The organism is Neolewinella agarilytica, from assembly GCF_900110645.1.
Classification (GTDB): domain Bacteria; phylum Bacteroidota; class Bacteroidia; order Chitinophagales; family Saprospiraceae; genus Neolewinella; species Neolewinella agarilytica.
In genome coordinates, this window is sequence record NZ_FOFB01000040.1 from 1 (window position 1) to 44,500 (window position 44,500).

At 51.0% G+C, this 44,500-nt stretch carries 29 protein-coding genes, 5 tRNA genes and 1 pseudogene; 12 read left to right on the forward strand and 23 right to left on the reverse strand.

The features are described from left to right. The 5 genes from BM123_RS22685 to sppA form a co-directional block, all read right to left on the reverse strand. Positions 1–10,064 (reverse strand): SdrD B-like domain-containing protein (locus tag BM123_RS22685; protein ID WP_090173259.1); only part of this gene is annotated, 10,064 nt, incomplete at its 3' end. Between the two features lie 484 nt (positions 10,065–10,548). Further along, positions 10,549–12,381, reverse strand: a complete 1,833-nt coding sequence (locus BM123_RS22690; protein WP_090173262.1) for an ABC transporter ATP-binding protein — start codon at positions 12,379–12,381, stop codon at positions 10,549–10,551. Between the two features lie 226 nt (positions 12,382–12,607). Next, complete coding sequence (mscL, locus tag BM123_RS22695; RefSeq protein ID WP_245748661.1) at positions 12,608–13,069, reverse strand: large-conductance mechanosensitive channel protein MscL; 462 nt, start codon at positions 13,067–13,069, stop codon at positions 12,608–12,610. Positions 13,070–13,148: 79 nt separating this feature from the next. Then, positions 13,149–13,580, reverse strand: a complete 432-nt coding sequence (locus tag BM123_RS22700; protein ID WP_090173266.1) for a DUF4293 domain-containing protein — start codon at positions 13,578–13,580, stop codon at positions 13,149–13,151. 231 nt (positions 13,581–13,811) lie between these two features. Beyond that, positions 13,812–15,599, reverse strand: a complete 1,788-nt coding sequence (sppA, locus tag BM123_RS22705) for a signal peptide peptidase SppA (RefSeq protein WP_090173268.1) — start codon at positions 15,597–15,599, stop codon at positions 13,812–13,814. A gap of 189 nt (positions 15,600–15,788) precedes the next feature. Here sppA and BM123_RS22710 point away from each other — a divergent pair, with 189 nt between their 5' ends. Then, positions 15,789–17,021: an S-adenosylmethionine:tRNA ribosyltransferase-isomerase gene (locus BM123_RS22710; protein ID WP_090173271.1), complete on the forward strand. Its 1,233-nt coding sequence runs from the start codon at positions 15,789–15,791 to the stop codon at positions 17,019–17,021. 5 nt (positions 17,022–17,026) lie between these two features. Here the strand turns inward: BM123_RS22710 and BM123_RS22715 are convergent, their stop codons facing one another. The 6 genes from BM123_RS22715 to BM123_RS22740 all read right to left on the reverse strand — a co-directional run bounded on the left by BM123_RS22715 (position 17,027) and on the right by BM123_RS22740 (position 23,504). Next, a complete protein-coding gene (locus BM123_RS22715) occupies positions 17,027–18,844 on the reverse strand; it encodes a sulfatase-like hydrolase/transferase (RefSeq protein WP_090173273.1) in 1,818 nt (605 codons plus the stop codon). 242 nt (positions 18,845–19,086) lie between these two features. Further along, on the reverse strand, positions 19,087–19,458 hold the full coding sequence (locus BM123_RS22720; protein ID WP_090173275.1) for a hypothetical protein: 372 nt from the start codon (positions 19,456–19,458) through the stop codon (positions 19,087–19,089). Further along, positions 19,458–20,849 carry a sodium:proton antiporter NhaD gene (gene nhaD, locus BM123_RS22725; protein WP_090173277.1) on the reverse strand — a complete coding sequence of 464 codons (1,392 nt, stop codon included), beginning with the start codon at positions 20,847–20,849 and terminating at the stop codon, positions 19,458–19,460. The genes BM123_RS22720 and nhaD overlap by 1 nt, the downstream gene beginning before the upstream one ends. A 161-nt stretch (positions 20,850–21,010) precedes the next feature. Next, positions 21,011–22,093, reverse strand: a complete 1,083-nt coding sequence (locus BM123_RS22730; RefSeq protein WP_245748663.1) for a mannose-1-phosphate guanylyltransferase — start codon at positions 22,091–22,093, stop codon at positions 21,011–21,013. Positions 22,094–22,141: 48 nt separating this feature from the next. Continuing rightward, entirely contained in the window at positions 22,142–22,825 is a 684-nt protein-coding gene (gene trmD, locus BM123_RS22735; protein WP_090173281.1) for a tRNA (guanosine(37)-N1)-methyltransferase TrmD, read from the reverse strand. 199 nt (positions 22,826–23,024) lie between these two features. After that, on the reverse strand, positions 23,025–23,504 hold the full coding sequence (locus tag BM123_RS22740; protein ID WP_090173283.1) for a hypothetical protein: 480 nt from the start codon (positions 23,502–23,504) through the stop codon (positions 23,025–23,027). A gap of 164 nt (positions 23,505–23,668) precedes the next feature. Between BM123_RS22740 and BM123_RS22745 the strand changes: the two genes are divergently transcribed. Then, positions 23,669–25,081, forward strand: a complete 1,413-nt coding sequence (locus BM123_RS22745) for an ATP-binding protein (protein ID WP_090173285.1) — start codon at positions 23,669–23,671, stop codon at positions 25,079–25,081. Between the two features lie 110 nt (positions 25,082–25,191). Then, on the forward strand, positions 25,192–26,865 hold the full coding sequence (locus BM123_RS22750; protein WP_090173287.1) for an FAD-dependent oxidoreductase: 1,674 nt from the start codon (positions 25,192–25,194) through the stop codon (positions 26,863–26,865). 50 nt (positions 26,866–26,915) lie between these two features. On the opposite strand, the gene BM123_RS22755 is transcribed toward BM123_RS22750, so the two are convergent. Beyond that, entirely contained in the window at positions 26,916–27,155 is a 240-nt protein-coding gene (locus tag BM123_RS22755; RefSeq protein ID WP_090173289.1) for a hypothetical protein, read from the reverse strand. Positions 27,156–27,235: 80 nt separating this feature from the next. Between BM123_RS22755 and BM123_RS22760 the strand changes: the two genes are divergently transcribed. Continuing rightward, positions 27,236–28,444, forward strand: a complete 1,209-nt coding sequence (locus BM123_RS22760) for a bifunctional alpha/beta hydrolase/OsmC family protein (protein ID WP_090173291.1) — start codon at positions 27,236–27,238, stop codon at positions 28,442–28,444. A gap of 210 nt (positions 28,445–28,654) precedes the next feature. On the opposite strand, the gene porN is transcribed toward BM123_RS22760, so the two are convergent. The 3 genes from porN to BM123_RS22775 form a co-directional block, all read right to left on the reverse strand. After that, positions 28,655–29,554 (reverse strand): type IX secretion system ring subunit PorN/GldN, encoded by a 900-nt coding sequence (gene porN, locus BM123_RS22765; RefSeq protein ID WP_090173293.1) that lies wholly within the window; start codon positions 29,552–29,554, stop codon positions 28,655–28,657. Between the two features lie 182 nt (positions 29,555–29,736). Next, complete coding sequence (gene porM, locus BM123_RS22770; RefSeq protein WP_090173295.1) at positions 29,737–31,383, reverse strand: type IX secretion system motor protein PorM/GldM; 1,647 nt, start codon at positions 31,381–31,383, stop codon at positions 29,737–29,739. Positions 31,384–31,484: 101 nt separating this feature from the next. After that, positions 31,485–32,090 carry a GldL-related protein gene (locus tag BM123_RS22775; RefSeq protein WP_090173298.1) on the reverse strand — a complete coding sequence of 202 codons (606 nt, stop codon included), beginning with the start codon at positions 32,088–32,090 and terminating at the stop codon, positions 31,485–31,487. 590 nt (positions 32,091–32,680) lie between these two features. On the opposite strand from BM123_RS22775, the gene BM123_RS22780 reads away from it, so the two are divergent. Continuing rightward, positions 32,681–32,908 (forward strand): T9SS type A sorting domain-containing protein, encoded by a 228-nt coding sequence (locus tag BM123_RS22780; protein WP_262490485.1) that lies wholly within the window; start codon positions 32,681–32,683, stop codon positions 32,906–32,908. A 91-nt stretch (positions 32,909–32,999) separates the two neighbouring features. Here BM123_RS22780 and BM123_RS22785 read toward each other — a convergent pair whose 3' ends face one another. Continuing rightward, entirely contained in the window at positions 33,000–33,755 is a 756-nt protein-coding gene (locus tag BM123_RS22785; protein WP_090173302.1) for a hypothetical protein, read from the reverse strand. A 641-nt stretch (positions 33,756–34,396) separates the two neighbouring features. Between BM123_RS22785 and BM123_RS22790 the strand changes: the two genes are divergently transcribed. The 6 genes from BM123_RS22790 to BM123_RS22815 all read left to right on the forward strand — a co-directional run bounded on the left by BM123_RS22790 (position 34,397) and on the right by BM123_RS22815 (position 36,785). Then, positions 34,397–34,453 (forward strand) — tRNA-Met (locus BM123_RS22790). A gap of 59 nt (positions 34,454–34,512) precedes the next feature. Next, positions 34,513–34,584, forward strand: a tRNA-Arg gene (locus BM123_RS22795). Positions 34,585–34,697: 113 nt separating this feature from the next. Then, positions 34,698–34,770 (forward strand) — tRNA-Leu (locus BM123_RS22800). Positions 34,771–34,772: 2 nt separating this feature from the next. Continuing rightward, positions 34,773–34,843: transfer RNA gene (locus BM123_RS22805), tRNA-Phe, on the forward strand. Between the two features lie 121 nt (positions 34,844–34,964). Beyond that, positions 34,965–35,039, forward strand: a tRNA-Gln gene (locus tag BM123_RS22810). A gap of 204 nt (positions 35,040–35,243) precedes the next feature. Next, the gene (locus tag BM123_RS22815) at positions 35,244–36,785 is read left to right on the forward strand and encodes a TROVE domain-containing protein (RefSeq protein WP_175489518.1); all 1,542 of its coding nucleotides are present in this window, start codon (positions 35,244–35,246) and stop codon (positions 36,783–36,785) included. Positions 36,786–37,223: 438 nt separating this feature from the next. Here BM123_RS22815 and queA read toward each other — a convergent pair whose 3' ends face one another. Next, positions 37,224–38,288, reverse strand: a complete 1,065-nt coding sequence (gene queA / locus BM123_RS22825; protein WP_090173308.1) for a tRNA preQ1(34) S-adenosylmethionine ribosyltransferase-isomerase QueA — start codon at positions 38,286–38,288, stop codon at positions 37,224–37,226. Between the two features lie 227 nt (positions 38,289–38,515). On the opposite strand from queA, the gene BM123_RS22830 reads away from it, so the two are divergent. Further along, the gene (locus BM123_RS22830) at positions 38,516–39,766 is read left to right on the forward strand and encodes an ABC transporter permease (RefSeq protein WP_090173310.1); all 1,251 of its coding nucleotides are present in this window, start codon (positions 38,516–38,518) and stop codon (positions 39,764–39,766) included. A 168-nt stretch (positions 39,767–39,934) separates the two neighbouring features. On the opposite strand, the gene BM123_RS22835 is transcribed toward BM123_RS22830, so the two are convergent. The 6 genes and pseudogenes from BM123_RS22835 to BM123_RS22860 all read right to left on the reverse strand — a co-directional run. Continuing rightward, a complete protein-coding gene (locus BM123_RS22835) occupies positions 39,935–40,456 on the reverse strand; it encodes a hypothetical protein (protein ID WP_090173311.1) in 522 nt (173 codons plus the stop codon). Positions 40,457–40,691: 235 nt separating this feature from the next. Continuing rightward, on the reverse strand, positions 40,692–41,138 hold the full coding sequence (gene rplI / locus BM123_RS22840) for a 50S ribosomal protein L9 (protein WP_090173313.1): 447 nt from the start codon (positions 41,136–41,138) through the stop codon (positions 40,692–40,694). Between the two features lie 131 nt (positions 41,139–41,269). Next, positions 41,270–41,536, reverse strand: a complete 267-nt coding sequence (gene rpsR, locus BM123_RS22845) for a 30S ribosomal protein S18 (RefSeq protein ID WP_090173315.1) — start codon at positions 41,534–41,536, stop codon at positions 41,270–41,272. Positions 41,537–41,592: 56 nt separating this feature from the next. Then, entirely contained in the window at positions 41,593–42,063 is a 471-nt protein-coding gene (rpsF, locus tag BM123_RS22850; RefSeq protein ID WP_090173318.1) for a 30S ribosomal protein S6, read from the reverse strand. A gap of 556 nt (positions 42,064–42,619) precedes the next feature. Next, a complete protein-coding gene (locus tag BM123_RS22855; protein ID WP_090173320.1) occupies positions 42,620–44,047 on the reverse strand; it encodes an alpha/beta hydrolase family protein in 1,428 nt (475 codons plus the stop codon). 165 nt (positions 44,048–44,212) lie between these two features. After that, positions 44,213–44,416 (reverse strand): annotated as a pseudogene (locus BM123_RS22860) (SdpI family protein); the annotation flags it as partial. Positions 44,417–44,500 lie beyond the last annotated feature (84 nt).

Below are 44,500 nucleotides of genomic sequence, written 5' to 3' on the forward strand. Positions count from 1 at the left end.
AAGCCGTCTTCGCCACCGTTCGTTACGGTAGTCGTAGTAGCTACTACTGCGCCGTCAACCAGCAGGTTAACAGTGACATCGTTGATACCTTCTTCGTCAGCGTCTTGCTGACCGTCAGCATTCTTATCGAGCCATACGTAGTCGCCAAGGCTGGCTTCTTCATAGATACCAGCGTCAATCGTAGGATTGTTCTCGCCAGACTCCAGTACAACTGCGTCAGACTGACCAGTCGTGATGTTGGCATCACTGTCGGTAGCGTCGTCACCTTCGTCCTCTGGGCTGAACTCATTGCCATCAGGGGCAACAAACTCAACAATATATGGTGTACCAGGTGTAAGCTCATCGAACTCGTAGTAGCCAGGCGCTCCTGTGTCAGGATTGTCGACCGTTACCGTAGACTCAAGAACGTTACCGTCTTCGTCGAGCAGGTTAACGGTGACACCGTTGACACCTTCTTCGTCAGCATCCTGCTGACCGTCAGCGTCATTGTCAAGGAAGACAAAGTCACCCAAAGAAGCGGTCTCATAGAAACCAGCGTCAATCGTGGGGTTGTTTTCATTAGAACCAAGGACAACCGTCTGGCTCAGGCCAGTGGTACGGTCAGCGTCGCTGTCCGTAGCGTCGTCACCTTCGTCCTGTGGGCTGGCAAGGAAGCCGTCGGGAGCAACAAACTCAACTACGTACTCAACACCTGGCGTAAGGTCAGTGAACTCGTAGAAGCCGTCTTCGCCACCGTTCGTTACGGTAGTCGTAGTAGCTACTACTGCGCCGTCAACCAGCAGGTTAACGGTCACACCGTTGATACCTTCTTCGTCAGCGTCCTGCTGACCGTCAGCATTCTTATCTAACCATACGTAGTCGCCAAGAGAAGCGGTCTCGTAGATACCGGCGTCAATCGTGGGATTGTTCTCGCCAGACTCCAGTACAATTGTGCCAGATTGGCCAGTCGTGCGGTTAGCATCACTGTCAGTAGTATCGTCTCCGGCGTCAACGGGGCTGAATGTTGTTCCATCAGGAGCGATGAACTCAACAACGTATGGTGTACCAGGCGTGAGCTCATCGAACTCGTAGTAGCCGGGCTCGCCCGTGTCAGGATTGTCGGCCGTTATCGTAGACTCAAGAACGTTACCGTCTTCGTCAAGCAGGTTAACGGTTACACCGTTGATACCTTCTTCGTCAGCATCCTGCTGACCGTCGGCGTCGTCGTCAAGGAAGACAAAGTCTCCCAGAGAAGCCGTATTTACCACACCTGCATCAAGTGTCTTATTAGAATCACCAGGGCCAAGCGTTACTTGCTGTGTCATGCCATTCATGCCAGGGTCAGCATCACTGTCCGTGGCGTCGTTGCCGCTATTAGGGTCAGTGAACGCATCGAAGCCAGAAGAGGCAAGGTCAAACTGTACACTGTAAGTACCAGGGAAGAGGTCCGTAAATTCGTACAGACCGCCATTCATCGTAGTAGTAGTTGCAATAACATTGCCGTCTTCATCTTTCAAATTGACCGTAACACCATCTACGCCTGGCTCGTCAGCGGGGTTACCCTGCTGGCCATCACCATCTTGGTCCACAAATACAAAATCACCAAGTTCAGCACACTCAACAACATTGACCAATACGGTTGTAGTATCAGTACAGGTAGTCATTTCAGCGTCTGCAGAAACAAGGAGTGTATACACTTGAGTAGTCGTTGCTGTTTGTTCGAGGGTTTCTCCCAATCCGATGAAGTTCTCATCTGTGGGCTCACCACGGTACCAGATGTAGTTAAGTGTAGCCGTTGGATCCGTTACGGGGGGCTCACTGGAGGAACCATCCAGTACGAAAGTAGACCCTGCGCAATACAGTTCTTCAGCTACTTCAGCACCAGCTGTTGGGTTTTGATCGACATCAATGTCTACACTAATGTCACTAGAAGCACTACAGAGTCCCGTAGCATCACGAACTGTAAGGCGGAAAACTGTATTGAAAAGTGGCTGAACGTCAATTGTTTCTGAATTATTACTTCCTTTAATGGCAGTAGGGTCTCCAGAAATAACCGTCCATGCGAAACTGTTTCCGATAGAGTTTGTACCATCAAGGACAATCGTACCACCTTGGCAAATTGTCATATCCTCACCGGCATCGGCGGTGATTGGCTCACGAATTTCTATGGAAGTCGGCGTTGTGGATGTACATCCTTCAGCGGTAGTTACCGTGAGAATAACAGAGAAGGTTCCTTGTCCAGAGTAAGATACCTGAACGTTGGCTCCCGTTGCGGTCGCAGGTGTAGCAGGACCATCAAATGCCCACGCATAGGTAGCTCCCTGAGTAAGTGATTCTACCGCGAAAGAAATATCTTCATTAGCACAACCAGCTGCTGGTGCACTAATCGAAGAATTTACAGGTTGATTGACCAAAATAGAGCCTGTTGCTGTTCCGACACAACCATTAGCATCCGTAATAGTAACGGTGTATTCAGTGGTAGTCGTTGGAGAGAACACAGCAGTTGCAGCATTTCCGCCGCCATTACTCCAAGCAAAGGTGAAAGGTGCATCTCCTACAGCAGGAACAACCGTAAGGGAACCTTCTTCGCTGTTACAGATCACATCATCCTCAATGGTTCCCGTAGGTTCGGGCTTTACGGTAATGGTTACAGTGTTGGAGTTGTCCGCATTACAATCCGTGCCGTTACAAGTCAAGCGAGCATTGTACTGGTAAGAGCCAGGAGCAAGATTCGTTGGTACGTTGTAGCTATTACCGGTGGCGACGTTAGTCCAAGGACCAGAAGTACCTTCCCGGAAGCGAATAATCACGTCTGTACATTCCAGGCCTCCCGTTGGAGTGGCCGTAAGCAGAGCAGTTTCACCGATACAAAGTGTGTTATCAGCAATTTCGAGCGTTACTTCAGGATCCTCTACAACATTGATAGTAACAACGTTTGAGTTAAGATCGTCACATCCTTCACCACTACAGATATAGCGAGCCCGAATCTGATATGTACCCGGAACGAGATCTGCAGCAGTAGTGTAACCATCTCCTTGGCTAACGAAAGAGCCAAAAGTACCGGAAGTACCGGCACGGATAAACCAGCGAACGTCTTGGCAATCAAGACCACCACTCACCTCACTGGTGAACGAGATGGTACCGCCTTCACAGACGTTATCTCCGTTGGATGAAATGAAGATTTCAGGGTCATCAACAACGGTTACCGTCACTTGGTCTGTTGAAGAACACTCATTAGCATCAGTTACAGTTACGGTGTAAGTCGTAGTGGTAGATGGGCTTACAACCACCTCTGCACCTGCGCCAGCGCCCTGATTCCATGTATAGGTAACCGTACCATTTCCTCCCGTTGCTACAGCAGAAAGCGTTACTGAACCTCCAATACAGATAGAGGCGTCATCGCTAGCCGTAACGGAAGGTCCGTTTTGATCAACAAGATTTACATTACCTGCGTCGATCGGACAGTCAGCAGCGCCCCAACGAACGAATACGTCGTAAGATCCGGCACTCAGATCAGAAATTGTGTACGAACCAATATTATCACCAGAGCTGAAGGGATAAGTAGCACCTCCGTCAATACTGAAAGCGATACTTGTATAGTCAGGATTGTCAACGAAAGAAATAGTAATTGTACCATTATCTTCTCCACAAGTTGGATTCGTAAAGTCGATTTCCGTTACTTCCGGATCATCTTGAATAGTGATGACCTGTGTATCACTGTCTTCACATCCTTCACGAGTTACCGTAAGTGATGCCGTTGCAGTAGCGTTACCATTTTGGGAAGCAGGAAGTGTGTAGGTCACTATGTGAGGTCCGGCTCCGGTAGCGGTAGCGGGTGATGCATATTGACCGAAGTTCCAAGTGTAAGCAGAACCGCTTACTGTTGCAGCGGCGGTAAAGGTTACGGATTCTTCCGTACAGATAGTAGTAGGCGCAACGGTAATATCAGCAACTGGCTGTGGTCTTACCGTAATCCGGCCTGTAGCAGTTGTTGTACAGCCATTTGCGTCCGTTACGGTAACGGTGTAATCCGTGGTTGCTGTAGGAGAGAATGTAGCTGATGCATTGGTGCCTCCGCCGTTACTCCAAGCAAAAGTGAACGGAGCATCACCTACTGTAGTAGTAGCGGTAAGTGTAGCTGGCTCGCCAACACATATAGCTTGGTTCGATACTGTTGCAGCCGGATCCGGCTTAACGGTAATCGTAACAGTATTAGAGTTGTCAGCATTACAATCCGTACCACTACAAGTCAAGCGAGCGTTGTACTGGTAGGTACCTGCAGCAAGATCCGTTGGTATAGCGTAGGTATTACCGGTGGCGACATTTGTCCATGTACCAGAGGTTCCTTCACGGAAGCGAATGATAACATCATCACAATCAAGACCGCCGGAAGGCGTTGCCGTAAGGGTAGCCGTTTCACCAATACAAAGGGTATTATCGTTGATGGCCAGCGTTACTTCAGGGTCTTCAACAACCGTGATCGTAATAGTATTAGAGTTGTCATTATTACAACCTTCTCCGTCACAGATATAGGTAGCACGGACTTGGTAATCACCAGGAGTGAGATCCGTTGCGGTGGTATAAGTATCAGCGTTAGCAACCGTTGCATAAGAACCACCCACCGGGCGGATCTGCCAGCGAACATCGCGGCACTCCAGGCCACCAGAAACTTCACTGTCAAAAGAAATAGCGCCACCTTCACAGATGTCAGTTCCATTGGATGTAATCGTTACCTCCGGATCGGGAACAACGGTTACCGTTACCTGATCGGTAGAAGTACAATTGTTAGCATCCGTTGCAGTTACGGTGTAGGTCGTGGTAGTCGTTGGATTTACAACTACCTGTGCACCTGCGCCAGCGCCCTGATTCCATGTATAGGTAACCGTACCATTCCCTCCGGTTGCGGAAGCGGAAAGCGTTACGGAACCTCCAACACAGATAGAAGCGTCGTTACTAGCAGTAACTACCGGGCCATTCTGGTCAGTCAGGTTAACATTTTCAATGTCTACCGGACAGCTTGCGTCTCCCCAGCGTACAAACAGATCATAAGCACCAGCATCCAGATCTGAAATTGTGTAGGAACCTGCATCATCTGCGGCACCGTAAGGGAAAGTTACTCCTCCATCAACACTGAAGGCAATTCCTGTACGATTAGGATTGTCAACATAGGAAATAGTAATAGTGCCATTGTCTTCACCACAAGTAGGGTTGGTAAAGGTTACGTCGGTCACTTCAGGGTTATCCTTAATAGTGATCGTTTCGGTAGTACTGTCCTCACAACCATTATTAGTAACTGAAAGACTTGCCGTTACATTTACGTTTCCGTTCTGGGCTGCAGGGAGCGTGTAGGTAACAACATGGGGACCAGCACCGGTGGCGGTAGCTGGCGTAGCATTATCTCCAAAGTCCCAAGTGTAGAAAGTTGGTTTGGAGCCTGCATTGAAAGGAGTAGCCGTAAAGGTGACTGTTTCTCCTGAGCAAATGCTGGTGGGTACTGCCGTAATTTCTGCAACCGGCTGGGGCTTAACGTTAATAGTACCTGTAGCGGTATCTGTACAGCCGTTAGCATCGGTAACCGTTACTGTGTAAGTAGTGGTAGCAGCAGGTGTGAAAGAAGCAGAAGCATTATTCCCTCCACCATTTGACCATGCGTAAGTATAAGGAGCTTCACCACCCGTAGCAGAAGCAGTAATTGAACCCATTTCACCTGCACAAATGATGTCATTGGTAGCAGTTACATCGGGTTCAGGGTTAACCGTGAAGGTAACCGTATTTGTGTTTTGAAAATCCGTCCGACAATCACCTTGCGTTTGACGGCGGTATTGAGTTGTGACGGTAATAGTACCGGGATCATAAGTTAAGCCCGTAGCACCGGCAACAATTGTCCAAGGGCCATAGGTTCCCGTTGTAGCGTCGAAAACGCGCATTCTCCAACGAGTAGTCAGGCCTGATCCGGTTGGTACCTGAGTGTTTGAAATGAAAGTGTTAGCATCATCGATTTGGCCACACTCTTCGCCGCCACCTGCAATAAGTCCTGGATCAACAAGCTGGCGCACCGTCACTGTAAACTGATCAGTATCCGTACAGTTATTAGCATCCGTAACCGTTACTCTGTAAGTAGTAGTCGTTTGGGGCTGAACCGTGACAGATTGAGTACTTCCTGCGCCATTGCTCCAAGCATAGGTGAAAGGAGCCGTTCCTCCCGAAACACTAGCTGTTAAGGTAGAATTACTACCGACACAGATATTATCTTCTCCGGTAACATTAGTTGTCGGCGGGTCGCTCACCGTAATGGTAATAACATTAGACTCACCCAGGTAGTAAGTACAACCGTCTCCAACGGGTCTTGCACAACGGATGAAACAAGTGGTTTCCGTGAGGGTGCCGGGATCGAGTGTAGTACTGTTGGAGTTCGGGATTTCAACCCAATCCCCCATATTTCCTATTTCGGGAGGAGTACAATCGCCCGTGGACTTCAACCACAGGTATTCAACGGCTCCGGTAGCACCATTTGAACTACTTGGCAGACTCACCGAAGTAAGCACGTTAGCATCGTAAGGCGAGCATCCCATTTGGTCAGCAGCGATCTCACCACCATCATCGTAGTAAGGCTTTACAAGCACCCGAACGTCATCGGTAGAAGTACAACCATTCGCATCCGTGATCGTAACCCGGTATGTGGTAGTTACTAAAGGACCTGGATTTTTAACCTGACCGTTTCCTAAGCCTTTGTTCCAGCTGTAGGTGTAGGGGGCAAGTCCACCTGCTCCCTGAGCGGAGATTTGAATTTGCTCATAAGGGCAAATCGGGCCACAGTCATCATCATCACCAAATTTAGGAGGCGTATTGCTATTCAACTTAGCGTTGATATCCATTTGAACACCAGCCGTTACGGATACTGAGCCCGTTGGTTGGCTCAAGATTTCGTAGCTCAACCAGGAAGAAAGACCATAGTCCGCCGGATTCAACAGGTGTGCACCGGTTCCTACCTGAAGGTTGGTTCCCATTGGCATAAGCGAAAGCTTCATACCCGCGAGGTCACTCAGACCAGTTGCAGACCCCGTGAACTCGGTGTAGTAGTACCAGTCAGCGTTATCGCTACTGACACAAACACCGAACTTCGGGCTACCCGCAGCTGCGGTTTGTGTTCTGCCATTAAGCACGATGTCCAACTCCATACGGAGGTTGGCATTGTCCGTGTTACGAACCGTCATTTGAAGACGGGCGGCACCATCATTGAACTCCTCGAAGGAGGATCCTCCTTCTACACTCCAGAAGTTGCCAGCAGTTGCTCCGTTGATGAGGCCACTAGCGAAGAAAACTCTGGCGATTTGGTTATTACAACTAGCGCTGCTATTTTGAAATACCTTAGAATTTTGAACATCGCCACAATAAGCAATTACCGCAGGTGCCTCAGTTTGACTGATAACAATATCATCAAAGTCCTTATCACAGTTAGTACCTTCCCAGTGAGCTCTTGGAATGTAAGTACCCGTTGATAGGTTACTAAAAGTATAGGAACCAGCAGCGTTTACAGTAACATCCGTAAAGGAGGTGCCACCGTTGATGCTCAGGCGGAGTACATTGTAAGTACCCGTTGCTTCCGGCTGGTAATTAAAGGTAATGCTACCTTGCTCCGTTCCATCACAAGACTCGTTAGTAGAGGTGATGTTCACCACTGGGTTAGGGCGAATATGTACATCGCGAACGTTGGTCTGCTGCGTGAAAGATGTTTCACAATCACACTTGGCACGACGACGGAACCAGCGAGAGCCAACTCCGAAGGCCCCTGGATTGTAGTTCTGACTGGTTGCACCGGCAATGTTCGTCCAGCTGCCACCAGCTTCCGGCTTAATCTGCCACTGGTATTGCGGAGTTCCACTGCTGCAGGTAGCGGCAGTAGCGACAAAAGTAGGTGGGTCTGCTGTTTCTCCCTCGTCAACACAAGTTACAAAGTGACCGGTAGTAATTGATCCAGGACTGGTTAAAGAACAACAGTAGATCTTACCGTAATCGAATTTACCGTTACAGTAAAGACCTTCATTACTTACAGAGTTACAAGGAGTGTTCGTTGCTGTCGCAGTAGTAGATGTCTGATAAATATCGTCACCTGCTTTGATGTAGTCAATTTTTACGTTCCGGTCACAGCCATTGTTACCATCGTTCACGAAATGAATCTCGACATCGTCACCTGAGGTAAAGTCATTATACGTAAAGGTCTGGTAAGAAGTACTCAGGATGTAAGTAGCCACGGTAACACCGTTTAACCGAAGTTGAATCTGCTCATGACCACAGCTACCATCTGCGCGGATAGCCAGAATACAATCACCGTTGTCTTTAGGACATTCAACGTCAGCATAAGCTAAACCGGCAAGTGTGTAAGATTGGCCGTTCACTGGCTGAAGACCGCCATTTGAAACATTTCGGGTATCTACCTCGACCGTAATGACACTAGCACCACCGGGTACATTAGGTACCGGAAGCTCCAGGATATCAATACAACAAGGACCTCCGGCGGGGCCGAACGTCCAGGTATTAGTAGCGAGTTGCACACCATTAACTTTAGCATTTATTGTTACGTAACGACCATCGAGGGTGATCTCGGAGAAAGGAATTTTGAGGGTCACATCTCTGGTGAGATCGGAAGTAGGAATTGGAATATCCAGTTCCGCAATGCTATTGTAGCCCGTAAGTGCCGTGAAGATGCCCGAACCAGCCTTCTCTACCGTAACGTTCCGAAAAGCAAAAGATGCTAAAGATTGGAAGCCGGAGTTATTGCGGCTGTTATTCGTACACTGTCCGGTTGCCGCCGTGTGGGTTACCGAGCTGACACTCGTTGGAATAAGACCACGGTAGATGTGGAAGCTGCTGTTACCAACGTTTTGCACGTTGGCCTTAGAGACCAGGTAGTTTTGACCGTTGCTGGCCGTAACGTAAGTATCCTGGCCCGGGTTAGCACCTTTATATACCACCTCAACGACTACCTGATAGACATTGCCACTGGAAGGAATATTGGTAATGGCCTGCGGGCTGGCACTACAGTCTACGTCACTGGCGTAAGAATCAACCGTTTTGCCATCACCACAATCAGCGATGAAGCTGGCGGGAGGAGTACCTCCGTTGATAACGGTTCCTTTGTCCTGAAAACAAACCAGATCAACCCAGCCGTTATCGTTCGTATGACTATCGCGGTAGAAGAAAACTTCAACCGAAGAAGTTCCCGCCGGTGTGAAGCCGTCGAACTGGTAAAGGTTATATCCAGAGTTACGAGCAACGTGTTGCGTTGTCTCGCTGATCTGAGAGCCATCTGCTCTTCTGAACTTTACACCCGCATAGTAAGTACCGGCAGAAGAGTGATTTTTCGCATAAGCTGAAAAACAAAATTCCCGGTGAGACCCGATGCTGAATGTTTGAGAAGCATAAGAGCCAGGAACATCAAGTTTCATAGCTCTGGAGCCATTGTAAATATATTCTCCCGCCGTGCCATAAGTAACAACGTAAGCTCCGCTGTTGGTCCACCATCCAGTCGAACCAGATTCAAAACCCCGGTTACTCAATTTATTATTAGAACATCCTGAAGACTTCAGCTCTTCAGCATCCTCATAAGGCGTACCAGAATAATTAAGATCATTATCCTCACCTGTTACCGGAAGATTATCTTTTGAAAACATCAGCGCATTCGGGAACACCTCAACATCTCCCTCCCGGAGCGTTGCTCCTCCCGGAACTGAAATTTTCACATTCTCATATATAGCATTATCGGGGGTTCTTAATTTAGCATATCCCTCGCTATCAATAGCTAATCGTTCAGACACTGAACGCCCGTTAACGGTAGCCGAAAACTCTATAAATGAACCCCTTGAACCATTAGATTCAAAGGAAATATAGCCATCTCTGAGGCCCGGAGCACTCTCCGGCATTACAGTATATTCAAATACAGTAAGCTTTACCTCCTGAGCCTGCACTTGCTCCAGTAATTCTTCAGAAATATTTTCCTGCGCAGATAGAGAAAAGGTAGAAAGTAGCGTTACTACAAACACCAAAAGCAGGCCATAGGCCTGCCGCTGAAGTACAAGATGCTTCATTGTAAATAGATTGAAAGTTGTGTTGTTCTGGTAAAGACCTATGTTGTTCATCTGTTGCGTATAGAGTAGTCTCCGGGGAAGCGAAAACTATTGCATCCGCCTGTTAATCAGGCTTTTGCATAAAAAAATGTGTTGTTCAAAAACTAAAAAAATACAGTCTCCACCGAGGTAGAAACCTGGAATATGGTCTTTTAAGCATTTGCATTGACCGAAGTCTTTGCTAAACAAAGGTACCATATCATCTTGACAACACAAACGCTTTTTCCGTTGAAAAATCAATAGGGACTTCAAAATAAGCCCGTTTGCGCTGCCGTAACTAGGACGTCGGGAAAGCGCCTGCGTCACCAAGAAGGGGAAAAGTTGTCAAAAAAAGTTGTCAAAGCATCCATTAATGGGCATGAACTTAGCTTACAACCTAAACAAACACCACTCAATGGCTAACAACTACCGTTCCCTAAACAAAACACATATTTTTTTTCCACCTTTATTGATAGCCTCTTGCCTGAAGATTGAAAAGTTCTGCGTATCGCCCACCTAATTCTATCAATTCCTCGTGAGACCCCATCTCGAGTCGCTTTCCAAATTCCAGGAACAGAATAACATCTGCCATCCGTACTGTAGAGAAGCGGTGGCTGATCAAGACGGCAGACTTACCCGAAATCAGTTCCGTAAATCGCTGAAAAACTTCATACTCAGCTCGGGCATCTAAGGCCGAGGTTGGCTCATCCAAAATGAGTAGTTGAGCGTCTCTCATGTAGGCGCGGGCGAGGGCTATTTTTTGCCACTGCCCGCCACTCAAATCCATGGCTCCGGCAAAGCGGCGCCCCAGTAACTGATCATACTTTTCGGGCAGGCCGTCAATCACTTCAGCGGCCAGTGACTTGACGGCGCTCTCTTCGATTCGGGCAGCCTCTTCCAACTCTTCAATCCGGCCAACGGCAATGTTCTCCCTGGCCGTTAACTGGTAGCGAAAGAAGTCCTGAAATATTACCCCGACATTGTCTCTCAATTCCGCTAATCGGTATTCTTTTAAGTCTCGGCCATCCAGGAGAATTCGTCCGGAGGTTGGTTCATATAATCGCGCCAGGAGTTTCACCAGAGTCGTTTTTCCCGCTCCGTTTTCCCCCACGAGGGCGAGCTTAGTGCCTGCGGGCAACTCAAAGCTGAGATCCTCAATGGCAAATTTTTCCGCCCCGGGATAGCGGAAGCTAACGTTTTCAAAGACCCATCCCTTTTTAATTTTGGCAGGAAAAGGTATCGCATCAGAACGATCCGCAATTCCTGGTCTGATTTTCAGAAAGTCGAAAAGGTCTTGCAGGTAAAGTGCATTTTCCCCGATGGTGGCTACTCTTGACAGAATGGTCTGTAGCCCCTGCTGCATCCTCCGGAACGCCCCCGCGAGGAAGGTCAGTGTACCTACAGAAATCTGCCCGTTGATCGTTTGCAGAATGATGAGTACGTAAGCACCGTAATAGGTCAGGGAGCTGATGCCGCCGAAGAAAGCCCCCCACCCTGCCCGACGAATGCTAAGGTTCCGGTTAAGGTAATAGTACTTCATGGAGAGCTCCTCAAAGCGATCGGTAATGAAATTTGCCAACCCGAAAATCTTCACCTCTTTAGCCGTAACGTCACTCGCACCGATGAATCGCAGGTAGTCCAGTTCTCTGCGTTCCGGAGTCCAGCTGCGGGTGAGGCTATACTTTTGCTGGTTGAAGTAATTCTCCTGAATGAAGCTGGGCAGGACGGCCAGCACCAACAATAGAATAAGCCAGGGGTTGAAAGCGATCACACTGACGCCGAGCACCAGCAGGGTAATCAGGCTCTGAAACTGAGCCAGCAGTTGGGAGAGCAGGATTGACCGGCGACTAGTGGACTGCCGGGCTCTTTCGAGCTTATCATAAAAATCTGCATCTTCAAATTGATAGAGATCCAGTGTTGCGGCATGCCGCATTATTTCTACGCTGGTAGTATTGGAGATCAGGTCCGTTAGTAAGCCGTCGACCAATGAAATGCCCCTCGAAAGCAAATCCGAGGCCAGAGCCAGCCCGAATTCTAAAGCGACCATCTGCCACAGGAAGGTTGTATCTCCGGAGCCTTCGAGCAGTAACAGCACCTCGTCAATAATGAGCTTTCCCACGTAAAGGATTGCCGTAGGCAAGGCCGCCTGGAGGATCCGCAAGACAACGTTGGTCAGCGTCAGTTGCGGGCTCGTCCGCCAGATCAATTGTAAAAAAAGCGGCACGTTCTTGAGTGCAGCCAATTGATCCCGCCAGCCCTTCTTCTCTTCCTTTGCTCTTTTAGCTCTACTTTTTGCCATAGACAAACTGTAACGCCCGGGAGTATAAACTGTTCTTAGGCAAAAGTCATCCGGCCAGCTTCCCCTTGCACCTGCGGCTGCGCCAAAAATCTTTTAGTAGCCTACCGGGCGCGGCCGCAGGTGCGGTGAAAGCTACTGAAGCAGGGTGCCGTAAACACAAAGACCCGGCCCTCCATGCGGAGAACCGGGTCTTTAAGGTTAACGTGCGTCTTAAGCTGGCCCGAAATTACTTCTTAGCCAACAAGTCGCGGATTTCTGCGAGCAGGTCAGTCTCAGAAGGTCCGGCTGGAGCTTCTTCCACTTCTGGCTCTGCAGTCATCTTATTGTAGGTCCGGACAACCATGAAGACCACGAAAGCGATAATGAGGAAATCAATGATCGTCTGAATGAATTTACCGTACCGGATAGCAGCTCCTTCAGTAACGGTTCCGTCAGCGCCAACAACGTCTGGCGAAAGGGCGTACTTCAGTTCGTTGAAGTCAACGCCTCCCATCGCCTGCCCGATGGGCGGCATCAAAACATCGTTTGTGAAAGAAGCAACAATGGCACCGAAAGCTCCGGCGATGATAACCGCCACGGCCAGTTCGAGCACGTTGCCCTTCATGATAAACTCCTTAAATTCCTGTAACATCTGCAGTAAGTTGTGCACCACTAAGCGAGTGATGCGGGTGAGTAGTAAGCGGCTCAAATATAGAGTACCTACCTATAACTATGTCAAGATGGACTTAAAGATAGGACTTATCGGCAAAAAACGGGCGTTAAAACAACTATCTGAGGCGATCAGCACTTCGGACTAATTTCTCATCACTCTTAATGTAGTGACTGGCCAGAATAGCAAACACCATGGCCAACACCGGAAAAGCCACTCCAAAATCGGGTAAAGCCATGCTTGCGGCACTATCCGTGAAGAGTCGGACGAGGCCATAACCCACCCCTACGCCGAGCGCTACTGCTCCGGCAATATTAATCTTCATCTGCAGCTTCCGGTTCTTAAAAAGAAAGATGTTCGCCAGGAAGAGTACCCCCGCCAGGGCAAAGGCCCCCATCAGGACAGGATCGTCAAACAGATCGAAGCTCGCATCCTGGAACAGTGCACTATCAGCAACGGGCTGAGGGGTGTCCGCCATGTCTGCGCCGAAGAGGCCGAAACAGGAACCGGAGGCCAGAAAGAGAAAGATGGATTGAATTCTTTGGATCATGATTGGACTTTTAATCGAGGGCGAAGATAGAGGTAGTAAGACAACTTGCCCGCTATGTGTGTATATCAAATTGTACAAACAGCCTAAAAATAGCCTCTCGACTTTGTCCTCCACAGGATCGGGCTCTGCTCGGGGGGCGGCGGGTCAGAACGAGCCCGCCAACAAAAACGAATGCCCGTTCACCGGGAGGAGAACGGGCACTCATTTGAAGCTGTATATATAAGGTATAGCTTAGAATTTCACCATCTCCGTCATCCGGGCCTGGGCGCCCTGGGCGCGGGTGGTCTCCCGAATGAGTTGGAAGTACTCGTAGTTCTCTTCGCCGAGCTGGTCTTTGAGAGCGGCGTTGCCAAAGCCCTTGGCGGCATCCTCTCCGAGCAGGTCTTCGATCAGCTGCTCCAGCGGCGGCTTGATCCTGGGATAGTGCCCCACGCTGTAGTCGTCCGATTCCAGCGAGGCCAGATTAGCGGCACTGCGGATGGCTTCGTCCAGCCCGCCCAGACGATCCACGAGACCGATTTCAATGGCCCGTTCTCCGGTGTAGACTCTGCCGCCGGCAATTTCCTTTACCGTACCTAGTGGAATATCTCTTCCATCAGCCACCCGCTGCAAGAAAGTATTATAGATCATTTCCGTCCGGGCCTTCAGTACCGTGCGCTCTTCGTCGCCCAGCCCCCGGAAGGTACTGAAGGCATTGGAGTTGCGGGCAGTATTAACCGTATCGAAGTTGATCCCGATTTTATCGTTCATCAATTCCTTCACGATGGGGAACATCATGAAGACCCCGATGGAGCCGGTAATGGTGGTGGGTTCGGCGAAGATCGAGTCAGCACCTGCGGCCACGTAGTAGCCGCCACTGGCAGCATAATCGCCCATGCTCACCACGAATGGTTTGCCGGCGGCCTTGAGTTGCTCCGCCGCATACCAGATGTTTTCGGAACTACTGGCACTGCCACCGCCACTGTTTACGCGGAGTACGACGGCTTTCACGTCGTCGTCTTCCGTTAGTCGTTCAATTTCATCGACGTATTTCTTGTCACCGATAGCACCGAGGTCTCCCTTACCGTCAACGATGGAACCTTCGGCAATGAGTACTGCTACTTCGCTGCTGCCGCCGCCTTTGAGTTTCTTCATGCGGGCCTCGAAGTAATCCTGCAGGTCAATGGTCTTCAGCTTCTGGTCCATGTCAAAGCCGACTAATTCGTGCAGTCGGGCATCTACTTCGGTCCGGCGCTTAATGCCGTCAATCAGGCCGGCCTCTACTGCTGCCTGGTCTTTCCAGCCGGTGATTTCATCGGCGTAGGTTCTCAATTGTGCGGGATCAATGTTACGGCTGGCCCCAATGTCCTGCAACATATACTTCATCAGCCCTTCGAGGTACTGGCGGGTTTGAACCCGGTTATTATCGCTGATTTCTGTCCGGCGGTAAGGCTCCGTTGCACTCTTGAAATCTCCGGCGTAGAAAATTTCAAACTTGATGCCAACCTTGTCGAGCATGTTCTTGTAAAAAGGAATCTCAGCTCCCAGGCCTCTGAAGTCAACTGCTCCCAGTGGCCCCATGTACACTTCATCGGCAGCACTGGCGAGATAGTAGGCCCGCTGTTCGTAGAGCGGAGCATAGCTAACCACAAACTTTCCTGACTCCCGGAAGTCTTCCAGCGCCTGACGCACCGTCCGTAAGCTAGTATAGGCCACCCCGTTGGTCATGCTGCTCAGGTAGATGCCTTTGATGTTGTCGTCCGTCTTTGCTTTTTCGATGGAACGAACCACGTCGTGCAGCCCCACTACTTCGTCGGTATCAAAATCGAAGCCAAAACCTCCGTCAAGTGGCGCATTGCCCGTCAATTCCGGCACCGAGGCCAGATCAAGGGTAAGAATAGAGTTGGCCTCCACCTTTGGCTTCTGCTCTCCGGAGCTGGCCAGGCCAACAATAGCCGAAAAGCCAATGAAGAACATTGCGATCAGTGCGATGGCAGTACCCAGGCAGGAGCCCAGCAGGATTTTAAAAAAGTTAGACATCTATTCTTGAATTACCAGTCTTGAGATTTCGGAGCCTGATCAGCTTTTACCCATCAGACCTAATACGACACAAATAACGTGTGCCCACCCGAGATGTTAGGCCCTTTTCGATGAACGTCGTGTTTTTATAGCCGAAAGAAGGACTGTGGAGCGATTATCTTTGCCGCTCACGTAATAATGTGCTTCTGTATGCCCCGCTCCGCACGCGACTTGTCCATCGCTGACTTCACTTACGACTTACCCGATGAGCGTATTGCCCGCCATCCCGTTGCCCGGCGGGAGGAGGCCAGGCAGTTGGTCTATCGGGACGGAAAAATCACGGAGGGAATTTTTCGTGACCTGCCGGAACGTCTGCCAGCGGGCACCTTGCTGATTGGCAACCGGACGCGGGTCATCCACGCGCGCTTACACTTCCCGATTGGGGAAGGAAAGCGGCCGGTGGAAATATTTTGCCTTGATCCCCTGCAGCCAGTGGAGTACGCCATGTCATTGGGGGCGCAAACGCAGGTGCAATGGAAGTGCCTCATCGGCGGCAACCGCCGCTGGAAGAGTGGAGTTGCCGACCTGGAGGTGGAAGTTAACGGCCAACAGATCACCCTCACCGCCGAGCGGGGCAAACAGCGGGGGAACTCTTTCGATGTATACTTTAGCTGGACTCCGGAAGGGGAACTAACCTTCGGCGAGGTACTCGCTGCGGCGGGCAGCATCCCGCTGCCCCCCTACCTGGGTCGCCAGACGGAAGCCGCCGATCAGGACCGCTACCAGACGGTCTTCGCCAAAACAGAAGGCTCCGTCGCCGCCCCAACGGCCGGCCTGCACTTCACCCCCGAAACCCTGGCCGCCCTGCAAAAACGAGGCATCGACTGGGAGGAGGTAACCCTCCACGTAGGAGCAGGCACCTTCAAGCCCGTCTCCTCCCCCACCCTGGGCGGGCACGAGATGCACCGGGAATACTTCGAGATCAACCTCCCGCTGGTGGATCGCATCTGTCAGCAACTGGCAGCCGGTAAGCCCATCGTTTGTGTAGGGACGACCAGCTTGCGCTGCGTAGAGAGTTTGTTTTACGTCGCTAACGGAGCAGATCAGCCTGATGGCTTCAACACCCACATCGGGCAATGGGCTGCAGAAGAAGCTGACTTCCCGGAAAAAACAGCCCTGGCCCGGCTGGAGTGCCTTCGTGATCTCATGGTCCTTAGCGGAAATCACGAACTCAATGGTTACACCAGTATCCTGCTTTCCCCCGCCAGCGATATCCGGATTGCGGATGGACTGATTACTAATTTCCACCAGCCCAACTCGACCTTACTATTGCTCGTCGCCGCTTTTGTCGGTGATGACTGGAAGCGGATCTACGACTATGCGCTGGAAAATGACTTTCGCTTTCTAAGCTACGGAGATTCCAGTTTGCTTTGGAAACGGTAGAATTATCATTTCAGCTTTAGCCGATGATCATGTGCTCCGGGGGCAAAGTTGCTGTAAAAGACCTTGGTTCCGTCAGCTTTGCTGCCCCACTCCACTTCTACCCTGCCGTCTCCTAATACAATGTCCGTCAGTTTTGCCCTCATCTTTTCGGCAATCTTCCGGTAGCTCTTATGATAGGCGAGGTTGTTTTTTTCTTTGGGGTCTTCAACGGTATTATACAGGGCTGCATCCAGGTCTTCATAGGATGCCTTAAGCGCCCAGTCCAGATCTTTACCACGTATTTTATCGGGCCGTGTTTGCATAGAAAACACGTACTCTTTCGTCCGTAAGTAAGCCCGGGGCCCGATTACAGCGTGGCTTTCCCCCACCACGTAATCCCGGGCCGGTATTTCTTCAGCGGCCACCTTCGCCATATCCAGTCCATCCAGGTAACTAAAAGCTTCCGCTTCAATGTCAGCTCCCGCAGCACTAAGGATGGTTGGGGCAATATCAACGAACTCAGTGTAATCCGTGACTACTTTCCCGGCAGGAAAGGCATGCTTATCGGAGGAAACAATAACAATCGGATTATGGCTATCGACTTCCCAGGTAGTGAACTTTGAGACGGCACCATGATCATTGAGTTTCCAGCCATGATCACCGCAGACGTACACAATCATCCAGGGCTGTTGGTGTTTTTCGCTGTAAGCGATAAAATCATCGGTTGCCTGCCCGACCAGTTGGTCTCCGTAGGCACAAAAGGCATAGTAGTCCTGAATCATCTTCTGTTTTTCCTCATCGGAAAAATGATCACTGGATTTCGCCTTTATTTGTTTCTGTAATTGCTGGGGCATGCCTTCAAGTTCCTTTGCATCAAAGGCCGGCACCTGATAGGTGTGTTGCTGAAAACGCGCCCGGTAGTTCGCCGGTGGTAACACGGGCGTATGAGGAAAATCAAAGCCAATGTGCGCAAATACAGGTTGAGTGGGGTCAACCCCCTTAAAGCTTCGGCTGCCAGCGGAGAATTCAGTATTCTCCTGTTTTAAGTACTCCGATAAAAAATGGGTGTAGTAGCCATCACGGGTTTTACCGGCGGGTTGAGAGCTTACGCCAGAAATGATCATCCCCTTACTGGCTGATTTTGCCTGGCCTTCATTATAGTGCCGGAGAAGGTCGTAGTCTTCTGTGGCTTTCTCCGCTGCCCCTTTATGCTGCTCGAGTTCATCCGATAGATAGCTGAATTCCCCTTCAGGGGAGACGATATACTCCAGGTTTTTTATCGGTGCGGCCAGTTTCTTGCCGTCCATTTCATAGAACCAATCTTTCCCCCAGTCCGTAAGCCCGTCTTTTCCCAGTTTTTTGAAACCAATATCCGTCTGAAAAACCGGATGCGCTACTGCCCGGCCATCCTTTATTGTTTTGATCCGGAAGCCGAGTTTGCCCACGTGCATTGTCTGATAACCTAATTCAGCCATCTGCTCTGGCAGAGAGGGTTTGCAGTGCTCGGCATTATTATTATGGTATTCAAACTCATACACACCAGACCGGAAGGGATACCGTCCGTACATCATGGAGGCACGGGAAGGTGCACAACCTGTTGCCTGGCAGTAAGTATTAATAAAAGTAGTGCCTTTAGCCACCAGCTCATCCACCCGGGGAGATTCGACATAGCCCAGCTCGCTGCTATCCCGGCCATGGAGAATCTGATTAAAAGCACGAACGGCGTCATAGCGCTGATCATCAGTAAGCACCCATAAAACATTTGGCTTTTGCTGGGCGAAAACAGCAGTACTGAACAGTAAGGCGGCTAATAAAAGCACCCCTGAAGTAGTCTTGGCAATCATACCGTAAAAGTAGCTGAACGGCCATCAGCTTTCCGTACGGGGGAAGGTGTAAGCCTACCTCATTCTGTTCAAAACCTAACAGTCTTATTTCGTTACAGTGGTTATTCAGGGTTTTATGCAAAACCCGTTAATTGCACATTGCTCCCGACAAGTAAATATTGCACCTGCGTCTGCGCCTATGCCTTGCCTGCTCCCGATGGTAAAACGCCAACATCACTGACCGTACCTGGATGCTAATGATACTACTGTCGCAACAGGAGAACGTAGCGTTCTGCAGTATCGGCCTTCATGCGAAGCATCAGGCTATCGGGCGTCATCTTATCGATGGCAACGACCCGTTCGGGGTTTTCCGGCTGGGTGGTGTCCCGGGCAAACAGATAACCGTGATCATATCGCCAGGTCCCTGCCTCCTGATAGCGGAGGGTTGAGCGAAAGGTATACCGATTGTCCGGCCGGAAAGTAAAGCCGATCTCTGCGGGGTTGAGCCGGAGGCTGTCACCGTTTTCAGTAACGCTCACTGCCTGCCAGTCACCCAGCAGAAGCTCGTCCTCCCGGCCGCAGGCAGCCAGGCAAAGAAGAATCACCAACAGTGTAAGAAAGCGGGGAGCCGCCATTAAAACAGCGTTTCAATAGCCATAAATACTGCTGCACCGGCAGCAAAGCCAATGAAGGCCAGCCAGCTGATTTTCTTGAAGTACCAGATGAAGTCAATGCGCTCCATTCCCATGGCAGCTACACCTGCGGCGGAACCGATGATGAGCATGGAACCTCCCGTACCGGCAGAGTAGGCGATAAAGTGCCAAAGGGTGTCATCAATGGCATATTTTGCCATATCATACATACCCATTGAAGCAGCCACCAGTGGTACGTTATCAATAATGGCCGATAGGAACCCAAGAATAAAGACAACAATATTCTGATCAGGAATGACACTTTGCAGCGCTTCCGCTACTGCACGAAGTGCACCAACTTCCCCTACGGCCACGGTTTCCAGGGCTGCAACTGCCATGAGAATCCCGAGGAAGAAAAGGATAGAAGACATTTCAATCCGACTGAGTGCTTTGTGGGCCGAATAGGCTTCCTTACGCTCCTCGGTAAAGTCCTCTTCCGGGTGGATGTATTCAGAGACCAACCACACGACGCCCAGGCTAAGCATCATCCCGATGTAAGGAGGAAGGTGAGTAATGGTTTTGAAGATAGGGACAAACACGATCATACCCAGGCCCAGAAACAACATCGTTTTGCTGGAGAGCAGACGCTCCGCCTTAAGTTCTTCTTTGGACACTACAGGAACTCCCATAAGCTCGCCCTGGAAGGGTTTCAGGAAACTGGCTACAAAGAAAGGTACTGCGAAACATACTATTGAGGGCAGAATCAGGTACTCCATCAGGCCGGCAGTACTCACCCGCTTACCAATCCAGAGCATCGTTGTGGTTACGTCACCAATCGGAGACCAGGCTCCGCCAGCGTTTGCGGCAATCACGATCATAGCAATGTACCAGATCCGTTGGTCCCGGTCTGGCACCAGTTTTCTCAGCAAGGTCACCAAAACGATGGTAGCCGTCAGGTTGTCAATGATGGCCGAGAGGATAAAGCCCAGAATACCTACAATCCAGAGAAGTCTTTTCTTATTTCGGGTGCGTACCCATCCTTTGAGGATGTCAAATCCCCGGTGAAGATCAACGATTTCGACGATCGTCATGGCTCCAATCAGGAAAATGAGGATTTCCGCTGTTTTCCCCAGGTGATGGAGCAAAGCGGCCATAAAGCCTTCTTCTGCTTCTTCATGGCTCATGGCGTGATCTCCTGCGTGGTCAGCCAGGCTAAAGAGGTGTTCATGGCCATCAACCACATCCAGTACTCCGGAATTGAATCCAAGGCTAAGCAGGGCCCAGCAAATGGCGCCCATTAGAAGTGCTGGCACCGTTTTGTCTAACCGCAGCGGGTGCTCAAAAACGATAACAACGTAACCAATAATAAAACAGGCGATAACAGCTGAGAGCATAATGAATGTAGTATGAGAATCGTAGTTATTAAATAGCCTGAAGCAAAGACACCTCTCGGAGCACTTCTACTCCTCAAGGCTGAAAAACCTAAATGGAGTATTTGTTCGGCGTGAAGCTAGTTAAACGTAGCGTCATTCGGAAGTTTATCGGCAAAAAACGTTTACACGTACTCTTCGCCATAGCTATCTGAGGCCCTCTTCCGTAGTGCCTTCACCTCTTGTTCCCGGCTTCTGGGGTAAACAACCAGGACATCCCCCTCGTCAATAATGAGGAGATCATCAACCCCTCCCACAACAATGAGTTTGTCTTTTGGAGCACGGATGAGGGAGTTATGAACGTCTTCAGTGATTACCCGCTCACCCGCAATGACATTGCCGCTACTGTCCTTTGGGCTTTCGTTATACAGAGCGCCCCATGCCCCTAAATCTGACCAGCCAAACTGTGCCGGGATGGTATGGATATTGCGCGCATTTTCCATGATGGCGTAGTCAACGGAAATCTTTGGCGTTTGGGGGTAAAACTCGTTGATGAATGCTTGTTCTTCGGGGGTATTGTAGCAGGACATGCCCTGCGACAGCAAAGCGTAGATCTCCGGAGCGAACTGCTCGTAAGCTTCAAGAATTGTTTTGGCCCGCCAGATGAAGATGCCCGCATTCCAGAGATAGTCTCCACTGGTAATGAAGCTTTTCGCCGTTTCCATGTCCGGCTTCTCCGTAAAACGCTTGACGGGGTACACCCCGTTATCCGATTCTTCTCCCAAAAACTGGATGTAGCCATATCCCGTGTGCGGGCGGTCTGGCGCAATCCCCAGTGTTAGCAAGGCATCGTTTTCTGCGGTATAAGTCAGTGCTTTATTGATATTATCCGCAAAGAGGCTCTCGTTCACAATCAGCGCATCACTTGGGGCGATGACGATGTTTGCCTCCGGGTCAAGCTGGTGCAGCTTAAAGGCGGTGTAGGCTACGCAGGGGGCCGTATTGTTACGGCTTGGCTCACAAAGAATCTGGTTATCCTCCAGTTCCGGAATATGCTCCATCACTTGCTGCTGGTACTTACCGTTGGTAACGATGAATATTTTGTCAGCCGTAGTTACCCGAAGGAATCGCTCAAAAGTAATGCGCAGCAGACTGCGACCATCGCCGGTAATGTCCAAGAACTGTTTTGGCCGGGCTTCCCGGCTGGCGGGCCAGAAACGGGAGCCTACGCCCCCTGCCATAATGGCGATATACGTATGATTAGACATCGAGAGAGTTTAAAAAAGGTAGAGTAAGTGGTTAAAAGGAGCGCAAAGTTAATCTTCCTCGCCGAACAGGTCTGGCCGGCGATCACGGGTTCGTTGTTCTGCTTGTTCTTCCCGCCATTCTTCGATGGCAGCCGTATGGCCTGACAGAAGGATGGGCGGCACCGCCCGCCCCCGCCATTCCGCTGGTCGGGTGTAGACAGGAGGTGCCAGGAGGTTGTCCTGAAAACTGTCCGTTAGTGCGGAGGTTTCATCGTTTAGCACACCCGGCAAAAGGCGGCCGATAGAATCTACCAAAACGGCAGCGGCTAATTCTCCACCGGAGAGGACGTAATCTCCGATACTGATTTCAAGCGTTACATATTCGTCGCGGAGCCGCTGATCAATCCCTTTGTAGTGCCCACAGATGAGCAACAGGTTTTCCCCCAGGCTAAGCTGATTGGCCCGCCCCTGGGTGTAGCGCTCTCCGTCCGGGGTGAGATAAATGATCTCGTCGTACGTCCGCTCTTTACTGAGCTTATCAATCATATCAGCGAGCGGCTCACAGCGCATGACCATTCCGGCACCGCCACCAAACTGATAATCGTCTACGTTACGGTGCTTACCAAGCCCGAATTCCCGCAGATCGTGGACCTCAACGGTCAGCAAGCCCTTATCCTTCGCTCGCTGCATAATGGAGTGAGAGAGCGGAGAGGCTAGTAAATCGGGGAGAACGGTGATAATGTCGAAATGCACAGGTTGGTTCGTTGGTCTTTTAGTTCGTTGGTCTTTTGGGCTACCTCATTTTACAGGCGACGAGATGAGGGGGATTTAAACAATGCAATTATCAAATCTCTGCACCTGCGGAAGCGCCCAAAGCCTTCGCAAAAGTAATAATGTTTGATCTAGCGTTGCTATTCCTGAAAGCCCCTCTACAATGCAGTAGCCGAATAGACTACAAAGTCCTCACTCCCGCCCGATACCGCATCCATACATTATACAACATCCGGAATGGCGTAATCAGAGCAGCCACAACGGCCCAGACCCCAAAGAAACGGTACTCTCCGTGCATGTAGGTGTCCATTATTTCGGCGATGTCTTCGGGGAGGTGCTTCACCAGTACGTCCGGCCCTTGCTCATCAAAGTGGATAATGAAGCCATTGAAAGCCTGCACCATCCAAAAGATCAGGGGGATCAGAGCGATGCTCAGGGCTCCCTGGACCAGCAGGTGATCCCTCAACCAGCTGATTTTAAGGAAGAACATATATCGCGTCAGGGTAATGGCCACCACGACGTAGATGAAATTGGGCAGGAAGAAAGGGAATTCCGGAACCTGCGTATAGATCGGGGCGATGACCAGTGCGGCCAGAACGAAAGTAAAAACCCACCAGATGAGTTCGTAGCTCACCTTAGTAATCCGGGTAGAAGTAGCCATGATAGTTTTCTTTTGCGGGGCGAAGCTACGGCAAAAGTAGGCATGGACACTTCGGCAGTTTTAGCGAGGGGCCGCAGGTGCAAAGGTGCTTGAGTGAGCAGGGCTAAACACCGGCCGGGAAAACCACCCACCATCTGACGCGTTTTCCCTGCAGAACATTAACCATGCCCGTACAACCCAAACCCCGTGACCTGCTACAACAGTTACGGGACTTCCCCCATTTTGAGGGTATTGAAGATCCTGCTTTACAATGGCTCATTGAGCGTGGTGAATACCACATTCTGCCAAAGGATGACTATTTGTTCCGCAGCAACGAGGAAATCAATACGATGCAGATCCTGCTTCGCGGTGGCTACGTTATCCGGCGTGAAAAAGATGGAAAGAAACAGGAAATGGGCGTTTGGGAAGCTCCGTATGTATCAGGGGTTCTGCCCTTCAGCAGAATGACCCGAATTACGGCAGAAGCCAAGGTCATAGAAGAACTTCATTTCCTGGAAATTCATAAGAACTGTTTCACCGAAATGGTCAATGTGAGCTATCTGCTGGTTCAGCGTTTAGTATCCATTATGACGGAGCGCGTACGCGACTATCAGCAAATTCAGCTGATGAATGAAAAACTCCTCGCCCTGGGTAAGATGAGCGCGGGCCTGGCCCATGAGCTTAACAACCCTGCTTCGGCGATGGTCCGGTCGAGCCAGGAGTTGCAACGGCACATGACCAATACGCCGGAAAAATTCAAAGCGACCATCACCATGCGCATTAGCCCCGATGATGTGGACGTGGTAAACGATATCCTTTTCGAGCGGTTAACCGCCCGGGTAGACACCCAGGAACTCAGCCTGATGGAAAGGGAAGAACGAACGGATGACCTGACGGACTGGCTGGCAGACAGGGGCATAACCAATGTTGAAGAGTTAACGGATACTTTTGTAGACTGGGACTTCCGCCCGGAGCACCTCGATAGCATCGCTGAGGTAATCCCGCAGGAATCCCTTGGTCCGGTCCTCAGTTGGGTAGAGACCAACCTGACGACCGAAAGTCTGGTGGAAGAAATATCAACCGCCAGCAAACGCATTGCCGAACTGGTTAGCTCCATCAAGACCTACAGCCATATGGACAGTGACCCCAGCATGGAGTTTATTGACGTGAACGATGGTATTAAGTCTACCCTGACGATGCTGAAGTTCCGGTTTAAGCAAAAGAACGTCGAGCTGGATAAAACCTGCGACCTCAACCTGCCGAGCATAAAGGCATTGGAAGGGGAGCTGAATCAGGTTTGGACGAACCTGATCTCCAACGCCCTCGATGCCCTGCCCGACGACGGAACGGGTAAGCTGACTATTCGGAGCTATCAGCGACGGGACAACCTCTGCATCGACTTTGAAGACAATGGCCCTGGCATTCCGGAGGACATCAGGAACCGAATTTTCGAACCCTTCTTCACCACAAAGGGTATTGGTGAAGGGACAGGTATGGGACTGGACATTGTACGCAGAGTGCTCCTGCGGCACGGCGGCACCGTTGCTCTGGAGAGCAGCCCGGGAAAAACCTGTTTCAGAGTCTGCTTTCCCCTTTGATTTTGTAGACTCTCATTGCACCCGTACTTCGGCTACGCTCAGCAGAACCGCGCCGTCGCCCTCAGCCTGACTTACCGAGATGCCCGTTTCTATTTTCCAATTCGTACCTAATGGCAACAATTAAAAAACCCATCATTCTTTCGGTCGATGACGATCAGCAGGTGCTGCGTTCTCTGAAGCGAGACTTGAGAAATCAGTATAAAAACGATTACCGTATCGTTTCTACCATTAGCGCCACAGAAGCCCTGGCTGCGGTTAAAGAACTAAAGAAAAAGGGGGAAACCATTGCCCTTTTCCTGTCCGACCAGCGGATGCCCGAAATGCTCGGTGTCGATTTTCTGGAGAAAGCAAAAGTCTTCTTCCCGAAAGCTAAACGAGCGCTTCTTACCGCCTATTCAGACACCCAGGCAGCCATAAAGGCGATTAATGACGTGCAGCTTGACTACTACCTGCTCAAACCCTGGGATCCTCCCGAGGAAAAATTATATCCGGTTCTGAACGAACTACTGGAAGATTGGCGATTAAGCTTCCGGCCGGAATTTAGTGGTATCCGGGTGCTGGGGTACCAGTACTCGCCCAAATCCCACAACATCAAAGACTGGTTAGCCGCTAACCTCAAGCCTTATCAATGGGTAGATGCCTTTGGCGAGAAAGGGCAGGAATTACTTTCACTGCATAGTTGCAACACGAAGGAGTTGCCGGTCATCATTCTGGAAGATGGCAAGGTACTGACGGACCCCAGCCTCCCGGCCCTGGCCGAAACGCTGGGTATGAGTGCAACGGCAGCCGACGATCTCTACGATGTCGTTATCGTTGGCGGCGGCCCCGCCGGCATGGCCGCCGCCGTATATGGCGGCTCCGAAGGCCTCAAAACGCTACTCATCGAAAAAAGGGCCCCTGGCGGTCAGGCAGGAACCAGTAGCCGGATTGAAAACTACCTGGGTTTCCCCAGCGGGCTTTCCGGATCGGAACTCACCCGAAGGGCGATGGCACAAACACTTCGTTTTGGCGTTGAGGTCATTACACCCCGCGGAGTAGAAGACATTCGGATTCAGGACAACTACAAGATTTTAACCCTCGACGATGGTGCTGAAGTAAAAAGCAGGGCGGTCATCCTGACTACCGGTGTGCAATACCGAAAATTACCGGCAGAAGGTGCGGACACCTTCGCCGGAGCAGGTGTTTATTACGGTGCTGCCATCACGGAAGCTAAAGCCTGTGAAGACCGGGTTATTTACGTAGTAGGTGGGGGTAACTCTGCAGGGCAGGGTGCCGTATATCTTTCCAAGTTTGCCAGGGAAGTACATATTTTGATCCGGCGGCCAGACCTTACGTCAAGCATGTCGTCCTACCTGATCGATCAGATCGATGCTATTGACAACATCAAGGTTCATGGCTTTCGCCAGATCAGGAAGGTCTGTGGTGATGACGATCACGTGCAGCGCCTCGAGATCCAGAACCTTCAGGAAAACACCACCTTCGAAACACCGGCTGATGCCGTCTTCATCTTCATCGGAGCACGTCCCAGGACCGAGTGGATCGAAAGAGGACAGATCATGACCGATGAACGTGGCTTTGTCATTACCGGCAGAGACCTGACCACTACCGCCGAACGGGCCAAAAACTGGCCCATGGAACGCGCACCTTTCCTGCTGGAAACCTGCCAGCCCGGCGTATTCGCCGCGGGCGACGTACGATCTGGCGCTATGAACAGAGTAGCCTCCGCCGTCGGGGAAGGGGCGATGGCCATTAAGTTCGTACATGCGTATTTAGCGGAGCAGTAGCAGGATGAAAGGAGTAGGCTCTATTTCCACAGATTTCTACAGGGCAAACATCAGCTCGTGGTAGCTTCGTAAAGTGCATAAGCCGCCAGGGCCAGCTTAAGTAATAGCGAAGCAAACTCAAGCCAGGGCTTGTTCCTGGCCAACTTCCCCGTTCGTTCCGTTGGGGTCAAGGGGTAAGTAACGATAACAACAATGATGTCGCGCAGGCGATGACGCTCGTCCTCCCCGGAGTCGTTAGTAGCGGGCTTTTCCCCTAACTTGGGCTTCTGTTTGGTTTCCTGAGATGACATAATGCTGAATGAGTTTAAAACAAAAATAAGCGCAATTTCATTTTAAAACAAACAAATTGTTTAATTAAATTAATTTTGTTGTGAAAAGCACCCGAGTTAAGTTTTCAAACGGCCGTGGGCAACAACTATCCGCTCGTCTGGAGTTTCCCGTAAGTAGTCATCCGCATGCCTACGCACTGTTTGCGCATTGCTTCACCTGCTCCAGTTCGCTGGCGGCGGTTAGAAACATCAGCAGGGCACTGAACTTAGCGGGCTATGCTGTTCTTCGGTTCGACTTTACGGGCCTGGGCTCCAGCGAGGGAGACTTCGTGGACACGACCTTTACGACTAACATCTCTGACCTCGAAGCAGCGGCTGAATGGCTGGCAACGGAACATGAAGCCCCTGCCCTTCTGGTGGGGCATAGCCTGGGCGGAGCGGCGGTGCTTTGCGCCGCCGGCAGGATTCCTTCCGTGAAGGCGGTAGCCACCATCGGGGCTCCCTTTGCGCCCGATCACGTTAGTGCTCACTTCAAGGAGAACATTGACGAGATCGAGAAAAATGGTTCGGCTACGGTAGACATCGGCGGGCGCCCCTTCCAGATTGCAAAAACGTTTTTGGACGACCTGGAAAACCAACGCGTTGAAGAGCACATCAAAGACCTGGGCGCTGCTTTGCTGATACTACACTCCCCGCAGGATTTGACGGTGAACATTGACGAGGCAGCTAAGCTCTACACGGCCGCTCGCCATCCGAAAAGCTTTGTCTCCCTCGATGGAGCGGATCATTTGCTCACCAAGGGAGAGGATGCCCATTACGTTGGTCAGGTGATTGCAGGCTGGTCCTCCCGTTACATCATTGCACCTGCGGAAGCGCCCCTTCGTTCTGATCGCGAAGTGGCCGTTCGCCTGGGCGCCGAAGGTTTCACTACCGAAGTGATGGTTCGTCATCATTCCCTGACGGCGGACGAGCCCGAGAAAATCGGCGGGAACGATTACGGACCCGGCCCCTATGAATTGGTCAGCTCGGCCCTCGGGGCCTGTACGGCCATGACGGTTCAGATGTATGCCCGCCGTAAAAAGTGGCCCCTCGAAGACATTGAGGTACACCTCGATCATCGTAAAGATTACGCCGAAGACATGGCGGCTTCCGGAGATAAGCCCACCAAAATTGACTTATTCGAGCGAACCGTTGTCCTGCACGGAGATCTCTCCGATGAGCAGAAAAACCGCCTGCTCGAAATCGCTGATCGCTGCCCCGTGCACCGCACCTTACATGAAACGGTGGAGGTGAGGACGGTTTTGGGGTAGGTTGGTCTTTTGGTCTTTTGGTTCTTTGGGCTCCGCACGTTGGAGGCAACAAAGGGTTTGGGCGCTCACCGCAGGTGCAAGGGAAGTCTGAAAGAGCAGGGCAGTGTAAGCCTGTAAACCAGCAAAACGAAGGCTTCCTAAAACGAAAACAGCGTCGTCAACCTGAGCTGACGACGCTGTTTTATTAATGCTCCGAAGAACATCATTCATCTAGTATGACCAGAGATCCTGCTCAAAGTTGAAGATCTCCTGCTTAATCCTTTCTGCTTCCATGAGGCGTTCGCGGCCGTTGGTCAGGTAGCCTTCGATACGACGATCAAGAACGTTACTCTCCTTAATGACGTAGCTGTTGAAGTAGCGGCTTTCGAATACATCTTCCCAACTACGGGCAGCGGCATCGTTGCCGTTAGCGAATGCCATCTCGTTGGCCAGCACCTGGCGGGCGGCGGGGTAGTATACCCAGAACATCGGCAGCTCGTAAAGGAAATTTCCGTTCTCGTCAAACTCATCCTTCAGCGGGGCGATACCCAAGATGCGAACCTTCATCGTGCTGCTCTCTTTGTCGAAGAACCAGATTTCCTGCAGGCGGTAACGACGGATGTCTTCCGGGTTAAGCTCACGGGCCACGAGGTCGTAGGTAACGTCGTAGGTTTCGGGATCAACAATAGGTACCGTATCAATACCACCGGCCATTGCCGCACGCCCTTCTTCGGATAGTGGAGTGGTGAACTTGTCGTCCAGCGTACCGTAAAGCTGGATTTTGTTACTGTCCGCTGCTTCCAACAAGATATTAATCAGAGGACGCTCAGGGTTCTTAAAAGGAAGGTTAATCTTCTCGCGTACGTCAAGAACCCGCCAGATACGCTTCTGCCACATAATGTCCGCTTCGCGTACATGCTCGTAAGGCAGGATGCGGCGCTCCACCTGGGAGCGCTTTTCGATGATGTCGTTCACTGGCGTCATGAACTGATCCTGGCTGGGGTCAGGCTGGCCGGCACCGGGCAACGTGATGGAAGTAGAGTTACCCTGTGGGTTACCGGGGCGCTGGGCAAGCAGCACGGAGGTGCTGGCGAGCAAAAGCAGGAGGGCTAGTTTGAAAGCTGCCTTCATGGGGAGGGGGAATAATTATTGGAAGGGATAATGACTTAATACGAGTTACGAACGCCGTAAAGCAGGACCGTAGTGTAAAAGCCGGCAAAAAAAACAAGCCTCCGGAGGCATTTCTCCGGAGGCTCGCAAAAATCCCGTTTAATTCCGGCTTTACCAAACGGATGAGCCAGTCTTAACGGTATTTAGTTGATCTTGAAGACCATCGTACCAATCGGGCGGGATACCGGGTCACCAGGACACTTCGCCTTAATGTTGTTAGCGTAGTAGATATCACCTGGCTTTGCGCGTTGTACGAGCTGCTTGGAAGTACCAGAGAAAGGACCACCTACGTTTACACTGGGAACTGCATCGGCACGCTTAGGAACATATACCAGTTCGTAGCCTACGATGTTACACTTCGCCTCGAAGTCGAAAGCCTCCAGCTTAGCGTAAAGACCAGCCTGCGACTTGAATACGTTGCTACGGATCGTACCACCTTTGGAGTTACCTACCATCGGTACCGGATCAGGAATCCGCTTTACGCGGAAGGGGAAAGAGCCGAGCTGCTGGCCTTTGGCCGTTACGTTGACGGTCGCTTCACCGACGGAGTTACCCGTTACAACGAACTTGCTGCCACTACCCGACTTACGGGAAGCTGCGCCAGAAATGTTCACGCGCACATCGCCGGAAGCAACACCAGCAGCAGAAACCGTCAGTGGGTTATCCACACCGATGTAGAACACGTTCATCTTATCAGCAGATACCGCAACCGAGCGCTGACCTACTTCGTAGGTAAACTTACCTTCGCCACGTTGTACTTCGCCCGTTAGTGGGTTAGTTACGGCAACGGAAGTGTTGATCGTTTTGGGGCCGGCACCGCTACCCGTAATGGTGTAGTCGGCCGTTCCGTCTGCATTCACGCGGAGGCGTTGGCCATTCACCCGCAGGTCAATGTTGCCGGGATCAAGGCTGGAACTGTAGCTACCTACAGAGACCTTTGCTTTGATCTGCTCACCGCCGATTACGTAGCTCTTATCTGCGTTGAATACCGGGAAGAACTTATCGAATTCGATGGTTTTACCGCCTACGAGGCTTACGAGGTCATTTACGATGTTCGCTTCAGAGACTTTGAGGTCAGACTTCATCTGAGACATCAGCGGAAGTACTGCCGCTACGGGCATGTGGCCGAATTTAAAATCAGACCAGTTTTCACGACCAGCTTCCTGCCAGGCTTCGTCATCGATGTTGAAGGGCATGTTAGTGGCTACACTCGCAATCTTCTGAGTGATTTCTTCAGCGCTAAGGTCCATCTCCTTACCGTGCTCATTGAGCAGGTTAGAGTAGGCGTCAATAAGGCGCTGACGCGTCTCAATAACTTTAGCCTTGAGGTCTTCACCTGCACCGGGCTCGCCGCCTGCTCCGTCTTCACCGAGAACTAGAAGACGAGTAGTAACGTCTTTGTTCTTCTTACCGCGGACAGTGCGCATACCGTGGTCCATTTTGAAATCGTCTTCATCAACTTCGCCGTTATTATTACCGGACATATCGATGAGCTGATCGCGGAGTTCATCAACGTAGCTGCTGAACTCGCTGGAGATAGACTTTACTTCCGTGATTACGGGAGTAATTGGCTTGAACTTGGCCTTAGAAGGATCTTCCAGAATAGACTCCACACCTTTGATGGTGGCATCCATCTGCTCATTCACCGTAGCGATTGAGTTTTCGTTACCCTCATCAAGAGTCTGGAAGGCATTCATTACCTCGGCGGATACGTTCAGGGCGAGAAGTGCCATGAGTACCAGGTACATGATGTTGATCATCAACTGCCGGGGTTCCTTGGGGATTGACATATTGATCTATAGATTGTAAACCCGGCGCGGCGGCAGCGAAGCTCGTTGCCGCCGCGCGGGTTCTGGGGAATTAATAATTGGGTTCCGTAAAAACGGGGGTCTTAGGCGTTAGGACCGCGCATAGCGCTGATCATGTTACCGTAGACAGAGTTGAGGGTATTCAGGTTACCGTTCAACTGTTGCATGTTCTGCTTGTACGCCTTGGTGTCTTCAGCAGTTGCGGCCAGGTCAGCCATGGCTTCGTTGAGCTTAGCGTAGAAGTTACCCATCTGGGCAATCTGCTGGCTGGTGCCACTGAAGTCAGCTTCCTGAAGTGCTTTGAGGCTGCTCATGCTCTTAGACATGGTCTGAAGCTCCGTTAGCATTCCGCCGAGCTGCTTCTCTACTACTTCACCGTTAAGTGCAGCAGTTGGTGCAGCGCCAATGCCGCCGCTGGAAAGAGGCTGTACATCAGCGTCGTACTTGTTAAGACCGGGGTACAGTTTGTCCCAGTAGTAATCAGGCTCCGGGCCGAGAATACCAATCAGGAGGAAAAGGAAGGCTTCTACTCCAAGACCAATGGTCAGGAGGTCAAGTTTCATGCCACCGATGGTAGGCATCTCCCAGGATTGAATTTTGTAGAGAGCACCAAGCATTACAATCGCGGCGCCAACGCCGATGATGAAGTTCTTGATGTACTTAAAGGTGGGCGATTTAGTAATTGCCATTGTACGAACGTAAGATTTGGGGAAAGATGATGAAAGAAGCGAAGGCGCTTTATAGTGATCAGGCTTACCCCGCTTGAAAAATTAAGGTTGTTCTCCGTGGCTGAAACCACATTAACGTCAACTTAACCGAAGTTAAGAACATCATATTGTTTAGCGACCGCGAAATTAACGGAATTTGCTCACTTATGCAAAAAATGTTCATTTGGGGAAAGTGGCCGACAGAATTCCTGACGCTAACCTGGGGCAATACTACACAAACTAAAAACAAACACCTTTAAAAATTTTACAGAAACACCAAATTGCCTACATTTATACTCCTTAACTTACTACTTCACCATATATAAATTCTAAAAAAAGCGCTTTTCGCTTTTTTAGTAAAACAACGCACTGCTTCAATCTAATGACTGGATTCTAATACCCCAAATGCCAGTCATTACTCACCCACCACTTTGAGACTTACTTATGAAAAAATTATTTGCTCTTTTACTGTGCCTTGGCACGGCTACCTCTCTTTTTGCCCAACCGGCAAATGATCTCTGTGACGATGCCATTGCACTAGTGTCCTGAACGGCAAACTGTCCGTTTTCCCAATTCCCGCCAATGACGTGGTTAACATCAATTTCACCGCTGAAGCCAGTGGCGAGGCCGTTTTAAGCCTGACGGACATGATGGGCCGTACGATCAGCCAGCGTAGCCTTCAGGTTACGGAAGGTCTGCAAACACAGACGGTTGATCTTTCCAATACAGCCTCCGGCGCCTACCTGCTACGGGTAAACGTTGATGGCCGTCAAATGGTAAAGCGGATCGTCCGCCAGTAAACCATTTACCTTTTCGTTTAGCCTGAGCGGGCAGTCGATCATCAGGATCGGCTGCCCGCTTTTTTTAGCCTGGAAACCTTGTTTCATCGATTTATGCTACCCGACTCTGCTGGCTATCATAAATTAGTTTTTGTCCGGCCTTTTCCAAAGAGGAGGCACTTCGGCCAAAAATGGCCACCAGCTTATCGACCTGATTGGTGTAGCACATCGCCTCAATAAGCAATGCCTGCTCATCTCTAACCCAGGGCTCAAAGGCACGAGGGTAGTTGATGCGGGCGGTGGCCATGTAAGCGGGCAGGCGGTCATCGGTCTTACGCAGGCCAAGGGCCTGCACGGCACGGCGAAGCTCCAGGTCTTTGGCATCGTCCAGCTTATCGAAGGGCGCTTCGCGGAAGAAGTCTACCTCTCGCCAGGGTTCATGGACGGTGGCTTTGCCAAGGGCGGGCAGCTCCAACAGGACATTTGGATGCTTGCGGTGATAGGCAATCAAGTGGGTGTGCAGCAAGTCGCGGGTGTAGATACCGCGATATCGGTTATACGACTGCAGGCCCTTCAGGTTCCGGTCTACGATGGAGCGGCTACCAATAAAGACCTTAACCAGTTGGGTAACGCAGGGCTGGTAGCCCAGAGCCCGCAACTCCTCGCAAGTTGCAGAGATGACACCATCGGGTACGTCAACTTCCACTTTTTCCGGATTAGTGGCCAACTCCTTAATAAGACGGTTAAAAGCACGCCGGACCGGAGGCTCCCCCAGGCGGGTGTTTTCTTTTTTGAAGAACTCTCCGTTGCGGGGGTCCACCCCGTTGCGTATGGAATCCAGTAGGTTAATTAGAGCTTGATCAGTCATGATTGCAGGATTTTGGTTTAGTGAACAATGCTGGTTGACATGGGCAAAGCTGAATCCTGCTGGAGGACTTAGTCGTTCTTTAAACGTATACTTACGTTTATATACGTATATATACGGCTTTCGGGTACATCTGTAGATGTACCCGAAGTCTGGTGTAGCAAGGGTTTCCATCCCTCCCTGCCCCCCAACTCTCCCTGCACCTGCGGTCGCGCCGCTTCCTCTTTCTTCAAAAAGAATGTCACTTTTTTCGACTGTACCGCAACTTATTGCTCAGCCTCTGCCATTTACCCCCCGTCCCGCAAACAAGCGGACCTTAATACATTCCACCATGCAACGATTTCAATTTACGGTGGGCATAACGACTGGGGCCTCCCTCCAGCTACGTCATCGCTCCCAAATCAACGCCCCTCTGAAATAGGTTTCCGCTCAACGGACCCGGAGCCTTTGGAATGGGCTCTTTCATTAGTCTGGTAGTCTCGTAGTCTTGTAGGCTCCGAACGTTAGAGGCGTTGGAGGCAAAATCTTCCAATAAACTACACTGCCGCCTGTAAAGCCTACAAAATGCGGCAGCCTACAAGACCACCAGACTACAAGACTACATCAGTCCGGTACTGAAGACCGCGTGATACATCGCACTTTGTAGCTCATCGGTAGAGCATCAGGATCATCCCCTGAAGGTAGCGGGTTCGATTCTCGCCTTTGTTTCGGCTTCAGCCGGGTCACGCCCTGATTTTGTCCGTACTGATGTAGTCTTCCTTGTCACTTCGTTCAACCGGAAGGACACCAGACTACGAATCTGGAGATCGGGGTTCGATCCCCTGAGTGACAACCTTGGCAGTTATGATAGATTGATAGTAGGGATAATATGATAGTAAGCGGCCCTTTAACACGCGGCAGCTACTACCAAACGACCACTACTATAAATACCATCAGACTACAGAAGCCCCAGTAGCCCAACGGCAGAGGCGTCCGGCTCAGAACCGGTACAGTAGAGGTTCAAATCCTCTCTGGGGTACAGCGGACATAGCTCAATGGCAGAGCGCCGGCTTGAAACACCGGAGATATGGGTTCGACTCCCGTTGTCCACACAATGTGAATAAAAGGAATGAGAGAATGAGAGAATGAGAGAATGAGTGAATGCACTCCCCCCATTCATTCATTCTCTCATTCACTCATTCACTCACTCACTCACTCACTCATTCAAAGACCTACCCAGTCGTATAACGGCTATTACCTCCGGTTTTGATCCGGAAAATCAGGGTTCGAATCCCTGCTGGGTGACCATTCATTCCTCCTCCGACGAGGATGGGACGTAGCGCTGCCTACTGTCTTTCGTCGGTGTAGCCCTTTGCGGCGCCAACGCAGGTGCAAAGGGATGGGATGAACAGCAATGAACACCTAAAACCAAACCCTTCCCCCCTTTTACTCCCTTTTCCCTTTACTCCCTTAATCCCCTTATCCCTTTACTCCCTTAATCCCTTACTCACCATGTCACGATTCAACAAGAACAAGATGAATACTTCTCTGACGGTAAACCGTGCAGGAGGCAGCGCCTACACCCGTAGTGCCGAGCACCGACTGGTGAGCCTTTTGTTGACCAACTTCCTCACGGATCAGTTCTACCGCTCCGCTAACCAAAGCATGCAAGAGCTGGAGGCCCTGTTGAAGCAGGTCGATCCTCTCTTCGCCGCCAAGGCTGCTGTTTATGCCCGCAACGAATTCGGTATGCGAAGCATCAGTCATGCCGTAGCCGCTGGTTTGGCCAGCCGGGTGGCGGGCACTGACTGGGGTCGTCGCTTTTACGACCGCATCGTTCGCCGCCCTGATGACATGCTGGAAATCACCGCTGCCTTCCTCGCCCGGGAAGACAGTGGTAAGAACCTGACCAACGCCATGAAGAAGGGTTTCGCCACTTCTTTTGATCGTTTCGATGGCTACCAGCTCGCGAAGTACCGCGGTGAAGGCAAGCAGGTTAAGTTGATTGACCTGGTCAACCTCGTCCGCCCTGTCCCCACTAAGCGCAACGCTCAGGCTCTCCAGGAGCTGGTCAACGGTACACTGAAGAACCAGGACACCTGGGAAAGCAAGCTCTCCGCCGCTGGCCAAACCGCCGGCGAAGGCAAGTCCGCCGCCAAGGCGCAAGCCTGGGCCGATCTGCTGAAGGAAGGCAAATTGGGCTATTTCGCCCTGATCCGTAACCTCCGCAACCTGCTGGAGCAAGCCCCTGAGTTAATTGACCTGATCGAGCAACAGCTGACCGACGAGAACCGCATCCGGCGTTCTCTCGTCCTTCCTTTTCGGTTACTGACAGCCTGGAAGGAGATCGAAAAGGTAAGCCTAAACGATGGTCGGCAAGTATCCGTAGGGGAAAGGCTGCGAAGCATGGTCGGCGTTTCAAAGAGCAATTCTCCCTCCGGCGCCCGGCGCCGGGTGCTGGCCGCTCTTGAGCAGGCCATCGTTATCAGCTTTAGCAACCTGCCCGAGCTGAAGAACACCCTGGTAGCTATTGACAACTCCGGCTCTATGGGCAGCGCCGCAGCCGGCTCCAACAACGTTCTCTGCAACGAACTGGGTGCACTCTTCGGTTTTGCGCTGGCTCAGCGCAGCAATGCTGACCTGCTGGAATTCGGCACCACGGCCCGATACCTGAAGTACCGCCTGGGTGATAGCCCCCTGGCCTTCGCAGCTGCCTTTGGCGGCAACAACAAGGTCGGTCACGGCACTAACTTCGAGACCATCTTCGCGACCGCTGGCAAGCGCTCCTATGAGCGCGTCATTATCCTGTCCGACATGCAGTCCTGGCTGCACCAGGAACGAGGTAAGGAGGTGCTGGCCGGCTACCGCCGGCGTAGTGGAAGCGATCCCTTCGTTTACACCATCGACCTGCGGGGTTACGGCAGCAGCCAATTCCCTTCGGGTGGTAAGGTTTTCGAAGTATCCGGCTTCAGTGAAAAGGTCTTTGACCTGATCGCACTGGCTGAGCAGGACCCCGATGTTCTGTTGAAGACCATTGAGTCCGTCGAACTGTAATGCTCAGACCAACAAAAAAGCCCCGGCCGCATCGATTGCGGACCGGGGCTCTTTCTTAGCTTAAGACCCTATTTTTTCTTCGGGGTCTTACTTTGCGGAACCATGCTTTTACCTTTTTTGGAAGCAGCATTTGTCATCAAACTGCCTTTTGCCTGGCGGGAGGCTTTTCTGGAGGCTTTGACGGATTCGGCCTGCTTACGGGCCTGGTTGCGCTTTTCAGCTTTTGTTTTCACTTTCGTTGTATTTACCGGCCCAACACGGGCGCGATTGCTATGCAAATAAAACGCTTCCGGACAGAATATGTCACTATTGGGTTAAAAAAAATCGCTGATTTTTAGTTAAAGTTTCCGCCCCTTAAAAGCCCAAAAAGTAATGCCCCGAAAGCCTGCAAAGAGCAGTACATTTCGGGGCATCCAATTCGGTATAACCGACGGTCACTTATATGATCAGCATCGCATCGCCATAGGCAAAGAAGCGGTACTTTTCTTTCTGGGCGATCTTATAGGCCTCCAGGATCAGGTCAATGCCACCGAAAGCACAAGTAGTGATAAACAGGCTGCTTTTGGGCAGGTGGAAGTTTGTCAGCAGGTGATCCGGAATATGGAAATCATAGGGAGGGAAGATGAATTTGTTGGTCCAGCCTTCGTTAGTGGCCAGCAGGCGCTCGGCACTAACACTGTTTTCACAGGCACGGACGGAAGTCGTCCCAACAGCACAGATCAGGCCTCCTTCCCGCTTGGTTGCGTTTACGATATCTACGGCGGGTTGCTCAACGCGGAAGTACTCCGCGTCCATCTTATGCTTGGAAAGATCCTCCACCTCGATGTCCCGGAAAGTACCCAGACCGAGGTGCAGCGTAATCTCTGCTTTTTTGATGCCTTTGAGCTCCATGCGCATCAGCGTCTCCCGGCTGAAGTGAAGGCCAGCGGTAGGGGCCGCTACGGCACCTATTTCAGAAGCAAAAACAGTCTGGTAGCGCTCTGCATCCCGGGAATCGGCCTCCCGCTCCAGCAGCTTTGGAAGAGGTGTATTACCAAGACTGTGCAGTTCGTTAAGGAATTGATCGTTAGGGCCGTCATACAGGAAGCGAATGGTCCTTCCACGGCTGGTAGTATTGTCTACTACTTCAGCTACCAGTTTGGTTACTCCCCGCTTATCGTTGAAGTACAATTTGTTACCAACCCGGATTTTCCGGGCGGGGTCCACGAGTACATCCCAAAGGCGAGCCTGAGCGTTCAGTTCCCGCAGAAGGAAGACTTCAATGCGGGCCTGCGTTTTTTCCTTTAGCCCGTAAAGTCTGGCGGGAAAAACTTTGGTGTTGTTAAAAACCAGGGAGTCGCCCTCGTCGTAAAAGTCAAGTAGGTCAGAAAACATCTTGTGCTCAATCTCACCGGTTGCACGATTAACGACCATCAGCCGGCTGTCATCACGACGCTTGCTGGGGGTCCTGGCGATGAGCTTCTCATTGAGTTCAAACTTAAATTGTGACAATTTTGTCCTCATTCCCTTTTCTTATTTTAGTGCCTAATAAATGCGAAACAGCGGGCAAAGGTAGGGGTATTTATGCTAATGCTAACTTCCTTTACCTATTAACTAATGACTGAGTGACCCCTAAAGTTTGCTAAGGAGTGGTTGAATTGTTGACGTTTGTCCATTGTAAGTGGGTTTTAGTCTATTGTCATGACCGCTAACAGACAACTTACCTATCTTTAGAAGATCAATTTCCACACATGTTATTCCTTAAAGTTTTTTCTGAGAGTATCCGTCAGGCATGGGCCCAACTAACGGGCAATAAGCTGAGAACCTTCCTCTCTCTGCTGGGTATCTCAATCGGTATCTTCTGCATCATCGGGGTACTCTCCGCCGTAGATTCGCTGGAAGACAATCTCTCCGGAAGCCTCGCAAAACTCGGAGACGATACGGTATACATCGATAAGTGGCCATGGAAAGACAATAGCAGCGATTGGTGGGAATATTTTCAGCGCCCCTACCCGGACCATGACGACTACGTAGCCCTGAAAGAACGAATGCCTACGGCTTCATTAGTTTCTTACTGGACGGTTCCCGGCTCAAAGGCCGTCAAATACAAGAAAAACAGTGTGGAGGGAGGTTTCCTTTTCGTCACAACCTATGAGTTCGAGCGCATCTTCAATATTACCATTGATAAAGGTCGTTACTGGACTAACTCCGAATACAACGGCGGAACCGACAAACTCATGCTGGGGGCAAAAATTTCCGAAGAGCTCTTCGGCGCCCTTGAGCCCGTTGGCAAAACCATCAAAATGGGAGGACGGAAGTATGAGGTTATTGGCGTACTCGAGCCATCCGGCGGCGATCTGATTAATCCGCTCGATTTTGACGACGCCGTTATCGTCACCTACAACAATGCCGCCCGCTTTATCAATCTTAAAAACCGCAGCCAGTTTGGTGGCACCGTTGGGGTGAAAGCCAAGGATGGTGTATCCACCCAGCAGCTACAGGATGACATTCGGGGCATTATGCGTTCCAACCGCCGGCTCCGCCCGCGGGAAAAAGACAACTTCGCCCTCAACGAACTCAGCATGATGGCGGATGCCCTGGGTAATTTCTTCGGCGTCCTGAACATGATGGGGTGGCTTATTGGTGGCTTCTCCATCATTGTGGGCGCCATCAGCGTAGCCAATATCATGTTCGTTTCCGTAAAGGAAAGAACCAGCCTGATTGGCGTTAAGAAAGCACTCGGTGCCCGTCAGTTCGTGATTCTCCTTGAGTTTCTGACCGAGTCCGTCATCCTCTGTATCATCGGCGGCTTAATGGGGTTGATCCTGGTGGTTGGTATAACCTCCATTATCAATACCTCTTTTGAGTCCTTCGCCATTTCGCTGAGTCTCAAGAATGCCATCATCGGCATCATTCTCTCCGCTTCAGTCGGCATCATCGCCGGAGCCATTCCGGCCGGGCAAGCAGCGAAGATGGACCCGGTGGATGCTATGCGGAGTTAACGTGACACGAGCTTCTCCTTACTGTTCACCATTACAATTCTTTTGGCAAAAGGCACTATGCCATTATAGCAAGTACTGCTACACGATTCGCTATCACAGCTACAGCTACATTGCAAGGTAGTGCATGGCTTTCTTAGATTATCATTGGAACAAACTACACATCCACACTTACAAGCAATCATTTGCTACTTTCAACAAGTCAGGTGTAATTGTCTCCGTACCAATAGTGACACTGGTAAAATAATCATAGTCAGGGAATAGGTTGTCCGCATTTCCGGGAATCGGAACAACAAAACTGTAGTAAGAGTCATCATCAAGATTAGCCACAAAAATCCGGGACTCTAAATAGATGATTTTAGCCTTATCTATTTTCGCCGGAAAACTAAAATCGTCAGATACGCCAACATTGAATTTGCGGTAGATTTCTTCGCTACCATTGCTTCCTTTAAAAGTAAAAGAAAGGGTTCTGAAGTCGTGGCCTTCTTCCACAAAAAACGACGCCGCAGGTATTTCTCCTTCCGCCTCAAAAGCATGTCTGATGCTCAAGTCACCTTTCGGAAGATACTGGTTATGCTCTTTGACAAAACTACTACCATCAGGAACAGGGAGTACAGTATGCTCTTTATCACATGAAAAGAAGAGAAGGCTTACAAAAACCAGAGAGAAGCTAAAACGAAAAAGGGTTAACATTGGAAGGTGATTGGAAGGTGATTGGAAGGTGATAAAAATACGGGAATGACTGCAATCGTGCAAACCCCTTTTTACCAACCTTTGGCTATGTTGCTTATTTTGCTGGTCCTCTCCTCCTAATAAAGCTGATCGTTGTTTGGGCGATTATATTCTCACCTGAAGATATAGCTCCAATTAAAAAAGCCGCTACGGTTTCCCGTAACGGCTCTTTTGTTTTTTTTGAAGCAGGCAATTTTTACTCGCCCACAACTTCCATCTGCATTTCCTGGGTTACCTGAGGGTGCAGCTTAAGTGTAAGGGTGTAAGTACCAAGTTCTTTAGCCTCTTCGGGAAGATTAATCTTCTTACGCTCAACTTCAACACCGAACTGCTCGAGCAGCTGCTGCTTAACGGAGAGTTCCGTAATAGAGCCGAAAATGCGACCGCTGGTACCGGCCTTAGCACCGATTTTGAGGGTTTGGCCAGCCAGCTTACCTGCCATCTCTTTGTAGACGTCAAGCTTCTTGGCTTCCTGAGCTTCTTCACGACGGATCATCTCGTTGAGACGGCCCATGTTAGAGGCATTACCAATGATGGCCAGGCCACGTGGAAGAAGGTAGTTGCGGCCAAAACCGTTCTTTACCGTGATGACTTCGTGCTTGTCGCCGACTTTATCGACGTCTTTCAGCATAATTACTTTCATGGTGAATTATGTTGTCCCACCCTTTTGGGGCAGTGCCCCGTTTTGGTGGTGGTTAGTTATTTAGATTAGTAGTAGTGGTAGTATGATAGTAGTGATAGTACTATCATACTACCACTACTATCAACCTATCATTACTTTAAAAGGTCCGTCAGGTACGGAAGCATCGCCAGGTGGCGAGCGCGCTTGATGGCCGTGCCGATCTTACGCTGGTACTTGAGGCTGTTGCCGGTAATACGGCGGGGAAGAATCTTGCCCTGCTCGTTCACGAAGGTGAGGAGGAAGTCAGGATCTTTGTAGTCGATGTGCTTGATACCGTAACGCTTGAAACGGCAGTACTTCTTTTTACGTCCGCCAATCTTAGGATTGGACAAGAACTTAATGTCATCTCTGGATGCCATGGAGTTTTATTTTTTAAGGTTGACAAATCCTCCGGTAAAGGAGGCATTCGGATGATCTACTCTTCTTCCTTGAAGCTTTCAGCGTCACCGGAAGGGACACCAGAAAGGGAAGGAGAATCTGCCTTCTTACGGCTGATGCCGTGAGCAGAAGCTTCCGTTTTAGCCGCTTTTTCCTGTTTCTGACGCTTAGCCTTGCCGATCTTACCGGCACGCTTGTCAGCGTTGTACTGTACGCCGTACTTGTCCAGGGCGATGGTCAGGAAGCGGAGGATGCGTTCGTCCCGGCGCAGGGCCAGTTCGAAGTCGCGGATGAAAGCACCGTTTGGAGAGGTGTATTCGATAGAGTAGTAGATACCGTTGCTACGCTTGTTGATATCGTAAGCCAGCGTACGCAGGCCCATTTCGTCAACAAAAACGATTTCGCAACCCTCCTTGCGGAGCTTGTCTACATACGTCTGAGCCGTCGATTTGATATCTTCAGTCGACAGCACTGGATCTACGATGAAAGTAGTCTCGTAATTTCTCATATGGATCAGTCGTGATGAGAGGTTAAAAAATAAGGGAAATAACTATCCACGCGAAGGGTCGCGCTTAAGCGGGTGCAAAGATAAGGGTTTTCTTCGAAAGTTAAAGGACAATCTTTCTTTACGGGCCATGCGGGCGCTGCACGCGGGTGCAAGGGGGTGCTTGAATGAGCAAGGGAACGGGCGTTGGGTCTGCTCGCGCTTCGCGCTCGGGCTCCCCGGATTGCGGCAGGACTCCGCCCTTGCCTTCATCCGGGGCTAAGGATGTTCGACCCCATACGGGGTCTCAGGTGGGGAGGGGGCAAACGTTTCCTATGCTCGCGCTGCGCGCTAGGGCTCCCCGGATTGCGGCAGGGCTACGCCCAAGCCTTCATCCGGGGCTAAGGATGTTCGACCCCATACGGGGTCTGTCGGAAGGCAGCAAGCTTTACGTATTCGCGCGCTTCCCGCCCAAACCTTCATCCGGGGCTAAGGAGGTTGGACCCCGTACGGGGTCCGTTGGGAAGGAGGAGTTACCTTGCAATATAACTTTCACTGCACCTGCGGCCGCGCCCGGATGCTACTTAAAGCGCTCGTCCAGCCAGCTACCAATGACCTCCAGCGCCGACTCGTCAAAAGTAGTCTCGATGGTACCATATTCTGTCGGTGCGCCCGTATCCGCCGGTTGGAACAAGTGATTCAACTCCATTAATGGAACCACCGTAGCGTCGGGATTTCCGCTAAAGGCCATCGCTTCGGAGATGGCGTTGAGATTCATCAGTGCCGGTACCTGCGTGTCTTTCATCCCGTTGATCGCCAGCAACGGCACTTTGAGTTCCCGAAGGTATTCCTGCGGGTTGAAGGCAATGAAATAACGCATCCAGGGAGAGGAAAGCGGCTTGACGTACTGCGCATTAAATGCGCGCGGGTCAACGATGCTCTTACGCAGTGCTTCTGGTAAATTATCGAGTTGCTCTTCGAAAACGCCGTATAGCCCTTCGACGTATTCTTCCTGATTGAGCTGGGTATTATCCTTAATCCAGGCGTAGGCCGCCCGGAGTGCCGGTTCATCGCGTTTGATCACCATCTCAGGCATTCCCATGGATAGTGCCACCTGCCGGCGCTGCTCCAACATCAGGCTATCAATGCTAACTGCGGGAGCGGCGAGCAGCAGCAGAAAATCAAGCTCGCCGTCAGCAGCTGCCACAACGGGGGCAATCATTCCTCCCTCACTGTGGCCGGCTACGCCGACCGATACGTTCTTCAGCTCTTTGCGGGTACGCAGATAACGAACGGCGGCCCAGGCGTCTTTGCTCAGATCGTCCGTAGTGGCTGAAGCGAAGTCGCCGGTACTCTCCGCCACCCCGCGCTCATCATAGCGCAGCACCGCGTAGCCGCGGCGGGTCAGGAAGTCGCTCAGCACCAGAAACGGGCTGTGATTGATCTGGCTGCCGAGGTAGGCATTCCGGTCCTGCGGCCCGGAGCCGGACACCAGTACGATCATCGCTTTTGGCTTTCCTTTTTGTGGCATGGTTAATTCTCCCGCCAGGGTGACACCGTCCGCACCACCGGAAAAAGAAACGGCTTCCCGCTGGTAGGGAAAGCTCGTCGGTTCCTGCTGCCGCTGCTGAATCGTGATGGGCCCTTCGCTGATGGGGAAGCCATCCGGCCGGTGGCGGGTGAATGTGAGGGGGAAGTCTACGTTTGCCTGATTAAAAACACCTTTGACCTGTTTGCCGTTCTGCACCCCGTCAAAAGTGATGCCCAGAACTTCTACCTCGAAGTGCAGCTTTTGGCCATCAAAGGTGATGGCGTTCATCTCCATCCGCCGGCCAGCGACCGTAGGATCAAGCATCGCGCCCTGCCAGTTTCCATCGGCGTTTTTTAATTCCAGCTTCATGGGCAGCTTGGTCCCCATTGCATCGAGGATGGCAAACCAGTCTCCTTCCACCTGAGCGGTGGCGGTCAGGGATAGAGAAAAGAGGATACTAAAGAGTAGGTAACGCATGTATCAGGGAATATTTCTGGTCGCCGGAAATGGCGGGGGTGATCGTAAGGGTAAGACGAGGAATAGCTTGGGTTGTCACGTTTTATGGGGCGAATTGGTTTTAACCACAGAGGTACGCAGAGGTTAGCACAGAGGTTCACGGAGGGCTGCTGCGCAGCGTAGGCTTTAAACGAAATCGCTCGGTTCTTCGTCTTCCAGGCGGTAGGCGTAGACAATGGGGATGATGGAGATCACGGCAATAATGGAAAGCATCACGACGGTAATCGTACCGCCGGAAAACAGGAGTCCGTTTAGCACCATCAGCGCTCCTCCGGCCAAAAACAAGGGGCCGGCGTAGCGGTGGGTCTTTTCCCATTTGGCTTGTATCCTTGCGTACCACGAAGTTAAGCTAGTTTGACGGCCAGAGGAGGAGCTTGTTTAGCTGGTGCTTGACACCGAAGCGAAGTTTTTCCC

What these genes read in the sequence shown, in the direction of transcription:
- BM123_RS22855 (WP_090173320.1), bottom strand. Translation starts at nt 44,047, where the DNA reads ATGCGTTACCTACTCTTTAGTATCCTCTTTTCTCTATCCCTGACCGCC.
- BM123_RS22710 (WP_090173271.1), top strand. Translation starts at nt 15,789, where the DNA reads ATGCCCCGCTCCGCACGCGACTTGTCCATCGCTGACTTCACTTACGAC.
- rpsR (WP_090173315.1), bottom strand. Translation starts at nt 41,536, where the DNA reads ATGGCATCCAGAGATGACATTAAGTTCTTGTCCAATCCTAAGATTGGC.
- BM123_RS22750 (WP_090173287.1), top strand. Translation starts at nt 25,192, where the DNA reads ATGGCAACAATTAAAAAACCCATCATTCTTTCGGTCGATGACGATCAG.
- queA (WP_090173308.1), bottom strand. Translation starts at nt 38,288, where the DNA reads ATGAGGACAAAATTGTCACAATTTAAGTTTGAACTCAATGAGAAGCTC.
- rpsF (WP_090173318.1), bottom strand. Translation starts at nt 42,063, where the DNA reads ATGAGAAATTACGAGACTACTTTCATCGTAGATCCAGTGCTGTCGACT.
- nhaD (WP_090173277.1), bottom strand. Translation starts at nt 20,849, where the DNA reads ATGCTCTCAGCTGTTATCGCCTGTTTTATTATTGGTTACGTTGTTATC.
- BM123_RS22785 (WP_090173302.1), bottom strand. Translation starts at nt 33,755, where the DNA reads ATGACTGATCAAGCTCTAATTAACCTACTGGATTCCATACGCAACGGG.
- BM123_RS22755 (WP_090173289.1), bottom strand. Translation starts at nt 27,155, where the DNA reads ATGTCATCTCAGGAAACCAAACAGAAGCCCAAGTTAGGGGAAAAGCCC.
- BM123_RS22740 (WP_090173283.1), bottom strand. Translation starts at nt 23,504, where the DNA reads ATGGCTACTTCTACCCGGATTACTAAGGTGAGCTACGAACTCATCTGG.
- BM123_RS22715 (WP_090173273.1), bottom strand. Translation starts at nt 18,844, where the DNA reads ATGATTGCCAAGACTACTTCAGGGGTGCTTTTATTAGCCGCCTTACTG.
- BM123_RS22775 (WP_090173298.1), bottom strand. Translation starts at nt 32,090, where the DNA reads ATGGCAATTACTAAATCGCCCACCTTTAAGTACATCAAGAACTTCATC.
- porN (WP_090173293.1), bottom strand. Translation starts at nt 29,554, where the DNA reads ATGAAGGCAGCTTTCAAACTAGCCCTCCTGCTTTTGCTCGCCAGCACC.
- rplI (WP_090173313.1), bottom strand. Translation starts at nt 41,138, where the DNA reads ATGAAAGTAATTATGCTGAAAGACGTCGATAAAGTCGGCGACAAGCAC.
- BM123_RS22720 (WP_090173275.1), bottom strand. Translation starts at nt 19,458, where the DNA reads ATGGCGGCTCCCCGCTTTCTTACACTGTTGGTGATTCTTCTTTGCCTG.
- BM123_RS22730 (WP_245748663.1), bottom strand. Translation starts at nt 22,093, where the DNA reads ATGTCTAATCATACGTATATCGCCATTATGGCAGGGGGCGTAGGCTCC.
- BM123_RS22835 (WP_090173311.1), bottom strand. Translation starts at nt 40,456, where the DNA reads ATGTTAACCCTTTTTCGTTTTAGCTTCTCTCTGGTTTTTGTAAGCCTT.
- BM123_RS22700 (WP_090173266.1), bottom strand. Translation starts at nt 13,580, where the DNA reads ATGATCCAAAGAATTCAATCCATCTTTCTCTTTCTGGCCTCCGGTTCC.
- BM123_RS22815 (WP_175489518.1), top strand. Translation starts at nt 35,244, where the DNA reads ATGTCACGATTCAACAAGAACAAGATGAATACTTCTCTGACGGTAAAC.
- sppA (WP_090173268.1), bottom strand. Translation starts at nt 15,599, where the DNA reads ATGTCTAACTTTTTTAAAATCCTGCTGGGCTCCTGCCTGGGTACTGCC.
- BM123_RS22690 (WP_090173262.1), bottom strand. Translation starts at nt 12,381, where the DNA reads ATGGCAAAAAGTAGAGCTAAAAGAGCAAAGGAAGAGAAGAAGGGCTGG.
- BM123_RS22745 (WP_090173285.1), top strand. Translation starts at nt 23,669, where the DNA reads ATGCCCGTACAACCCAAACCCCGTGACCTGCTACAACAGTTACGGGAC.
- BM123_RS22830 (WP_090173310.1), top strand. Translation starts at nt 38,516, where the DNA reads ATGTTATTCCTTAAAGTTTTTTCTGAGAGTATCCGTCAGGCATGGGCC.
- porM (WP_090173295.1), bottom strand. Translation starts at nt 31,383, where the DNA reads ATGTCAATCCCCAAGGAACCCCGGCAGTTGATGATCAACATCATGTAC.